This window comes from Methylobacterium sp. R2-1 (genome assembly GCF_014191355.1).
Classification (GTDB): Bacteria; Pseudomonadota; Alphaproteobacteria; order Rhizobiales; family Beijerinckiaceae; genus Methylobacterium.
Genome location: NZ_JACHWM010000005.1, coordinates 57,003 through 113,283, shown reverse-complemented (window position 1 = coordinate 113,283; position 56,281 = coordinate 57,003). Strand labels below are relative to the sequence as shown.

51 protein-coding genes and 6 pseudogenes (2 of these 57 only partly in view) are annotated in these 56,281 nt (G+C 65.4%); 33 read left to right on the top strand and 24 right to left on the bottom strand.

Annotated elements, in window-relative coordinates; all coding sequences use genetic code 11:
* Positions 1–108: the 5' portion of a hypothetical protein gene (locus FHU13_RS28550; RefSeq protein ID WP_409518490.1), read on the bottom strand. 66 nt of this gene lie to the left of the window's left edge; 108 of the gene's 174 nt are visible here — the first part of the coding sequence; it begins with the start codon at positions 106–108; its stop codon lies beyond the left edge, outside the window.
* A gap of 147 nt (positions 109–255) precedes the next feature.
* Positions 256–891 (bottom strand): 5-formyltetrahydrofolate cyclo-ligase, encoded by a 636-nt coding sequence (locus FHU13_RS08925; protein ID WP_183435515.1) that lies wholly within the window; start codon positions 889–891, stop codon positions 256–258.
* Positions 892–2,152: 1,261 nt separating this feature from the next.
* On the opposite strand from FHU13_RS08925, the gene FHU13_RS08915 reads away from it, so the two are divergent.
* Positions 2,153–2,944, top strand: coding sequence for a DUF2189 domain-containing protein (locus FHU13_RS08915; protein WP_246714567.1), 792 nt, complete (start codon positions 2,153–2,155; stop codon positions 2,942–2,944).
* An 84-nt stretch (positions 2,945–3,028) separates the two neighbouring features.
* On the opposite strand, the pseudogene FHU13_RS08910 reads toward FHU13_RS08915, so the two are convergent.
* Both FHU13_RS08910 and gcvA read right to left on the bottom strand, forming a co-directional pair.
* A pseudogene (locus tag FHU13_RS08910) lies at positions 3,029–3,476 on the bottom strand (IS3 family transposase); the annotation flags it as partial.
* Between the two features lie 506 nt (positions 3,477–3,982).
* Positions 3,983–4,870, bottom strand: a complete 888-nt coding sequence (gcvA, locus tag FHU13_RS08905; RefSeq protein WP_183435513.1) for a transcriptional regulator GcvA — start codon at positions 4,868–4,870, stop codon at positions 3,983–3,985.
* A 95-nt stretch (positions 4,871–4,965) separates the two neighbouring features.
* Here gcvA and FHU13_RS08900 point away from each other — a divergent pair, with 95 nt between their 5' ends.
* The gene (locus tag FHU13_RS08900) at positions 4,966–5,922 is read left to right on the top strand and encodes a zinc-dependent alcohol dehydrogenase family protein (protein WP_183435512.1); all 957 of its coding nucleotides are present in this window, start codon (positions 4,966–4,968) and stop codon (positions 5,920–5,922) included.
* 326 nt (positions 5,923–6,248) lie between these two features.
* Entirely contained in the window at positions 6,249–6,632 is a 384-nt protein-coding gene (locus FHU13_RS08895; protein ID WP_183435699.1) for a nuclear transport factor 2 family protein, read from the top strand.
* 355 nt (positions 6,633–6,987) lie between these two features.
* On the opposite strand, the gene FHU13_RS08890 is transcribed toward FHU13_RS08895, so the two are convergent.
* The 5 genes from FHU13_RS08890 to FHU13_RS08870 form a co-directional block, all read right to left on the bottom strand.
* Positions 6,988–7,932 carry a PDR/VanB family oxidoreductase gene (locus FHU13_RS08890; RefSeq protein ID WP_183435511.1) on the bottom strand — a complete coding sequence of 315 codons (945 nt, stop codon included), beginning with the start codon at positions 7,930–7,932 and terminating at the stop codon, positions 6,988–6,990.
* Positions 7,929–8,504, bottom strand: a complete 576-nt coding sequence (locus tag FHU13_RS08885; protein WP_183435510.1) for an MOSC domain-containing protein — start codon at positions 8,502–8,504, stop codon at positions 7,929–7,931. The genes FHU13_RS08890 and FHU13_RS08885 overlap by 4 nt, the downstream gene beginning before the upstream one ends.
* The gene (locus tag FHU13_RS08880; RefSeq protein WP_183435509.1) at positions 8,501–8,896 is read right to left on the bottom strand and encodes a Rid family detoxifying hydrolase; all 396 of its coding nucleotides are present in this window, start codon (positions 8,894–8,896) and stop codon (positions 8,501–8,503) included. The genes FHU13_RS08885 and FHU13_RS08880 overlap by 4 nt, the downstream gene beginning before the upstream one ends.
* 96 nt (positions 8,897–8,992) lie before the next feature.
* Complete coding sequence (locus FHU13_RS08875) at positions 8,993–10,255, bottom strand: MFS transporter (RefSeq protein ID WP_246714585.1); 1,263 nt, start codon at positions 10,253–10,255, stop codon at positions 8,993–8,995.
* 235 nt (positions 10,256–10,490) lie between these two features.
* The gene (locus tag FHU13_RS08870) at positions 10,491–11,102 is read right to left on the bottom strand and encodes a helix-turn-helix domain-containing protein (protein WP_183435507.1); all 612 of its coding nucleotides are present in this window, start codon (positions 11,100–11,102) and stop codon (positions 10,491–10,493) included.
* 70 nt (positions 11,103–11,172) lie between these two features.
* Here FHU13_RS08870 and FHU13_RS08865 point away from each other — a divergent pair, with 70 nt between their 5' ends.
* On the top strand, positions 11,173–11,811 hold the full coding sequence (locus FHU13_RS08865; protein WP_210287543.1) for a DJ-1/PfpI family protein: 639 nt from the start codon (positions 11,173–11,175) through the stop codon (positions 11,809–11,811).
* 164 nt (positions 11,812–11,975) lie between these two features.
* Positions 11,976–12,074 (top strand): annotated as a pseudogene (locus tag FHU13_RS28545) (arsenical resistance protein ArsH); the annotation flags it as partial.
* Between the two features lie 177 nt (positions 12,075–12,251).
* On the opposite strand, the gene FHU13_RS08860 reads toward FHU13_RS28545, so the two are convergent.
* A complete protein-coding gene (locus FHU13_RS08860) occupies positions 12,252–12,695 on the bottom strand; it encodes a hypothetical protein (protein ID WP_183435506.1) in 444 nt (147 codons plus the stop codon).
* Positions 12,696–12,829: 134 nt separating this feature from the next.
* Here FHU13_RS08860 and FHU13_RS28540 point away from each other — a divergent pair, with 134 nt between their 5' ends.
* From FHU13_RS28540 to FHU13_RS08845, 3 genes are all read left to right on the top strand, one after another.
* Positions 12,830–13,039 (top strand): DUF938 domain-containing protein, encoded by a 210-nt coding sequence (locus FHU13_RS28540; protein WP_183435697.1) that lies wholly within the window; start codon positions 12,830–12,832, stop codon positions 13,037–13,039.
* A 91-nt stretch (positions 13,040–13,130) separates the two neighbouring features.
* Positions 13,131–13,319, top strand: a complete 189-nt coding sequence (locus FHU13_RS08850; protein WP_210287542.1) for a hypothetical protein — start codon at positions 13,131–13,133, stop codon at positions 13,317–13,319.
* A 338-nt stretch (positions 13,320–13,657) separates the two neighbouring features.
* A complete protein-coding gene (locus tag FHU13_RS08845) occupies positions 13,658–13,822 on the top strand; it encodes a hypothetical protein (protein WP_183435504.1) in 165 nt (54 codons plus the stop codon).
* 502 nt (positions 13,823–14,324) lie between these two features.
* Here the strand turns inward: FHU13_RS08845 and FHU13_RS08840 are convergent.
* Positions 14,325–14,762 (bottom strand): hypothetical protein, encoded by a 438-nt coding sequence (locus FHU13_RS08840; protein WP_183435503.1) that lies wholly within the window; start codon positions 14,760–14,762, stop codon positions 14,325–14,327.
* 41 nt (positions 14,763–14,803) lie between these two features.
* On the opposite strand from FHU13_RS08840, the gene FHU13_RS08835 reads away from it, so the two are divergent.
* The 4 genes and pseudogenes from FHU13_RS08835 to FHU13_RS28205 all read left to right on the top strand — a co-directional run bounded on the left by FHU13_RS08835 (position 14,804) and on the right by FHU13_RS28205 (position 17,116).
* Positions 14,804–15,457, top strand: coding sequence for a hypothetical protein (locus tag FHU13_RS08835; protein WP_183435502.1), 654 nt, complete (start codon positions 14,804–14,806; stop codon positions 15,455–15,457).
* A gap of 159 nt (positions 15,458–15,616) precedes the next feature.
* A pseudogene (locus tag FHU13_RS28535) lies at positions 15,617–15,718 on the top strand (hypothetical protein); the annotation flags it as partial.
* Positions 15,719–15,979: 261 nt separating this feature from the next.
* Positions 15,980–16,354 carry a VOC family protein gene (locus tag FHU13_RS27645; RefSeq protein ID WP_246714566.1) on the top strand — a complete coding sequence of 125 codons (375 nt, stop codon included), beginning with the start codon at positions 15,980–15,982 and terminating at the stop codon, positions 16,352–16,354.
* Between the two features lie 627 nt (positions 16,355–16,981).
* Positions 16,982–17,116, top strand: coding sequence for a hypothetical protein (locus tag FHU13_RS28205; protein ID WP_281411596.1), 135 nt, complete (start codon positions 16,982–16,984; stop codon positions 17,114–17,116).
* A 343-nt stretch (positions 17,117–17,459) separates the two neighbouring features.
* Here the strand turns inward: FHU13_RS28205 and FHU13_RS08825 are convergent, their stop codons facing one another.
* From FHU13_RS08825 to FHU13_RS08805, 5 genes are all read right to left on the bottom strand, one after another.
* Positions 17,460–17,684, bottom strand: coding sequence for a hypothetical protein (locus tag FHU13_RS08825; protein ID WP_183435500.1), 225 nt, complete (start codon positions 17,682–17,684; stop codon positions 17,460–17,462).
* Positions 17,685–18,206: 522 nt separating this feature from the next.
* Entirely contained in the window at positions 18,207–20,165 is a 1,959-nt protein-coding gene (locus tag FHU13_RS08820) for a glycosyltransferase (protein WP_183435499.1), read from the bottom strand.
* Positions 20,162–21,337, bottom strand: a complete 1,176-nt coding sequence (locus FHU13_RS08815; RefSeq protein ID WP_183435498.1) for a hypothetical protein — start codon at positions 21,335–21,337, stop codon at positions 20,162–20,164. Before FHU13_RS08815 ends, FHU13_RS08820 begins: the two co-directional genes overlap by 4 nt.
* Before the next feature lie 35 nt (positions 21,338–21,372).
* Positions 21,373–23,127: an HlyD family efflux transporter periplasmic adaptor subunit gene (locus tag FHU13_RS08810; RefSeq protein ID WP_183435497.1), complete on the bottom strand. Its 1,755-nt coding sequence runs from the start codon at positions 23,125–23,127 to the stop codon at positions 21,373–21,375.
* A gap of 1,055 nt (positions 23,128–24,182) precedes the next feature.
* Positions 24,183–24,779, bottom strand: coding sequence for a hypothetical protein (locus tag FHU13_RS08805; protein WP_183435496.1), 597 nt, complete (start codon positions 24,777–24,779; stop codon positions 24,183–24,185).
* A gap of 136 nt (positions 24,780–24,915) precedes the next feature.
* Here FHU13_RS08805 and FHU13_RS08800 point away from each other — a divergent pair, with 136 nt between their 5' ends.
* The gene (locus tag FHU13_RS08800; protein ID WP_183435495.1) at positions 24,916–25,386 is read left to right on the top strand and encodes a (2Fe-2S)-binding protein; all 471 of its coding nucleotides are present in this window, start codon (positions 24,916–24,918) and stop codon (positions 25,384–25,386) included.
* A 14-nt stretch (positions 25,387–25,400) separates the two neighbouring features.
* On the top strand, positions 25,401–27,626 hold the full coding sequence (locus tag FHU13_RS08795) for a molybdopterin cofactor-binding domain-containing protein (RefSeq protein WP_183435494.1): 2,226 nt from the start codon (positions 25,401–25,403) through the stop codon (positions 27,624–27,626).
* A gap of 270 nt (positions 27,627–27,896) precedes the next feature.
* Here the strand turns inward: FHU13_RS08795 and FHU13_RS08790 are convergent.
* Positions 27,897–28,097 (bottom strand): annotated as a pseudogene (locus FHU13_RS08790) (helix-turn-helix domain-containing protein); the annotation flags it as partial.
* Positions 28,098–28,454: 357 nt separating this feature from the next.
* Between FHU13_RS08790 and FHU13_RS08785 the strand changes: the two are divergent.
* Positions 28,455–30,182 carry a sensor domain-containing diguanylate cyclase gene (locus FHU13_RS08785; protein ID WP_183435493.1) on the top strand — a complete coding sequence of 576 codons (1,728 nt, stop codon included), beginning with the start codon at positions 28,455–28,457 and terminating at the stop codon, positions 30,180–30,182.
* A 213-nt stretch (positions 30,183–30,395) separates the two neighbouring features.
* Here the strand turns inward: FHU13_RS08785 and FHU13_RS08780 are convergent, their stop codons facing one another.
* Positions 30,396–31,835 (bottom strand): PLP-dependent aminotransferase family protein, encoded by a 1,440-nt coding sequence (locus FHU13_RS08780; RefSeq protein WP_409518488.1) that lies wholly within the window; start codon positions 31,833–31,835, stop codon positions 30,396–30,398.
* Positions 31,836–32,195: 360 nt separating this feature from the next.
* Here FHU13_RS08780 and FHU13_RS08775 point away from each other — a divergent pair, with 360 nt between their 5' ends.
* The 8 genes from FHU13_RS08775 (at position 32,196) to FHU13_RS08740 (ending at position 39,184) form a co-directional block, all read left to right on the top strand.
* Positions 32,196–32,678 (top strand): MSMEG_0572/Sll0783 family nitrogen starvation response protein, encoded by a 483-nt coding sequence (locus FHU13_RS08775; protein ID WP_012452016.1) that lies wholly within the window; start codon positions 32,196–32,198, stop codon positions 32,676–32,678.
* 82 nt (positions 32,679–32,760) lie between these two features.
* On the top strand, positions 32,761–33,837 hold the full coding sequence (locus tag FHU13_RS08770; RefSeq protein ID WP_183435491.1) for a Nit6803 family nitrilase: 1,077 nt from the start codon (positions 32,761–32,763) through the stop codon (positions 33,835–33,837).
* Positions 33,791–34,894 (top strand): MSMEG_0568 family radical SAM protein, encoded by a 1,104-nt coding sequence (locus FHU13_RS08765; RefSeq protein WP_183435490.1) that lies wholly within the window; start codon positions 33,791–33,793, stop codon positions 34,892–34,894. Before FHU13_RS08770 ends, FHU13_RS08765 begins: the two co-directional genes overlap by 47 nt.
* Positions 34,891–35,436, top strand: coding sequence for an MSMEG_0567/Sll0786 family nitrogen starvation N-acetyltransferase (locus tag FHU13_RS08760; protein WP_183435489.1), 546 nt, complete (start codon positions 34,891–34,893; stop codon positions 35,434–35,436). Before FHU13_RS08765 ends, FHU13_RS08760 begins: the two co-directional genes overlap by 4 nt.
* Positions 35,436–36,431, top strand: coding sequence for a sll0787 family AIR synthase-like protein (locus FHU13_RS08755; RefSeq protein WP_183435488.1), 996 nt, complete (start codon positions 35,436–35,438; stop codon positions 36,429–36,431). Before FHU13_RS08760 ends, FHU13_RS08755 begins: the two co-directional genes overlap by 1 nt.
* A complete protein-coding gene (locus FHU13_RS08750; RefSeq protein WP_183435487.1) occupies positions 36,428–37,603 on the top strand; it encodes an MSMEG_0565 family glycosyltransferase in 1,176 nt (391 codons plus the stop codon). The genes FHU13_RS08755 and FHU13_RS08750 overlap by 4 nt, the downstream gene beginning before the upstream one ends.
* Positions 37,596–37,877: an MSMEG_0570 family nitrogen starvation response protein gene (locus FHU13_RS08745; RefSeq protein ID WP_183435486.1), complete on the top strand. Its 282-nt coding sequence runs from the start codon at positions 37,596–37,598 to the stop codon at positions 37,875–37,877. Before FHU13_RS08750 ends, FHU13_RS08745 begins: the two co-directional genes overlap by 8 nt.
* Positions 37,878–37,915: 38 nt before the next feature.
* The gene (locus FHU13_RS08740; RefSeq protein ID WP_183435485.1) at positions 37,916–39,184 is read left to right on the top strand and encodes an MSMEG_0569 family flavin-dependent oxidoreductase; all 1,269 of its coding nucleotides are present in this window, start codon (positions 37,916–37,918) and stop codon (positions 39,182–39,184) included.
* 311 nt (positions 39,185–39,495) lie between these two features.
* Here FHU13_RS08740 and FHU13_RS08735 read toward each other — a convergent pair.
* Both FHU13_RS08735 and FHU13_RS08730 read right to left on the bottom strand, forming a co-directional pair.
* Positions 39,496–40,180, bottom strand: a pseudogene (locus tag FHU13_RS08735) (type 1 glutamine amidotransferase domain-containing protein).
* A 15-nt stretch (positions 40,181–40,195) separates the two neighbouring features.
* A complete protein-coding gene (locus FHU13_RS08730; RefSeq protein ID WP_183435484.1) occupies positions 40,196–40,597 on the bottom strand; it encodes a TetR/AcrR family transcriptional regulator in 402 nt (133 codons plus the stop codon).
* A 173-nt stretch (positions 40,598–40,770) separates the two neighbouring features.
* Here FHU13_RS08730 and FHU13_RS08725 point away from each other — a divergent pair, with 173 nt between their 5' ends.
* From FHU13_RS08725 to FHU13_RS08700, 6 genes are all read left to right on the top strand, one after another.
* The gene (locus FHU13_RS08725; RefSeq protein WP_183435483.1) at positions 40,771–40,980 is read left to right on the top strand and encodes a cold-shock protein; all 210 of its coding nucleotides are present in this window, start codon (positions 40,771–40,773) and stop codon (positions 40,978–40,980) included.
* 144 nt (positions 40,981–41,124) lie between these two features.
* On the top strand, positions 41,125–41,268 hold the full coding sequence (locus FHU13_RS08720; protein ID WP_183435482.1) for a hypothetical protein: 144 nt from the start codon (positions 41,125–41,127) through the stop codon (positions 41,266–41,268).
* Positions 41,269–41,508: 240 nt separating this feature from the next.
* Entirely contained in the window at positions 41,509–41,841 is a 333-nt protein-coding gene (locus FHU13_RS08715) for a hypothetical protein (protein ID WP_183435481.1), read from the top strand.
* A gap of 109 nt (positions 41,842–41,950) precedes the next feature.
* The gene (locus FHU13_RS08710) at positions 41,951–43,027 is read left to right on the top strand and encodes a fatty acid desaturase (RefSeq protein ID WP_183435480.1); all 1,077 of its coding nucleotides are present in this window, start codon (positions 41,951–41,953) and stop codon (positions 43,025–43,027) included.
* Positions 43,028–43,864: 837 nt separating this feature from the next.
* The gene (locus FHU13_RS08705) at positions 43,865–44,569 is read left to right on the top strand and encodes a sigma-70 family RNA polymerase sigma factor (protein ID WP_183435696.1); all 705 of its coding nucleotides are present in this window, start codon (positions 43,865–43,867) and stop codon (positions 44,567–44,569) included.
* 312 nt (positions 44,570–44,881) lie between these two features.
* A complete protein-coding gene (locus FHU13_RS08700) occupies positions 44,882–45,031 on the top strand; it encodes a hypothetical protein (RefSeq protein WP_246714593.1) in 150 nt (49 codons plus the stop codon).
* Between the two features lie 61 nt (positions 45,032–45,092).
* Here FHU13_RS08700 and FHU13_RS08695 read toward each other — a convergent pair whose 3' ends face one another.
* Positions 45,093–45,389: a helix-turn-helix domain-containing protein gene (locus FHU13_RS08695; RefSeq protein ID WP_183435695.1), complete on the bottom strand. Its 297-nt coding sequence runs from the start codon at positions 45,387–45,389 to the stop codon at positions 45,093–45,095.
* 358 nt (positions 45,390–45,747) lie between these two features.
* On the opposite strand from FHU13_RS08695, the gene FHU13_RS08690 reads away from it, so the two are divergent.
* The 3 genes from FHU13_RS08690 (at position 45,748) to FHU13_RS08680 (ending at position 52,410) form a co-directional block, all read left to right on the top strand.
* The gene (locus tag FHU13_RS08690; RefSeq protein WP_183435478.1) at positions 45,748–47,511 is read left to right on the top strand and encodes a type I secretion system permease/ATPase; all 1,764 of its coding nucleotides are present in this window, start codon (positions 45,748–45,750) and stop codon (positions 47,509–47,511) included.
* Positions 47,512–47,520: 9 nt separating this feature from the next.
* On the top strand, positions 47,521–48,897 hold the full coding sequence (locus FHU13_RS08685) for an HlyD family type I secretion periplasmic adaptor subunit (RefSeq protein ID WP_409518486.1): 1,377 nt from the start codon (positions 47,521–47,523) through the stop codon (positions 48,895–48,897).
* A 72-nt stretch (positions 48,898–48,969) separates the two neighbouring features.
* Entirely contained in the window at positions 48,970–52,410 is a 3,441-nt protein-coding gene (locus FHU13_RS08680; protein ID WP_312889571.1) for a hypothetical protein, read from the top strand.
* Positions 52,411–52,497: 87 nt separating this feature from the next.
* Here FHU13_RS08680 and FHU13_RS27635 read toward each other — a convergent pair whose 3' ends face one another.
* Together FHU13_RS27635 and FHU13_RS08675 are read right to left on the bottom strand one after the other, a co-directional pair.
* On the bottom strand, positions 52,498–53,046 hold the full coding sequence (locus tag FHU13_RS27635; protein WP_246714582.1) for a hypothetical protein: 549 nt from the start codon (positions 53,044–53,046) through the stop codon (positions 52,498–52,500).
* Positions 53,047–53,518: 472 nt separating this feature from the next.
* Positions 53,519–54,523, bottom strand: coding sequence for a hypothetical protein (locus FHU13_RS08675; RefSeq protein WP_183435476.1), 1,005 nt, complete (start codon positions 54,521–54,523; stop codon positions 53,519–53,521).
* A 274-nt stretch (positions 54,524–54,797) separates the two neighbouring features.
* Here FHU13_RS08675 and FHU13_RS08670 point away from each other — a divergent pair.
* Positions 54,798–55,982: pseudogene (locus tag FHU13_RS08670) on the top strand (IS3 family transposase).
* 281 nt (positions 55,983–56,263) lie between these two features.
* Here the strand turns inward: FHU13_RS08670 and atzF are convergent.
* Positions 56,264–56,281 carry the final stretch of an allophanate hydrolase gene (atzF, locus tag FHU13_RS08665; protein WP_183435475.1) on the bottom strand. It continues 1,794 nt past the right edge of the window, so only the last 18 of its 1,812 coding nucleotides appear in the window; its start codon lies beyond the right edge, outside the window; it ends in the stop codon at positions 56,264–56,266.

Below are 56,281 nucleotides of genomic sequence, written 5' to 3'. Positions count from 1 at the left end.
GGAGGGCTGATCAGGACGGGCTCGAGGCTGTGCTGCGTGCGCTGGTCGACCTACACGGGCGCCTCGCCCGAAGTCGTAAAGGTGGTAGTCCTCCCACCTGAAGGCCACCTGGATCACGTCGTGTAACGCCTCGCGCGTCGCAGTCAGGGCCCATCGACCCGTTGCTAACAGACCAAATCTGGCGCTTGTTGCGCTCCGCCAGCGGCTACAATGCCTATGGCCCAACTTCGATTAGATGCTGCTCCATCAAGGCGGTCAGCCTTTTGAGCTTACACTCTCGGTGACGATCATCTCGAGTGCAATATCGTGCGGCTGGGGGTAGATCGTCTCGAGACGGCCAAGCTCGAACCCGACCCCTATGGTTCGCGGCCGCTCAGGCATTGCGGCAATCGTCCGGTCATAAAAGCCGCCCCCATAACCGAGCCGATAACCTTCACGGTCAAACCCGACCAACGGCACGATTAGGAGATCGGGAAAGACACCCTCTCCCGACTCAGGCATCGGGATCTTCCAGGTGCCCTGCACCATCAGGCTCCCGGGCGTCCATTCGCGGAAGACAAGCGGCTGCCCGCGCTCCACGATGACCGGCAACGCCAAGCGCGTGCCTCTCTCGCGTAGGGCTCCAACAACTCCTCGGGGGTCAAACTCGCCCCGGAAAGGCCAGTAGAACCCTACCAAGCCGCCGGCGTATGGTTCGAGAGCGTCACGTAGTGACTGACCGATCCTGCTGCTCTGCGCCGCGCGCTCCTCGGCGCTGAGCGCGCTGCGCTGCGCAATTAACTTGTCGCGTGTGGCTTTGCGCCAATCGCGGATTGTTGCCCAGTCGGCGTTCGTTGCCGGTGTAGTTGGGCCTCGGTCGGAGCCGCCTGATGTAACAGTCGCTTCACTCATGGCCCCACCCTACAGTCCCAGCTAGATGATCATAGCGCCTTCCAACATCGACGTTTGCCCGTCGTGCCCGCATCTCGGCTATTGTCCCCCGAAGGCCCGCAGTGGCCGTCCAGCTTCCGAGCGATGCACCATCAAGGCACTGCCGGTCGTATCATCAATGGCGGCCAACCGAGGTCCCACAGCCGCATGTAGTGACATCTCACTACGGTCCAGGACGAGGTTCACGCACTCGCACCATTCGGCGTCCGCGACGTCGCAGCCTTCAACTTCGCTCAGGGCCTCAGCGATGACAGCCTGAACCTCATCCAGGATCTTACGGGTTAGAGGAGGGCGCGTCTTTGCCGCGTAAGCGTTGGCGATCACCCGTGCCCATTCCTCGGGCGTCCGGCTCGGATGCGTGCTCATGCGCTGCCACCTCGCTTGATAGAGACAAGATGCATGAACTTGTCGACTTGCCGCTCATGATCAAAGACATGGGCGAGCCGGTGCGAGACACTGAGGAGCCAGAACCTTAGCAGAACATCATCAAAATTGCCAGATTTCAGCCTGCAGATTTTTCGGCATGTCGGTCAAGGTAGGACTTGTGAGGGGTCGGCTCGCCGTTAGACCTCCGGTAGGCGTTCACAACGCGCCGGTCATCGACACTTGCGCCAGTATCGGTGGGCCCGTAATTCGCCTCCAAGGTGCTAATGATGGCGACGACGTCATCGCCTTCGGCAAGTTTCGTCTAGGCCGAGACGTTGTTCGGCACTCGCAGGGTCCCGTGCTCGGCCTCGAACTTCAGCTTTACCTTGGCGAGCCCCAGGGGAGAGCCCGCCGTGACAAGGTGCTCAATCCTCAAGGAGGGATCCTCGCGCTCCAATTGCCTGAGCACGTCGTAGACGATGCCGAACCCATCGGGTGCGCGACAAGCAGGCCGCGGTGGTCTCGAAATACACCGCTTGCCTGTGGTTGGTGACCTCATCCTCGACGGAGGGCTCCGCGCGCGTTTTGCCTCAAGTCGGTTGAACGGCCACCGGCCATTGGAACCTCCTCCTCTGGCGAAGCATACTCGCTGTATAGAAATGAACGTGGCTCAGGAGCATTCCCGGGCACCGATTGATGAGGCCCCGTAGCGGCGTCCGGAAACAAGATTTTTCGCGACAATCGAACCTACTTCTGCTATGTAATCTGTCGATTGCGCCTGGAAGCTTAGCGATAGGCGTCCGATCGGATGTCTGGCGTAAGTTGCGGGCGGGTCTTCCCAGCGGGGGGCTATGCGATGGCCGGTCTCCACACCGTTTCTCACCCGTCGACTTTGGCGCGCGCGCATGTGCGTCGCATCGGCCTTGACGATCTTCGGTTCGCCCTTTGGAAGGGCTGGGACGATTTCGTTGCTATGCCGACGCATGCCCTGTTTCTCATCGCTATCTATCCCGTCGCGGGCGTGCTCATCGCGGCCGCAACGTTCGAGAACGGCCTCGTGCCGCTGCTCTTTCCGCTGGCGTCAGGCTTCGCCCTGCTCGGCCCTTTCACGGCGATCGGGCTCTACGAGATGAGCCGCCGACGGGAACAAGGCCGCGACATCGGTTGGATCAACGCCTACGCGCCACTGACCGGCCGGTCCGCGAAGGCGGTCGGCGGCGTCGCCCTCGCCCTCACGCTGCTCTTCGTCGCTTGGCTGACGGCTGCAATGGCCCTGTACTGGGCTCTCTACGGTGAAGCGCGTCAGGATTCGGTGCTCGGGTTTCTGCAGGAGGTATTGACGACGCCGAGGGGCTGGGCGCTCATCGTGGTCGGGAATCTCGTCGGCGCAGCCTTCTCGCTGATCGCGCTGGCCATCAGCGCCGTCTCCTTCCCGCTGATCATCGACCGCGGCACCGATGCCGGTACGGCCATCGCGACCTCCGTCGCTCTCGTTCAGGAGAACTCGGGCACGATGGTGATCTGGGGGCTCATCGTCGCGGGTCTCCTCGTTCTGGGAATGCTGCCCCTGTTCGTGGGTCTTGCTCTGGCTCTGCCGATCCTCGGCCATGCCACTTGGCATCTTTACCGACGAGCCGTCGCGCCGTGACGGGCCGCTGCCCGGCACCCTAACAGCCTGCTCGCTCGCCTCAGCGGTGCGCATGAGTGAGGTGAGGTTCACCTCCCAGCGCTATCGACGCAGCAGGATGTGCTTCCGCCGGTAGCCGTAGCGGACCCGTGCGGCAGCGAGCTCTTTCAACTGCATGCGCAGCGCCACCTGCGGATCCGAGCGCTTCATGTAGCGCTGGACGAGCGGCCGAACCCGGTGGCCTCACAGACCGAGCGCTCGCTGATGCTGTAGGCCACCTGCAGGTGACCGGCGACCTGACGACGAACGGCGTGCCTCACCACTTTCATTTGAGCAGGTCCTGAAGCAGGGAGCAATTCAGCCTCAGGTCGGCGACCAGCCGCTTGAGCATGCTGTTCTTGTCCTCTAGCAGCTTCAGCCGGCGGATCTCCGGCACGCTCATGCCGACGAATCCCTTCTACCGCTGGCAGAAGGTGAGCCCGGATTCGCTCATCTTTAGGCGGACGAGGTCCGCCGTTGCACCATTTTCCGCCTGCCGGGGGACAAAGGCGATCTATTCGTTCGCGAAGCGTTTGCGAGGCATGGCATTCCCCCTCCTTCAGGCGTCAGGATGCCCAGAAAATTCTCCCTGCGTGGAGCAGTTTGGCGGGTCAGGGTCACTGCTCCCACCTGCAAGTCTCTTCGATGCCCAGAACATGACGGGCCATTATGGCTTCCGCAGAATGAGATTTTTACCTCGAAGCTACGCCGTTCCACGTCTAGTCCTAGCGCGGCTGCGCGAACACCTAGGTCCAACGCGTTCACCGACCGTATATTGCGACCTTGCGAGACCAAGACATCGACTTGGCGCAGCTTGGCGACGATCTCTTCAGCCGTATGCTTCTTCCGTTCCATGAAAACATCCTCCACATGGCTCAAAGCCATACATCAGAGAGGACCACTTTTCAGAGGGCAGGCCAGCGCTGCCAATGCCCCTTGCCGTAGGCGTGAGGGTTAGGCCCCGTTTCGGTGAGGAAAGCACAAGTGATGGACTTGGGGATGCGTGTAAGGGTCGCTTGATCACACGGCCGCGGAGCCTAGCCAGTCGGCCAGCTTCCCGACATCCCCCGCCCGGGCCGGATGTCGTGGGTGGACGACCCAGTAGGGGTGGGCGTCGAGGACCAACCCGAAGGGTTGAACCAGTGCGCCGCTTGCCAGGTCGTCGGCGGCAAGCACAACCGACAGAAGCGCGACCCCCTGAGCCGCAATCGCGGCTTGAATGACGTGCCCTTCGTCGCTGAAGTGAATGCCCGCGCTGCCATCGACGTTGGTGATCCCGGCCTTCCGCAGCCAGGCCGGCCATGTCGGCGTCGCGTCGGTTAGGTGGGGCCACTCGAAGTGCAGCAATGGGTAGCGCGCCAAATCTCTCTCGGATCGAACCGCGAGGCGAGGACTGCAAGCGGGTGTGACCCGGTCGACCATTAGCCTGTGAGCGTCGAGGTTGGGGTAGGGACCGGGCCCGTATCGGACGGCAACGTCCACTCCGTCGCGAGCAAAGTCGGTCAGGCTGTCGGATGCGTGCAGGCGCAGGTCGCAACCGGGATGCGCGGCACGGAAGTCGGCCAGCCGTGGCACGAGCCACTTTGCGACGAAGGCGGTGGGAGCTGAGAGCGTGAGAACACCGGCCGCGTGCCGGCCGCGGATCTGATCGATGGCTTGGGCGAACGCGTCGAAGCCATCGCGAAGCACGGGCAGCAGCACGGCTCCCTCGGCGGTCAGCCGGACGCGGCGCGTCTCGCGGTGGAAGAGGCGAAGCCCCAAGGTCTGTTCGAGGAGCCGGATCTGATGGCTGATGGCGGTCGCCGTGACGCCCAGCTCCTCGGCGGCGCCGCGGAAGCTCAGGCGGCGCCCTGCCGCTTCGAAAGCCCGCAGCGCCGCGAGAGGGGGAAGTGATCTCCGCATCGTCATGGCTGAACGTAGCTCATCCGTCCCGTGAGGAGAACGCGTTCGTCATCCCGCATCCCGGCTGACACAAGAGCGCCTGCCAAGGACAGGAGGCTCACTTGAAAGCGATGGTGTTGACGAAGTTCGGGGGGCCGGACAGCTTCGAGCTTCGGGACCTGCCCGACCCGCGGCCGGGACCCCGGCAGGTCCGAGTGGCTGTGCACGCGACGTCGATCAACCCGCTCGACGGACAGATCCGCCGCGGTGACTACGCCGACCAAGTGGAACTGCCGGCCGTCATTGGGCACGACGTCTCCGGGGTCGTCGACCAAGTCGGATCCCACGTGACGAAGTTCCGCGTCGGGGATGAGGTCTATTACACGCCGCGGATCTTCAGCGGGCCGGGATCGTACGCGGAATACCACGTGGCGGACGCCGACATCGTGGCGCGAAAGCCAGTCAACCTGACCCATTCCGAGGCTGCAAGCGTCAGCCTCGTCGGCGTGACCGTTTGGGAAGGGCTGGTCGAGCGGGCCCGATTGCAGGTGACCGAGACCGTCCTGATCCACGGCGGCGCCGGCGGCGTCGGAGCCATCGCCGTCCAGGTAGCCAAGGCCATCGGCGCGCGGGTCCTTGCGACGGCGCGGGGCAGCGACGCGGCGCTCGTCGAACGGCTCGGCGCCTCGGCCGTCATCGACTTCGAGCGCGAGGACTACGTGGACGCCGTCAATCGCCTGACCGAAGGCAGGGGCGTCGACGTCGTCCTGGATACGATCGGGCGCGACACGCTTTCGCGTTCCCCACGCATCCTCCGCGAGGATGGGCGAGTCGTCACCCTAGTGGACACCGCGACGCCCCAGAACCTCATCGACGCCTGGGGCCGGAACGCGACCTACCACTTCGTCTTCTCTCGCCAGAATGGCAGCAAGCTCGACGCCCTCTCGCGCCTCCTCGAGCGAGGCCTGGTGGTGCCGCAAGTCGCCTTTGAGTTTCCCCTCGACGCAGTCGCACGCGCTCACGCGCGCCTGGAGGAGGGCCGGCTCAAGGGCAAGATCGTGCTCCGGGTCAGATCGTGATGCCACCGGATCTCTGCCGGAGCCCCTGACCTGATAGGTCGCAATGTCCTGCAGGTCGAAGACGACAACTACAATTCCGCCTCTTCCTCCTCCTAGCCGGCGCTCGGACGGAGGAGAGGATCTCATTGCCCCCACGGTCGTACGATGCCGCAACCTGCTTGGGCAAACCCACCTCGCAGCCATCCCGCCTGGATGCGTGCTAGTCGTCCGGTCCACCTTGGCAAGAGCCGGACGGCATTGAGTAGTATGCTTAGCTGATGCAGGCGACCGAAATCGAGCCTATGACAGCGTCTTGCGGCGACTAAGCCCACACTCAGAGGGATAGCATAACCGATCTCGCGCAGAACAAGGCGAACGTGATCGCCTTCTACGAGCTGATGTTCAGCGACTGTCGGCCGCGCGAGGCCGTTGAGTGCTACGCCGGCGCCGACTACATCCAGCACAACCCGCACGTGGCGACCGGCAAGGACGGCTTCGTCGCCTACTTCGAACGTATGGCGCGGGAGTGGCCGGGCAAGCGGGTCGAGATGAAGCGAGCCGTGGCCGAAGGCGATCTCGTAGTTCTTCACTGTCTCCAACACTGGCCAGGCAGCCACGATTACGCGGCCATCGACATCTTCCGCCTCGACGCCGACGGCCGGATCGTCGAGCACTGGGACGTGCTCCAGGTCCTGCCCGAGACCTCCGCCAACCCGAACGGAATGTTCTGAGCGACGGGGACGCCGCAGCTGTGTCGGCGACAGTCCGCGATATTCCGCGGGCGGTGCTCACACTCCTTCGGTCACTGGCTCCACCAATCCCGTCCAGCGAGCGGCGAAGGCCCGGAGGTCCGCGACCTCCTCGATGACCTTGTCGGTCGGCTTACCCGTGCCATGCGTCAACTGGTATTTGCCGGCGATCTGCAGCTAGAGATGCAGGGCCGAACACGTCTCGCCAACCGAGATAGTCTAGGTGGGGCCGCCAGGTCGATGCCGCCAACGCCTTCACGCCCCCTACGCCGTCGGCAGCAGTGGTGGGACGCGACGAGCCCTGGTGGCAAGCCTCCTTGAGGCCGCTGGGAAGGGCTCACAGATCGAGCGTCACGCCAACGCGCGCGCGTGAGACACAAGGCATCATGCGGTCCTGTCGCCGACCCAGGGGCAAGACCTGATCCCGGTGGATCACGGTCCCGTCCCGATACCCGCACTCGCACGAGCCGCAAGTGCCGATCTCGCAGGAGGAAGCGACTGGAAACCCGTTCTCCCGCAGGACATCGAGCAGGGAGCGGTCGGCGGGCACGTGCAGAACTTCGCCGGTAGAGGCGATGCGCGCGTCGAAGGGCTCGGGCTTGTAGTTCTCGTCGAGCGTTGCTGCGAACCGCTCGATATGGACCCGATCGGGCGCCCAGCCGCCTGCATCGGCCGCCGCCTGCACGGCGTCGACGAGGCGCTGCGGCCCGCAGGCGTAGAGATGCGTGCCGGGGGTCGGCGGACCGATCAGAGCTGGCTCGAACCGGCGGCCCGCCCCGGAGAACCAGAGCTGCAAGCGATCGCCGCATACGATGCGCAGCTCGTCGAGGAGCGGCGCCTCGGCCGCAGAGCGGGCGCAGAAATGCAGGATGAAGTCGCCACCCACCGCCGCGAGCGCGCGGGCCATCGCGACGAACGGCGTAATGCCGATGCCGCCGGCCACGAAGACGTGGCGCGTGCCGTCCGCCAAGGGGAAGTTGTTGCGCGGTGACGAGACGTGAGCAAGGCCACCCTCGGTGAGGTTCGCATGAGCCCAGAGCGAGCCGCCGCGCCCGTCCGCCTCGCGCTTGATCGCCATCGCGTAGTGGGCACGGTCGTCCGGGTCGCCGCAGAGCGAGTACTGGCGCACCTTCCCGTCGGGGAGCCGCAGATCGACATGGGCGCCAGGCGTCCACTCCGGCAACTCGGGCCGGAGCGGGTGCCGGAACACTACCCGCAGCACGTCGGGCGTCGTCGGCACCGCCGAGACAACCTGAAGCTTCATGATGAGGCGCGCGGTCATGGCGTGTCGAGCAGCTCGATGGCGTCGCCGGGGCGGATGGTACCGCCGACCTCGATCCCGCAGTTGAGCCCCGACCGGTTGTAGAGGGGCAGGTAGACGGGAAGGCCGAGCAGCTCCTCTAGGTACTTGCAGGGGAAGTTCAGCCGTCCGCCTCGCAGGATCACGGTGCCGACCCGGAAGCGGCGGCCGACGAGATGGTTGAGGGGCACCCCCCGCACCGTGAGATTGCGCCTATGGTCGGCGGGAGCAAGCCGGATAGGGCCGCCCTGGAGCGGCGGGTCGTTGCGCTCCAGGGCATCGAGCACCTCCTGCTCGATCAGTGTCACCTCACGGGTGTCAGGCTTCGGGGAGTAGGTCCCCGTCCCGTCGAAGTAGCGGTCGCCGACGATCCCGCGTCCGACGACGCACTGCGCCTCGGCGAGCGCCTCCATCTCGTAACTCGCCGCTGGGGCGATGTGGATGTGCAGGAGCGCGCCCCGCCATCCGGTGGCGCCTCCGGGAACCCCACGGGCGACCGCTCCGGCGGCGTGCTCGAAGGCCTCGACCATGCGGGGCGCTAGCATCTTACTCACGACGCGACCGGTCCTGTCGCGATTGCGACGGCCTCGATCTCAACGAGCGCGTCCTTGGGCAGGCGGGCGACCTCGATTGTGGAGCGCGCCGGCGCCGCGCCGGGGAAGTGCTCGGCGTAGACCGCGTTCATGGCCGAGAAGTCGTTCATGTCCTTGAGGAAGACGGTGGTCTTCACGACACTGGCGAGGCTCGCGCCGCCGGCTTCGAGCACCGCGGAGAGGTTTGCCAGTGAGCGCCGGGTCTGTGCCTCGACGCCCTCAGGGAAATCGCCGGTGCTGAGGTCGATTGGCAACTGCCCCGAGGCGAAAACGAGGTCACCTGCCCGCACCGCCTGGGCGTAGGGGCCGGCTGCGGGGGCGGCCGCGTCAGTCTTGATGATGGTCCGATCCATTGTGCTGCCTCTACCCGTCCTGATCTGCCTAGTAGACGTACATCCATGATAATGGAATTTGCACGGCGCTGCCAGCGTCGTGCCGTGAGACCCGCCTCACTGCCGGGCGATGTCGAGATCGCGGGTCTCGGTCGCTGCGAGCGTTGCCACCAGCGAGACGACGGCGAGAGCGATCATGAACAGCGAGATCGGCCAAGTGGCGCCGGTCCAGGCAAGCAGGGAGGAGGCGACAATCGGCGAGAAACCGCCGGAGATCGCCGCCGCGACCTGACAGCCGAGCGAGGCGCCGCTGTAGCGCACCCGCGTGCCGAACAGTTCCGGCATGAATGCCCCCTGGGGGCCGAACATCGAGGCATGAGTCAAACTCATGATCACGGCGATCGTAGCGGTGATGATGAGCGGGTCGCGGGTGTCGAGGAGGCGGAAGACGACGAGGGCGCAGACAATGCTCACCAGCGCCCCGAAGATGTAGATCGGCCGGCGGCCGACCTTGTCGGAGAGCCATCCGAAGAACGGCATCGTGGCGAACTCCAGAACCGCGGCGCAAAGTATCGCATCGAGGATCAGGCGCTTGGGGAGCCCAAGCGTGCCGGTGGCGTAAACGATCGAGAACACCGTGAGCAGGTAGACCCAGGCCACCTCGGAAACCTTGAGCCCAACCGCGATCAGGAAGGTGCGTGGCTGACCGAGGATCACCTCAAGGAACGGCATCCGCGCCACGGTGCGTTCAGCCTTGACCCTCGCGAAGGCGGGCGTTTCGACGAGGCGCAGCCGAATGAATAGGGCGACTCCCACCAGGATCGCACTCAGGAGGAAGGGGATGCGCCAGCCCCAACTCAGGAAGTCTGCCTCGGGCAGGGTCGAGAGGGCGAGCAAAGTCGCAGTCGAGGCCGCAACGCCCGCGGGGAAGCCGACCTGGACGAGGCTTCCGTAGAGGCCCCGGCGATGCTCCGGCACGTGCTCGATAACCATCAGCACGGCACCTCCCCACTCACCGCCCACGCCGATGCATTGGAAGATACGCAGCAGCACGAGGAGCGCCGGCGCCCAAAGGCCGATCTCGGCATAGGTCGGCAGGCAGCCGATCAGAAAGGTGCCGACCCCCATGATGAGCATGGTCAGCGTGAGCATCGACTTGCGCCCGATCCGGTCGCCGAAATGGCCGAAGATCACGCCACCGAGAGGCCTGGCGACGAAGCCGACAGCGTAGGAGCCGAAGGCAGCAAGCGTCCCGGCCATGGGGTCGAGGGTGGGGAAGAAGATCTTATTGAACACCAGAGCAGCGGCGGTGCCGTAGATCAGGAAGTCGTACCACTCGACGACCGTCCCGATGACGCTCGCCCAGAGGACGCGCCGCATCTCGACGCCTGAGGCTCCGGTGTCCACTGCCTCCAGAGGGAGCGGCGCGGACGGCGACGCTACCAGCGCCTCGGCACTTTGAACGGACATCGCGATTTCCTCTTCCTGAGTGGATATCGATCCACTATGAGGGACGCAACGGCCGTGCCACATGCATCGAAGCTATGCCGCTTCGGTCGATGCATTGGAGAGGCGAGAAGCTCCGCCGACGATCTCGACGTGATCGAGGGCTGAATTACCGGGCGCGCGAGGCGTCAATGACGAGGAAGTATTGGCAGGATTCTGAGCCGAGATTGGCGAACGCGTGTCCGGCGTCGGCCTCGAAATATAAGCTGTCCCCTTCCTCTACGACGATGCTGCGCTCGCCGACAGTCGCGCGCAGGCGGCCCTTGAGCACGAAAATGTATTCGCTGACTCCGCGACGGTGGGCAACGAACTCGCCGGTGCTGCCATTCGGGGGCAGAGTGTTCAGCACCCAGTCGATGCCGCGTCCCGGCAGCACCGGTGAGAGGCAGCGTCGCAGGAAGCCGGATGCTTCGTCGCGCAGGACCGGCTGCCGGCTCGCCGGGATCAGCAGCACCTCCCGCTCGACCGCCGGGGTCATCAGCCTAGAGAACGTCACGCCCAGCGCCTCGGCCAGCCGCGACAGGACGGTGGTTGAGGGCACCGCCTCTGCACGCTCGATCTTGGAGATCATCGATCGGCTGACGCCGGCAAGCGTCCCGAGCTGCTCCAGCGAGAGCCCGCGCTCCTTGCGGCGTCGGCGTACCTCTTCCGCCAGGATCTCGATCTGCGAGCGCCCCCCGGCCGCGGCTTGCTCACGGCCCACAATCGTCCTCACCGTCATCGCGTCGCAAAACCCTCTTCCCGTCCGTGCCCACCGGCCGGGTGATCGCATTCCAGATGGAGACTACCACATGCCGGACCGCACAGCCGCCATCTGCTTCGGGATCGTGCTCTACGAGGGCGTCGAACCAATCGACCTCGGCGGTACGGTCGGCGTCCTCTCGATGGCCAAGCGCCTGCTGCCGAACCTCCAGGACGCGGTGATCGCGCGAGAGGCAGGTAGCGTGAGGATGGCGGGTGGTCTCGCGGTGGAGGTTCCCTACGGCTTCGAGGACGCCCCGCCATGCGACGTGTATGTCGTCTGTGGCGGCCCGGGCTGGCCGCAGGCGGCGGCTGACGCGGCGATGCTGCGCTTCCTGCAGGATCGGGCGCCGGATCGCCTCGCCTCTGTCTGTACAGGCGCCATGATCCTTGCTGAAGCGGGCTGCCTCAACGGGCGGGCAGCGACGACCCGGCGTGCCTCAGCCGGCGCCGAGACGGCTGCCCCCCTTGAAGTGCTTCGCTCCGGCGGCGTGGATGCCCGAACTGCGGTCGTGGTGGACGATGGGGTGGTGACGGGAGGCGGCGTCTCACTGGCCATCGATGCAACGCTCTACCTGATCGGCCGCTTCTACGGTTTCGCAGCGCGGGACGAGGTGGCGACGCTGATCGAGTACGATCGCGCCCTGAGGGCGAACGAGGACGCTCTAGGCGTGCACCGTCTCAAATGACAATTGGTTTGAATCTCCAAAGCAAAATGGGGACCGGCAGGCGCAGCAAGACGCACCTGCCCTTGATGCTGGACGCGGCGACGTCACCGCCCGTTCTTAACCCCAGGCTGTGGGCGGTGAAGATCATCGCCCGCTGGCCACGGACCTGAACCAGCCGCGGTCCGCAGGCCGACTACCTCGTCGACCGCTACTCCGAGCGGAAGGAGCGCGAGCCGGACCGGCTCAAGGCCGTCGCTTCCAACATCGGGTTCGTGAAGCGGTAGATCCAATTAGCTAAGCTCACGAACGACCAGCTTCCATCTGGCTGCCGGAGCGCTGCTTTCCCCTATACGTCTGTTGCCGCGTCAGAAGCTGACCTTCAGGCGCGTGAGGTTGAAGGTCGGCTCATGGCGCATAGCTGCCTCCATTCGCTGGGCTACTCATGCCCGCAGTTCGAAGGGCTACCGTGTGAACTCATCGGCGAGTCGGCTCGGGGTGTAGCCGTTGAGCGCCGCAATCGGGTCCTGGTCCAAGATGATTCCGCCGAAGGCGATCCAGCCGTGACGCTTCGTTGCGAGGAGCTGTCGGCAGGTCCCAGCCAGCCAAGCGTCGCCGAGGGTGCGGCAGACGGGGCAAGCAGCCGAGGTGCAGGGCGCTGAACCGTTGCACCCGGTGAGGCGGCGACCGCCGCGCTGAGCGAGAGCCCCGGGCAGCTCCTCACTGAGGTACCGTGCGAGGAGACTCTGATGGCCGACGAGCTTGTGCAAGGCTAGGGATGGGCCAGGGTTTCTGGCGCGGTTGTGAAGGCCCGCACGCCAAAGGTTAGGCGCGCTGGGTCCGCTGCCCTCACCAGCCGCAACGGCGCGCTCGATGGCCTCGATCTCGGCAAGGAGCTTATTCGACATGGGATTTGGTCCTTTGTGGCTGAGGCTGCTCGCGGCAGCCCCAAACATTTACGGACCGAGCCGAACGGCTTCCTGAGCCGCCCTGCTGAGGGCAAGATGACCGGCGCTCACCGCATTCTGTCCCTGACGGCGTTCTGGTCCTCTACGGCCCATTTTTCGAGGACCATCGGGAGACGGCACCGAGCAGTCGCGCGTTCGACCTCGACCCTCGGTCTCGTGAACTGAACTGGGGCCTGCGGGCGCTGAGCGACGTCGATGCTGCGGCTCCGCGCGAAGGGTTGCACCGGGAGGCCCGTATCGCCATGCCGGACAACGACCTTCCGCTCGTCTATCGAAAGGGTTGACGACTGAGCACTGTGGCGCAGGAGGAGGGCTATGAGCAGATACGATCCGCTTCGGGATCATCTCCAACGGCAGGCCGCGGACACCGTGACGATGTCGTTTGTCGAGCTGGACTCGCTTGTGAAGCTGCCGGCCTCGGCCAAGCGCTTCGACTTCTGGTGGGCGAACGACGACGTGAAAACTACGATCCACGCTCAGTCCAAGGCATGGCAGGACGCGGGCTACGTGGCCGAGCCGAACCTGCGAGGGAAGCGGGTCACGTTTCGGAGGATCGAAAAGTGACACCGATCCGTCCTTCGACGGCTGAGAGACTATGCCGCCGACTTTCGCTCAAGAGGTGATCTCGGTGGACGTAACCTCGGCTTGGTACCGGGAGGGCAATGTCGTTGATGCCGTCGAACGCCATCTTCGAAGCGACGGTTGGGAAATCGTCGGAAAGGCCGACACCTCAGCAAGGCGCGCGGTGTTGATCTGAAGGCATTAAAGCCTGGAAGGTCGCTTCTGGTCGAGGTGAAGGGTTATCCTGCCTCGACCTATCGCGACCCGTTGAGAGCGACCGAACCGAAACGGACTCCGCCAGCCAAGCTCAACAATGGTACTCGCACGCGATCCTCAAGGGCATGCGGCTGCAACATGCTCACTTGGAAGCGGAAATTGCCCTGGCGTTCCCTGACTTCCCTCGATACCGAACACTCTACGATCAGACGCGAGGTGGGCTGGGCAAGCTCGGCCTCGCGATCATGTTCGTCACCGACAGCGGCAACGTGGACCGATCCGGCCCGTGATCCTTCAAGGCTGACCGGTGCGAATGGATCTACGTGCCAACGAGATCTCATAGATCCGGCGATGCACGTAGCGCCGCTATCGCGGGCAGCCGTGTGGCTGAGTTCCGAGCTGCCAAGCGTCGCCAATGGCGCGACAGATGGGGCAGGCAGCCTAGGCGCACCCTGAGAGTGTCTCGTCGACGTGTACGTGCGCCTGACCCAGACCTGTCGCTACCAGCACGAGGATGGAGCGCGGCGGCCGAACCAGTCCGGTCGCGCCTGCCGAGCGCAGATCGAAACGGAAGAGGCGTCGCGATCCGGCTTACCTCCTTCGCGCCGATGAGAAATGATGGACCGCATGAAAATCGGCCGCGCGGGCGCACGCCATGCATGCACCGCCCGATCTTGCTCGGCGACCGGCTAAGTCTGCTGGACGGTCCTCGCCTGACTGATTCAAGCCGGCCACAGGCGGCACGCCTAACTTTAACTTTCGTTTGCGCGTCCCGCGAAAACGAGTGCCGCGCTACCGGCGCTGCGCGTACGGCTGCTGCCGCTCCCACGCACGAAACGGCCCGAGCGCCTCATCGCTGATCGCACGCGCGAGGGCAGTGCCCTCCCGATTGCCGAAGAGAAGGTCGCCAAGCAGCCGGTCGCCGATCACGTCGAGCATGCGAATGCGCTGTCCGGTGCGCAGCCAATCCTTTTGGGTGTGCCAGCCCGGCTGCTTCACCGCGCGAGTCACAGGATGGGTCCAGAGCTTCTTGAAATACTCAACGCGATTAAGCTTTTGCGGGGCCTTTAGCGCGTAGGGAAATTGGCGGGCGAAGTCGTCCTCAGGCACCGCCTGCACATGCACCGCTGCGACATCTTCCCGCATGCTGCGACAGCGGCGGCGCAGAGGCGCGAGCGCCGCCGACAGCTCCGCTTGATGCGCCCCCAGGCGAGCAGGTGGCAGTGCCAACTGACCCAGTATTCCCGCGTGCGGCCACTCGGGCTCCAGCGGTGATAGAGGGCGGCTTCGATCATCCCGACGAAGGGCACGTCGCCCATGCCCTGTCGGGCGATCTGCTGAAGCACATGGATATTGAAACGCGCTGCCAATCCAATACACCGGTGAAAGGCTTTGATCTTACGGGAGTCCGGCCCTTCGTCGCCAACGGGAAAGGCACAGTTGGCGGGGGTGATGGTGACGAAGCAAACGGGTCCAAGCCGGATGTCCTCGTGCGCCAGCACGTGCTCGACAGCGATCTCAGCGAAAGCGATGCGGGCCTCGGCGTTGTTGGCCGGCAACCAGAAGGCATGTTCGGGCAGCAGCGTTTCCAGCACGTTCCAGCGGCCCGGACTGGCGGCATGATCATCGCGGGGCCGGGCGATGTAGTTGCCCATCTTGATGTCAGCCCAGCGGTGAACGTCACTGAAGGTTTGCAGGTCAACGATTTCTGGTGGCGTGGCGCTGCCGGGCCACGGTTGTCAGGTACGTCACCCCCGGTCGCAACATTGAGATTGCACACGGCCGCGTTATCGTTCGCCGAGGTGCCACCTGGGTCAGGGCCGAAGGTCGGTGTTCGGAGCGGCGGGGTTAACCCGCGCTTGATTTCCGACGTTGCCGATGGCGCCAGCGATGATCTTACGGTTTTGCAGCCGAGAAAGAGGTGACGCCTCACACGCTCATGCAGGTCGATAATTATAGATCTTAACTTAGAGGGAACCAGCCTCGCTCCCGGCGACGTATTCTGCAGCAACAACGTCTATTCAAAAGGCGCGCTGATCGACCTCGGATTGGCCCCGCTCGCGTTGTGATCCGTCGCGGGGACGTTGACTCGTACCAGCCGCGGTGAGGTGTTGGTCGAAGATATCCAGACTGGCGACGTTGCCGTGGCAGCCTCCGGTGCGATTCGCCCGATGGTTTGGATCGGAAGCCGAATCCTACTCACGCTGAAGGCATCCCGGAGGCTGCAAAATTATGGGCGCAGTTGGCTGGCGCGATGGCAGCGCAGCTTAGAAGCCGTCGTAGCCGCAGCCAACGGCGCCCGCGGCCGAGCCAATCTCGAAGCCGCAACCATATTCTTCGCGCCCATCCTGCGCCAAGCTTGTCGAGCTTGCCGGCATCGGCAACCGTCCGCCCGTCTCCGTGCTCGGCTGCGGCTATCCCATTGTACCCCTTTTCGGAGAGGAAGCATGTTCACCCACGTCATGATCGGCAGCAACGACCTTGAGCGGGCCAGGAGCTTCTACGACGCCACATTCGTCGCGTTGGGTGGCGAGCCCGGCGAGATGGATGCGAGAGGTAGGTTGATCTACTCGCACGAAGGCGGTCGGCTGATGATCACGAAACCGATCGACGGCAAACCAGCAAGTGCGGCCAACGGCGGGACCATCGGCATCGCCGCCGCGAGCCGCGACCATGTTCTCGCTTGGCACAAGGCCGGCACGACGCACGGTGGCACTGCGATCGAAAGCCCGCCCGCCGAGCGTCCGAATGGGGCTTTCGTTGCCTACCTACGCGATCCGGACGGAAATAAGCTCACCGCACGGACTCCGCCGACGAGGTGACGCTGGCCGATGCTCCTATCGTCCGGCTCGCGGTCGTTCGCTGGCATCACCGATCGAGACTCGCGGCGAACCAGCATTGAAGGGCCAGCTACCGGCGGCAAGGGTTGGCCGGATAGCATTGCCGGTCTACCGAGCAAGTTGCGCTGGGCAACCAGATTGACCGGACCTAGAGCTGAGGTGCGTCGCATCCTCGACCCGGACCACAGGAGCCAGCTCGGCCAACTGGAAGAGGCATCCGCTGCGCCGGGCCGGCGCATCGTCTCCGAAAAGCCATCGCCAGCGTGACCGAGCAAGATGGGCCAGCCATGTTCAACGTCTTACGCCAGACCTTTCGTCTGCTACGAACGCGCGGGCGGGTCGTTCAGCCGACGAGGTTTCGCGAGAGAAGCCTCGTCGCGCGTGCACGGCCCCATCCTGTTCGACCAACGACGTCCGTTATGGGCCGAAAGCCGCTCCTCAGCTGTCCACTCGGACGTCTGCGACATTCCGACTCACAAGGTCCAGAACTTCCTCGTCGTCCGTCTCTACTTCACACCACGAACTATCGATTGCCCGTACTATGATCCATGGTGCGTCCTTCCCCATTTCGTAGGCTGCGAATGCACCCCAGATCACCGGCGTGGTCTGATGAACCAGCTTGCTCAGGAGCGTGCCTGGTACATGCGTCTGCGACTGGGCGAGCGCTTCGAGCCGACCACCCGCTTCGTCACCTGTGCCGAAGATGGTTTCATTGTAGCGTGGGACCCCAGCAACCTGCCATGAAGCGCGAAGCGCCCGCTCACCGAGTATTGTAAGCACGTGACGGGGTCCACGACGATGAACCTTGACGGCTGTCGGTCGTGTATCTGCAGGACCGGCATCGCGCGACTCCTGAACGGAAAACACCATCCTGCCAGCGAGCCGTTGGTCCGCAATGGGTGGAAGCTGTGAAATGTAGACGCGATAGAGGGAACTCTGCACAAACACCCTGAGCAGCGTTGAGATAGGCTGCGTGACGGCATCAAGATGGTTACCCGGCAGGAATGCATATCTCTCGCATGCCGAGTCCGCTGCCCAGGGTTCTGAGGGAGACCGCTTGGCCGGCGGCGGTACTGCCGTTCCAGTCTCAGGCAAGTACGAGTTCAAGTGCAAGGTCGGTCAGGTAGAAGGCTACGCGGCGTCCTGCTTCGCGGTCGGCGCAATCGACGCTGAAGCCGACGGTGAGGGACTCCCTCTCGTACCGGCGCATGACCGACTCGGCCATCAGCGCAGCCTCACGCTCCGTGGGTGCGGTAAGCGCACGCCGCCCGTCCCGGGTCTCCAACGTCACCCGGAAAAGCGTTTCGGACATAGCGGCTTCGCCTCCTGCGACATCGGCTTCGGTGGGCAGGGCCCGTGTACGGGCCCTGCAACGTCGAAGGCCGCGAAACCGATCCAGAGGCAGTTCTCGGTCGAGGACAGGTCAATTTCAGTCCTCGATCAGTGGTCGCGTCGAACGACGGGCAGCCGAGAGTCTGACCCACTGGCTAAGGTCAATCATCCTAGCCATTCGTCTGCTCAGGTTGGAGCCGATCAGGCGGATGTGCTCTCGCCTTCCGGCCAACGCGGCTCCGCGCCAGCCTCCAATGACGCACTCAGTCATGCGAAGCTGAGTGGGCTGAGCCCACCGCCTGCGGCGATCGACGCGAAGGGCAACCTCGTGTTCCAGACAGGCGCGCATCAGTACCCGATGCCACCGGCCCATTCTCGCAGCCCGGAGGAGGTATCCACCCATCACACAATAGGAATTGGGATCTCGGATCAGGCGCGTTCCATTGCTGATTGTGTCGTCACACCTACAGCAAGCTTCGACACGTTCCGCTCGCGGAGCCGCTCAGCCGAGACCGAGGCTCCGGCGGATCAGCCCGCCTACGGCCGGTGCGAACCGGGCGGCGCGGGCGATGGTGTCGCGTGGGGTGGAGTAGAGGGCCACGACCAGAGCCCGGTACTGCTCAGGCGTCGGATCAAGGGAAAGACCTGCGGTGTTCGAGACCGCGTCGATCGCGCCGATGCCCGGAATGTGCAGGATGAGCGGCGCACGCGGTGCAGAGACCGTCTCGCCGTCGCCGGCGAGCGTCGCCAAGCCGGGCGATAGGGTCGCGATGCGGCAGGGGCGGGTGATCCCGCCAGCTTCGATCCAGGCGTCGGCGTCGTAGCGGAATGCAGGATCGGCACGCGGGTGTTCGAAGCAGACGAGGAAGCAGATGAAGGTCAGCACCATCGCCACTCCGGCCCAAACGAGATTGAAGTAATCGATATCCGAGATCTCAGCCGGCGCGGTCGGGGCGATGAAGGCCCAGATGATGCTGAAGGCTGAAAGCAGGGAGAGGCCGCCGAACGCAGAGGCCATGCGCCAGCGGACGCGCATCTCGGTGCGGTCACCGCCCTTCTCAGTGACTTTGAACGGACGGCCGAAAGGCCGGACGGCCGCTTGGATGAGCGTCATGGTCACGGCGAGCGCACTGATCGCGTGGGTCACTTCCATGAAGATCGGCAGTGTGCGCGAGCGCGAGACCCATCCGCTGTAGGCCCACAGGGCGAAGAGCGGGGGCACGCCGTAGCGCAGGAAGGACAGCACGTCGGCCTCGAAGGCCGGCAGACCGGCGATCCAGTACACCGCCGGGGCCAGCAGCATCAGCACGATGTAGGGCTTGCAGGCCCAATTCAGCACACCGTGCAGGAAGTGGATCCGCTGGATCAGCGTATAGCCCGGCCCGCGAAGCGGCCCGTCGGCGAGCAGCGCGATCTGAATCGTTCCGAGGCACCAGCGGGTCCGCTGTGTGATGTACTCCGGGAGGCCCTCAGCCGACAGGCCCATGCTCAGCCGCTCGTTCAGCCAATGGGTCTCGTAGCCTCGGCGTGACATGCCGAGCGACAGGTTGAGATCTTCGCAGATCGCCGCATCGGGGAAGCCGCCGATCTCCCCGAGCCGGTCGCGGCGCACGATGAATGAGGTGCCGACGCAGAAGGCCGCGTTCCACGCGTCCTTTGCCGGCTGGAATACGTCGAAAAAGATGCGCTGGTCGTCGACCCAGCTGTCGGAGGCGGCGAGATTGTGCTGGATCGGATCGGCGTTGAAGAAGAATTGCGGCGATTGCACCACCCCCGCCTTCGGATCATCGAACAGGCCGACCATGCGCTTGAGGATGTCCGGCTGCGGCGCGAAATCCGCGTCGAGTACGAGAATCAGAGGCGCGTTGGTCCGCTCAGCGGTGTGGCGCAAGGCGTTGTTGAGGTTGCCGGCCTTAGCGCCCTTGTTGTCAGGGCGCGTGATGTAGCAGGCGCCGACCTCCTCGCAATAGTCGCGCAGCCAGTCGCGGCGGGTGTCGTCGCAGACCCAGACGGTCTTGGGTCCGTAGTCGATCGCCAGCGATGGCAGGATCGACTTCTCCACGACCTCGCGCGGCTCGTTGTAGGTGCAGATGAAGACGTCGACGGCCGGCCAATCGCCACTCGCCTCGCGGCGCACTTGGGCCGCATCGGCCTCCGCGGAGCGATCCTTGAAGCGCAGCAGGATGACCACCGAGAGCAGGGTGTAGACCACCGCCACCATCTCGGCGCCGAAGAAAAGGTAGGACCAGACGGCACCGGCCTCGAGGGTCAGCGGCGGCAGCGTGTCGCTCCAGCGCCAGCGCGCGTAGGTGGCGATGAGCGCGGCCGTCAGCGCCCCGAACAGAAGGCGATCAAACGGGCGCTCGGGCCGCAGCAGGCCAGCGAGAGCGAAGAGCCCAAGTGCGATGCCGAAGGAGAGCGCGAGCACGGAGGCTGTGTCGCCGGGAGAGGGAAACATCATCGGACGCGTCGTCCTGTAAAGGGATTGTAGCCCAGCGCCGCCAGCGCGGCCCATGCCGTCGCGCCGAGATGCGGACGGCGGAAGTAGAAGAAGTCGTCCTCAGTGCTTGCCGGCCCGATACGCAGACCGGTGGTCAACCGGGCCTCGCGGCTCGCGTAGACCCAGCCCGACGGCGCGCGCTGGCCCGCAAGGGTCTGCAGAAGGACGCCCGCCGCGGCCTCGTCCTGGACAGAGTGGTAAGTCAGCGCCGCCTGCGCGGTCCCTTCGACCCAGAGACCATCGCGGTCGTCATTGAAATCGAACCCGCCGGGCACGCTCAACCGCGCGGTCGCACAAGCTAGGGCGCGCCGCCAAGCTGCCGGTGGGTCGGCGACGCCGAGCAGCGGCCAGAGCTGCGTGTCGAGGGCGACCGCCTCGACACCGCGCATATGGCCCTTGGTATCGGTTCCCATCCGGAAGCAGCCGGCCTGCCCATCGAAGGCGGCGTCGAGGAACGTCCGCGCAGAGGCTGCCATGGCCCGGTCGTCGGGCTTGCTGAGCCGCGTCCCCAGGGCGACGATGTCGAGGTTGTGCTCAGTGGAGGCCCAGGTGAGCGAAGCTTGCCCCGGATCGTAGCCGTCGAGCCCGCCGGTGAAGCCGGGCGCGTTGTGGCGGGAAGTACGCGCGCGGATCCAGGCCGCGAGACGGCTGGCTCCTTTCTCGAAGCGCGAGTCCTGCGTCGCGTCGCGCAGATTTAGCAGCGCCAGGCCAACCCATGCGACGTTGCCCGTCGCCGTGCCGTCCTGATAGCGGTCCTCGGACCAGCGCTTGTTCGCGGCATCCCACCAGCCCGGGAGAAGGACCGGACGCTCGCGCACAGGGCCGGAGCGATAGGCGTTGCGGACCCGACCGTCCTCGAAGGAGCGGTCGCTCTCGATCGCAATCAGGAATGCCTCGCCGATCTGACGGGCGCGACGCAGGTCGCCGCAGGCCAGGAGCACCGTGGCAGCCAGGGCGTTGTCATAGGAGAAGGCCGTGCCGCGGAGCGGTAGCGGAACCTCCTTCTCGTCCGGCCCGGGCTCGTAGCTCGCGAGGAAAGCGGGGTCTCCATCGGGCGCTGTCCTCTCGACGGCGCCGGACAAAGCGCGGCACAGCTCTCGCCCGAGATCATCTGCCCTGACAGGACCCGACATCCCCAACGTGAGAGCGAGCGCGGCGGCGACGGCCCTCAGCTGCGTGCCTCCTGTGCCGTGCGACCCGTTTGTCTCGGAGCCTCGCTTTGGAAAGAATTCGGCCTTGCCGGCGGGAGCGGCGGCATCGAAATGCGGCGGTCGGATGTGAACTCGGCAGGCTGCTTCCCTGCGCTCAAGGGCTGGGTCGGGATCGGGGCCATGCGATCCGTCGCGGCCTTCTCGCCGGACGCCGAGGACGCGTCCGCCGGCCCCTCCACGGATAGATCAGGCGCGTTGGCTACCGATTGGGTCTCGGATCGGTCTCTACCAAAAGCTGCGCTGGCCGGTGGGTTTCCGGTATCCGGACGCACCTGGACTTCGTGACCGGCCTGCGCCGGGACAGCGACATCTGTCCCAGCGGAGACAACCTGTTTCAGAACGTTGCTTGCGGAGGAGACCATGGCCCGGGCTTGGCCGGCCACGGTTTGCGCAAAATCGGGCGCGGCGGCAGCGACCTTCGTTATGAGCCCGCTCGCGCCGTCACCAAGATCGCGCCAGACGACGGAGGTCGACGGCACCCATCCCGAAGCTCGCGTGACCGTCACCCAGCGCCCGACGCCACAAGCCGCCTCCACCGGACTCTCGGATGCCGCAGCGCTGGCCGGGAGCGGCTCGGGCTTGACGAGGACGTAGAGCTCGCGCCGCTCCGTCTGCGGAAATGGCACCGCGTAGGTCGCGTCCACCGTGTCGCTGGTCTTGGGCAGGATTTCCGTGACGACGCCTCGGCGATCCCTAACGGATCCGCCGGAGATCGTGACCACGCTTCCCACCTGCAGATTCTGGCCTTGGCGGTAGGAGAAGATGGCGACGACGAAGCTGCGCTCGCAATCGACGACGGAAACGAGTCTGTCGCCGGCTCCGACGTGCCGCCCGGTCGTCGCGTTGACGTTGTAGACCACGCCCTTGGCCGAAGCCTTGATCTCCGAGGTCGTCAATCTGTCGAGGCGCTGATTCTCCCGCGTCAGCAGTGCCTGCTGATCGACCATCGCGGCCTTCAGCTCTTTCTCCTCGATTGCGAGGCGCTGTGTGTCGTAAGTAATGGAGAGCTGCTTCTGTGAGAGGTCGGCAAGGCTGCGCAATTCATCACCCAGGAACAGCCCACGAGCCAGTCCATCGAGCTGGACTGTCTTCTGGTTGAGCTTGGCTTCCGCAGCCTTCTTCTCCTGGGTCGCGGCATTGAAGGCCTGCGTCGTTGACTTCACCATGTCTGGGCTCGCTACGTCGCGAGCGACCATGCCGACCTGACGCTCCATCAGCACCCGCTTCTCCTCGCCCGACGCGCTGGCCGAGGCAATCTTGGCCTTGAGTTCCTCGACCTGTGCGCGAAGAACCTGCGTCATCTGTGCGGACTGATCTCGGATCGCCCGGTCGAGGGCAGCGAGATAGGCCTCGTTCGAGGTTCGCTTGTTCTCGGCGGCGAGCGCGCGCTCCCGCAGTTCCGAGACCCGCCCCGCAAGCTGGATCGCCGTGGCGCGGTCCAGGCGATCGTTGGTGATCTGGGCCACCAGCGAACCGCGCTCGACACTGTCTCCAGCGGCAACCGGGATGTCCCCGATATCGCCCGCGATCGGGGCGGTTAGCAGTGTGACCGGGGCGTTGACCACCGCTCGATCGGACTGGTCCGCCACCAGAGGCGGAAGCACTGAGGTGCCGATCAGGATCGCCAGAACCGAGGCAAGACTGACGCTCGACACGCGGATGAGCCGGCCATGGCGATGCTCGGCCGCAGACGTGAGGGTAGGCTGGGACACGAGGCCAACTCCAGGCGCGTGGATTGCGTCGCTCCGCGACCGGCATCTGTTCGGATCGCCGGCAGGTGGGACGCCCTGTGAATTGCTGCGGTGCCGAAAAGGTTGCGAAATTTTTCGTTAAATTCGAGTTGAGTGCGGCCATGTGAGAATATAGTCAGCATCAAACAGCGCAAATGAAAGTCCAATTCACGGTTGCAGTGCACGCGATTCACCGAAATGTGGCACAAATGCAGTCACATTTGTCCAAAACATTGTTGGACGAGGTGCGTGGTGCGACGATTGTTTACAGCTCGATGCCGCTGCGACGCGCCGCCTCGTTACTCTTCTCTGATGTCAGTGTGCTGGCCTGTTTGCCACTGCGGGTTCCGATGCGTGGCGCGGCGATGCATCGGCGTCCGACCCCCGCTCGCCGGTCAAGACCCGGCCGGAGCCGAGTGCGTTCCAGCTAAGCCTGACCCAGCGCCTGAGGTCATCTGAGCCCTGATCCTGGGCTGGCATCAAGTCGTTGGAACACCTGTGGCGGACATCTGCCTAGGATGAAGCCGGCGGTAATGCCGATCAGGCGACCGCCGAACGTCGTCTGAGGCGGCCGCGGCAACTGCATGCGCTGCTGGGGGCACTGGGCTCTACCCGGGCAAGCGGACCATCACCGCTGCAATGGAGGTGGCCGAGCAATCCTGCCGGCGGCTGCCGTCATATACGCTCTTGAGGCCAAGCTCGAGCGGCGGCCCTTTGCCTTGAATGCCTCAGGGTCGATGAGGAGCGCGGCGATGTGGCCCTGGCTGGGCTCAACCTGTTCGACGGATCGCTCACAATCTTCGTTGTCAGTGGCAATAGAGAGCAGCATCGACTGTGACGTCGTTGCAGCCTTTGCCCGCAAATGCATTCAACCTATTGGCCAGGTCAGCAGGTCGCCGAATTCCGCTGCGAGGATGCCAGCTTCGCTCCAAAAGCTCGCTCCTAGCTGCATGTTATCGAAGGTCAGAAACCGACGCATAGCCGACCAGGCGGCATGCAAACACCTGGCAGAAGCGGATGGAGACCAGCGGCCTCACCTACGGAGTACGGCCGGGTGGCAGGATCATCGCGGTGTCCGGATCAGAAACGTCACCTTCCTGCTGCTGCTCGACCGTCAGCTTCGCAGCCATCTCAGGGCTCCTGCCGTCGATCATTTCCTGGGCCGCCGCGACCTGCTTCTCGCGCGCCTGTTCAGGCGTCAACTCGCCACGCACCACCGCGCGGGCGAGATTCAGGCTCAGCACGTTCTCAGCTTCACTCGCGCCGTAAGCAGTGAGAGTGCCCCGCGTACGGTCTGGAATGACGCTGCCGTTGAAGGTTGCGACTGCGCTGAAGAGGTTGAGCGGTACCTTGTAGGGCAGACTCTGTTCTACCACGTCGCTGTGCTTGGCTGGGAAGTCGTGCTCAGCCCCCACCTTGTGCACCACGGTTCGGATCCAGGGCCCGTTGCGATACCAGATCAGCAGGGTCGCCGTCTGCTCCTGCGGAGGGCCATACTTGTCCAAGATCGCTGCCGCGGCTGCGCGTGCGGGCTCTGGCCAGTCCTGTGCGATCGGTTCGCCGGCATCAGCTTGGCCAATGGCCAGAACGAGCGCAACGCCGAGTGCGAAACGGCGGGAGCTGAGCGAGGACATGGGACCTCTCGAATGACGCCGAGGCGAGTCGGGATCGCAAGCTGCGACGAAAGGCTTGACGTTACTCGGTCGCGTTGCCCCAGCTTTGAGTCGGGTATAGGTCCTGTATACGAGAATAGTTCCAGGGAGACGCCCCATGGCGCAGGAGATGTCGCTGGACGTAAACGGACACGCGGCGCGCGTAGCCGTGGACGACCCCGAGACACCGCTCCTCTACGTGCTGCGCGACGATCTCGGCCTGCATGGTCCGCGCTTCGGTTGCGGCCTCGGCCAGTGCGGTTCCTGCACGGTGCATATCGACGGGCGGGCAGTACGGTCATGCATCATGCCGGTCTCCGGCCTGAAGCCGGGGGCGAAGATCGTGACCCTCGAAGGCCTCGGCGGGCCGGACAAGCTCCACCCTGTGCAAGCGGCCTTTATCAAGGAGCAGGCCGCGCAGTGTGGCTACTGCATCAACGGCATGATCATGCAGTCGGCCGCCCTTCTCAACGAGACGCCCAAGCCCGATGAGGCGACGATCCGTCAGGCGCTGGCTCAAAATCTCTGCCGCTGCGGCACGCATCAGCGGATCGTCCGCGCCGTCCAGCGCGCCGCCGGCACACTTTGAGGGAGGCTGCAGCCATGAACGCGCCCGCACTCTCCCGCCGCAGCCTGCTCCTCCAAGGCGGCGCCCTTGTGGTCGGATTCTCGCTGTCCGCCCGTGACGCGCTGGCGCAGCAGACCTTCGCGCCGGTTGCGACCATTGGCTTCTCGAAGCCGATCGCCACCGATCAGGTCGATAGCTTCTTGGCGCTTGGCGCCGACGGCCGCGTCACGATCTTCTCAGGCAAGGTCGATCTCGGCACCGGCGTACAGACTGCCATGGCCCAGATCGCGGCCGAGGAGCTCGACCTGCCCCTCGATCGCGTCGCGGTCGTGCAGGGCGATACGGCGCTCACTCCTGACCAGGGCCCCACCTACGGAAGCCTCTCGATCCAGAAGGGCGGCATGGAGATCCGGCAAGCGGCCGCAACCGCTCGGGCTCGGCTCCTGCAGCTCGCCAGCGAACGGCTCGGCCTGCCCGCCGACGCGCTGTTGAGCGAGAATGGCGTCGTGCGGCCAAGGGCTGGCGGGCAGGGCATCGACTATGCCGATCTCGTCAAGGACGGCCGCCTCGACCTGAAGGTTGACCCTGCCGCCAAGACCAAGGACTCGACGGCCTTCACGCTCGTCGGCAAGTCGGTGGCGCGCATCGACATCCCCGAGAAGGTGACTGGCCGCTTCACCTACATGCAGGACCACCGCGTGCCCGGCATGGTGCATGCTCGCGTGGTCCGCCCGCCGGCCATCGGCGCGAGCCTGGAGAGCGTGGACGAGGCTTCGGTCGCCGATGTGCCAAGCCTCATCAAGGTCGTGCGCCAGGGCAACTTTTTGGCTGTCGTCACCGAGAAGGAGTGGGCTGCAGTCAAGGCCGCCGAGCGGCTCAAGGCGACGTGGTCCAAGTGGGAGGGCCTGCCCGAGCGAGATAAGCTCTGGCAGCATGTGCGGGCCACCAAGGTCACCAAGGACGACGTCACGAGCAGCACGGGCGATGCCAGGGCAGCCCTTGGCCAAGCTGCGCGGACCCTTGAGGCGAGCTATGACTTCGCCATCCACACGCACGGCTCGATCGGCCCCTCTTGCGCGATCGCGGAGTTCAAGGACGGCCGGCTGACCTGCTGGACCGCCTCGCAGATGACGCATGCGCTGCGCAAGCAGCTCGCGGCGATGACCGGGCTCGAGCCGGAGGCGGTGCGCTGCATCTACATCGAGGGGTCGGGTTGCTATGGGCGCAACGGCCATGAGGACGCAGCGGGCGATGCGGTGTTGCTCGCCCGCGCTGTGGGCCGCCCCGTACGGGTGCAGTGGTCGCGCGCCGACGAGCATGGCTGGGACCCGAAAGGCCCGCCGACGCTGATCGACCTGAAGGCCGGGCTCGACGAGGAGGGCAGGGTCGCCGCGTGGTCCTCGCAGTTCCATGTGCCCGAGGGCGCGGCCGGCAATGTTCCGCTGGTGGCCGCTGATCTAGCCGGATTGCCGCACGAGACGACGATGTCGCCGGGAAATATCATCCAGAATTCGGCGCTACCCTATGCGATCCCGAACGTCCGTACGGTCTGTCACCGTCTCGCCTCGACGCCTTTCCGGCCGTCCTGGATCCGCACGCCGGGCCGGATGCAGAACACGTACGCCAACGAGGCCTTCCTCGACGAATGCGCAGCGGCGGCGGGCGCCGACCCACTGGAATACCGCCTGCGCGCGCTCAAGGACCCGCGCGGCATCGAAGTGCTCAAGCGCGTGGCCGAGATCGCGAAATGGCAGGCCCGGCCTTCGCCTGTCAGGGACGTCTCGGGCGACGTGTTGCGCGGGCGTGGCATCTCTTACGTGAAGTACGAGCTGAACCGCACCTATGTGGCGGGTGTCGCCGAGATCGAGGTGGAGCGCGGCACGGGGCGGGTGCGCGTGCCGCGCTTCTTCGTCGTCCAAGATTGCGGACAAATCATCAACCCGGACGGCGTGCGCAACCAGATCGACGGCAACGTGATCCAGACGGTGAGCCGCGTGCTGATGGAGGAGGTGATGTTCGACCGGGGCGCCGTCACGAGCCTCGACTGGGCGAGCTACCCGATCATCACCTTCCCCGACGTGCCCGAGGTGGTGACCGACCTGATCGACCGACCGAGCGAGAAGCCCTGGGGAGCGGGCGAGCCATCTGCGGCGATCGTGCCCTCTGCAATCTCGAACGCGCTGTACGACGCCACGGGCGTGCGTCTCCGCTCGGTGCCGTTCACGCCAGCCAAGGTGAAGGCAGCCCTTCAGGCGACCTGACGCACCCGTAACGATCGCACCCTCCGCTCGGTCTCCGCCCGGGCGGCCTCCGTTCCCAGCATACGAAACGTGAAGAGCACGGACTCCTGACCTCAAGCAGACTCTCTTCAGGGTCGCTCGAAACGTCCGCTACTGAGGATGAAATGGACCTTTAAGCGGCGGTCCCGGTATCACCATGTTGGGGTTCATCGAGCGCCTGACGTCGCAAGCGGACGCTCTAACCGTGAGATCCCTCTCGCTCGACGGCGCTGGTTCGTCCCTCAGTGGATGTCAGAAAATCGCCTCGTAGGCACGGCTGAAGGCTGCCTCCGCCGCGTATCCGATGCGCAGGGCTATTTCGCCGACGCGTGCCTCGCGGGCTACCAGCATGTCCCGGGCGAGACTGAGCCACCATTCGTTCTCGTAGCGCGGTGGCGAACGTCCGACGAGCGCGGTGAAATGTTCGCAGAAGCTCGAACGCGACATGCCAGCTGTCGGTCAGGGTCTCGACGCCCATGCCTGCGCGGCGCCCGCGGGTGCGTCGAGGATCGACCTGATCAGGATGCCTGAACCGCACCATCGTCAAGCGGCTGTGGGTGCGCCTCAAGGAGCGGCACGCGGTCGCCAGCCGCGACGAGAAGTCCACCCTCAGCTTCGCCGACGTCCTCTGCCTCGCCGCTAGCCTTGACTGGCTTGAGCGACGGCAAAGCCTGATAATGATGTGAGGTAAAGCTGAAGGAGCACATTTCAAAAATGTAAAGCATGTCTTTTAGCGGGTATTAACTCATAAGATTTACGGACCTTCATCCTGTCTACGGCATGATCCTCATCAATTGAGGATGGATCAGGATGCTGAAGCGGCTCGCCGACAGAATTTCCCTCAGGCGTCAGATCAGCCTGCTGGCGGGAGCCATTGGCCTCGCGGTCGTGGGCGGGACGACGGCCGGGTCCGCCCTGCTCGCGCGCGTGCAGGCCACCGATATGGCCCAGGACGCCCTCCTGCAGGTCGCCCGATCGGTCGCCGACCGTCTCGATCAAGACCTAGCCGAACGTCAGCGCGAGATCCGCAATGTCGCGGCACTCGAGGCCTTGCAACCCCACTGGCTGGAGAACACCGGCAGCCTGCGCAAGGTCCTCGATACGATGCAGTCGACACTGCCAGACTACGCGTGGATCGGGTTCGCGGATCAGGACGGTCGGGTGCGCGCGGCCACAGGCGGCATCCTCGAAGGCGCGAGCGTTGCTCAGCGCCCCTGGTTCAGCAACGGTATCAAGCAGGCCGCCGTCGAAGACGTTCACCCGGCGTCCTTGCTGCAGTCCCTGCTCAAGCCTCATGCTGATGGCACACCGTTCCGCTTCGTCGACGTGGCCGCCCCGGTCAGCGACGGCTCAGGCCGGATCATCGGCGTGCTTGGAACCCACCTTAGTTGGCGCTGGGCCGACGTGGTCCGGCGAGAGGTGCTGTCATCGCGCAGGCCTGAACTGAAGGAGGACATCATCGTCCTCGATCGATCGGGGCGCGTCCTCCTAGGTCCAGACCTCGGAGCCGCGCCCTACACGGCGGCAGAGCTTGCCGCCGGTCGCTTCATCGATCGCCGAGCGGGCGGGGATCGGCTGGCGACCGCTGCCGCGACCCACGGACGGGGCGATTACGCGGGCCTCGGCTGGATCGTCGTCGCCCTGCAGCCGGTCGACACGGCGCTCGCGGGCGCCAACCGCCTGACCGGCCTGATCCTGCTCGTCGGCCTCATAGCCGCTGTGCTCGGCATGGTCGGGATCGGGCTCATTGCCGGGCGGCTGAGCCGGCCTCTGACGCGGCTGACGGAGGCGGTCGACCGCATCGGACGGCAGCCGAACGCGCGGATGACGGACCGCGTGCATGGCTCTCCCGAGGTTCTGCGCCTGTCCACCGCGATCCGGTCGCTCCTGAGGCGCATCGGCACGGCCGAGGAGGATGCGCGGCTGAGCCGGGTCGAGGCCACGGACGCCGTGCACGCCGCGGAGGACCGCGTCCGACGGCTCGGCGCCGATCTCCGCGCCATGCAGGTCCTGGCCGACACGGACGGTCTCACGGGCTTGCTCAACCGGCGCGCGTTCCTGCCCCTTGCCAACGATGCGATGAGCTACTTCAAGCGCTACCGGCGCGGCATCTGCGTCTTGATGATCGACATCGATCACTTCAAGCGCGTCAACGATCTGTACGGCCACGCGGCGGGCGATGAGGTCATCCGCCAGGTCGGCCGGATCATCAGGGACGCGATTCGGACTACCGACAAGGTGGCACGGTTCGGCGGCGAGGAATTCGTGGTCCTTCTCCGGGAGACCGACCTGCAGGGTGCGACGCTCTTCGCTGAGCGCATTCGCCAGACCGTCGCCGGCACCGTGTTTGAGCCGGAGGGGCAGTGCCTCAGAGCGACGATCAGCGTCGGCATGGCTGGCGCCGACGTGGCGGACGATGACATCGACCACACGATCGAACGCGCTGACCGCGCTCTCTACGCGGCGAAATCCGGCGGGCGCAACTGCGTGCGATCGGCCGAGACTGCGGCTGCTCCCGATCTGCGATCGGCCGCTTAGCTGGCTGGTATAGGCACGACCCAGCCGCTTTAGGGTGTGCCGTCGCCTGAGCGAATCACGACTCCTGCCGTTTTCCTGTGTTCGATCAAGGAAGTGGGGTGCTGTCGGATGCACAGTGGAACGACTTGGAGGCAGGCCCTGGGCTAAGACCAAGAGAAAAGCCACGAACATGAGGCGGGACCGGCCTGACTACCCTGGTATCTAGAGCGTAGCTCAGATGTAGGTCGAGGCGAGCGCTGGCGAACCTTCGAGCGCGTGTGCGAGCACTTCCAAGCCGCGCGTGATCTGCTGCCGGGTCGAGGGGCCGCCGAGGCAGAGGCGCACCGCTTCCGGTGGCGTCCCAGCCACGCAGAAGGGGTCGCTGCCGACTACCCCCAGCCCCGCCGACCGGCCCTGGCTGGCAAAGGCCGAGCGCGTCCAGCCGCTCGGCAGCGTAATCCAGACGTGAAAGCCATGCGGATCGGCGGTGTAGGTTTCGGCTGGAAGCAGCGAGGCCACGATGCGCTGGCGCGCGGCCGATTCGTCGCGGACGAATTGCACGATGGTGTCGGCCGTGCCGTCCATGATCCAGCGCGTCGTCAGTGCGGTCGAGATCGGCGAGGCCATGACGGTCGCGGCCCGTAACGCACCCGAAAGCGGCAGGGCGGACCGGGCGCTCGGGGCGACCAGGAAGGCAAGACGAAGGCCGGCGCCCAAGCACTTGGCCACGCCTGCCACGTAGTAGGTGATCTCGGGCGCGAGTTCCGCGAAGCTCGGCGGTGGTGCCGGGCAGATGCGGGCGTAGGCGTCATCCTCGATGATGCTGACGGCATAGCGCCGTGCCACCGCGATGATGGCTTCCCGCCGCGCGCGGGACAGCGTCGCGGTGGTCGGGTTCTGCAGAAGCGGATTCAGGTAGATGGCCTTCGGTGCGACCTTAGTACAGGCGGCCGCGAATGCATCGGGGTCGACCCCGTGCCGGTCCATCGGCAGTCCGACCAAGCGCAGCCCTAGATGTGCCGCGAGCGCACGGATGCCCGGGTAGGTGATGCGCTCGACGCAGATGGTGTCCCCCGGTTGGGCGACCTGACCTAACACGCTGCAAAGGGCGCTGTGCGCGCCGGGGCAGATCAGAAGGCGCTCCTGCGTCGTGTCGACCCCGCGGCCCTTTAGCCACCGTAGCGCCGCCTCCTTGTCAGCACCGGTCCCGCCGAAGCCCTGGTAACGCAGAAGGTTGGCGAGGTCGCCGGAGAGTTCGGCGAACGAGGCCTGCATACGCGCCTGGAGGATTGGATCGTCGGGCTCGGGCGGCAGGTTCATGGTGAAGTCGACTGGCCCAACTCGCGGGGCGCCGGCGGCGACGCCCGAACGTGCAGAGCGGGCCGGGTCGAGCACGAAGGTGCCCTGGCCGACACGTCCCTCGATGAGTCCGCGCTTGTGCGCCTCGACATAGCCGCGGGACACTGTCGTGAAGTTCAGGTCGAGCGCCTCGGCAAGGGCGCGTTGCGTTGGCAGGCGCGTGCCCGGTGTCAAACGGCCCGTTCGGATGTCGGCCGTCAAGGCCTCCGCGATGGCGAGATAATGGGGCTTGCCCCACCGCTTCAGGTCCGGCGCCCAAGCTCCGCTCATAGCATTTTGGGGGCTGGCTCGCCCACCTCGTTCCGCCGCCGTCATCCGTTTCGCACCTATGCCATCAACATCCAATCAATGCTGTATTGTATGGCTAGCAAGCCGCGTGCCGCGACCCCGCTCGCAGGAAGGCGCGCGATATCCATACAATACTGGCAATCATTGACCTCAGAACGCGCATTGAATGATCACTCGTTGCGCAGAGACTGCTTCCGAACTACGCGGATCGTACAATTTTGAGGAGAACTGCATCAACGTTTCTGATTGCATTATTGTATGTATCGCACTTCGAATGATTGATCGGCATATTGATCGGCGGTGCTTTGGCACATTGCTTGCCATGGTTGGCCAGTGACCGTTCGCAATTCAGTCTGTGGTGGTCCCATCCTTCAAGGAGCGAGAGCAATGCCTGCCGTAAATCGCGAACCCCACAAGAAGGGCGACTTCCTGGTCGACTACGAGGAGAAGGTCTTCGAGGACGTAAAGGCGGAGCCGGGCCAGAAGGCTCTCGTCACCTTTCACACCGTCGCCTTCGAGGGCTCCATCGGCCTCGTGAACCTGCTTCAGGCTACCCGCCTGCAGCGCAAGGGCTTCGATACCTCCATCCTGCTCTACGGGCCCGGCATCACGCTCGGCGTCCAGCGCGGCTTCCCGCGCCTCGGCGACGAGGCCTTCCCGGGCCATCTGAACTTCAACAACCAGCTTGAGAAGTTCATGGCCGAGGGTGGCAAGGTCTATGCCTGCCGCTTCTCGACCCAGGCCCTCTACGGGCACGGCGAGGCCGCCTTCATCGAGGGTATCCGCATGATCAACCCCCTCGATGTCCTCGACTGCATCCTCCTGCACAAGCGCGACAACGCGGTGATCATCGACACCTGGACCGTCTGAGCGGCTCTCGAGCCAGTCCATCGGGACGTCGCATCCGGCGGTCGCGCACAACGCGGCCGCCGTCACAGCCGGAGGATCTTCCATGTCAGAGAACCGGATTGTGCGGGCTGCCGCCGTCCAGATCGCGCCGGACCTCGACCGGGCGGACGGCACGCTGGAGCGCGTCCTCAACGCCATCGACGAGGCCGCGGCCAAGGGCGCGCGGTTCATGGTCTTCCCCGAGACCTTCGTGCCCTACTACCCCTACTTCTCGTTCGTGCTGCCACCGGCGCTGCAGGGCGCGGAGCACCTGAAGCTCTATGAACGCGCGCCCATCGTCCCGGGCCCGCTGACACAGGCGGTCGCTGCCGCGGCGCGCCGGCACGGCACCGTCATCGTGCTTGGCGTCAACGAGCGCGACCACGGCTCGCTCTACAACACGCAGCTGATCTTCGACGCGGACGGCACGCTGAAGCTCAAGCGCCGCAAGATCACGCCGACCTACCACGAGCGCATGATCTGGGGTCAGGGCGATGGCTCCGGCCTCGACGTGGTCGAGACCGCCGTGGGACGAGTCGGCGCGCTGGCCTGCTGGGAGCACTACAACCCGCTTGCCCGCTACGCCCTGATGGCGCGCCACGAGGAGATCCACGCAGCCCAGTTCCCGGGTTCCCTCGTCGGCCAGATCTTCGCCGACCAGATGGAGGTGACGATCCGCCACCATGCTCTGGAGGCGGCCTGCTTCGTGGTCAACGCCACCGGCTGGCTCAGCGATGAGCAGGTGGCGCAGGTCTGCCCCGACGAGCGCCTGCGCGGCGCCTGCCGCGGCGGCAACTGCACCGCCATCGTCTCGCCCGAGGGCAAGCACCTCGTCGATCCCCTCGGGCCCGGTGAGGGCATCCTGATCGCCGACATGGACCTCGCGCTGGTGACCAAGCGCAAGCGGATGATGGACTCGGTCGGACACTACGCGCGCCCCGAACTCCTCAGCCTCCTCCACGACGACCGTCCGGCCTCGTTCATGCACCAGCCGATCCGTTCCCAGACCATCTCCCGGAGCCTCGACCATGAGCAGCAGCCCGCTTCCGACGAGCCTTCCACCGTGCCCTCCGGTCGTGGCGGGCCCGGTCGGGATGCCGACGGAGCGCCTGATCAACGCCTTGCAATCCTACGGCGTTAGGCTCGCCGACAGCCGCGCCGGGGCGCCGAGCCGCCGCGGCGGGGCTGGCCCCTCCGACCACAAGGCCATGACCATCGCGGGCCGCACGGTGATGGTGCCTGTCCACACCGAGAGCGCCTTCGACTCGCCCTTTCTCGTGCGCCGCCCGGACGCCGACGGGGTATCCATGATCGAGCACGACGGCATTGTGATCGGGCGCGCCACGTTCCCGGGCAAGCCCCGCTTCTACGCCCTCTCGACCTTCGACGGCGTGCCATACTCCAAGATTGCCGTCTTGCATGGGCGAGACGTGCTCGCCACCACTGTGTTGCAGACCTGCATCCGCTACCAGAGCCGCGCCAAGACCTGCCAATTCTGCTCAATCGGCCAGTCGCTCGCCGCCGGCCGCACCGTCGCGCACAAGAGCCCGGAGCAGCTCGCAGAGGTCGCCCGCGCCGCCGTGTTGCTCGACGGCGTGAAGCACATGGTGATGACGACGGGGACGCCGAACGCCACCGACCGGGGCGCGGCGGTCCTATGCGAGAGTGCCTTCGCGGTGAAGGCGGCCGTCGACCTGCCGATCCAGGCCCAATGCGAGCCGCCGGATGACGACCGCTGGTTCGAGCGGATGAAGCTCTCGGGCGTCGACGCGCTCGGCATGCATCTCGAAGCCGTCACCCCCGAGGTCCGTGCCCGCATCATGCCGGGAAAGGCGAGCGTGTCGCTTGAGCGCTACTACGAGGCCTTCGAGGCTGCCGTGCCGGTCTTTGGGCGGGGACAGGTCTCGACCTACATCCTGGCCGGCCTCGGCGACACGCCGGAGGCCATCCTGGAAATGGCCGAGCGCCTCATCGGGATGGGCGTCTACCCGTTCGTCGTGCCCTTCGTGCCGATTTCCGGGACGCCGCTAGAAAGCCACCCCGCGCCCGGCCCCGACTTCATGCACGGCATCCTCGAGCCGCTGGCTGACATGCTGGCCGGCGCGGATCTGCGCTCGACCGACATCAAGGCCGGCTGCGGACGCTGCGGCGCCTGCTCGGCCCTCTCCACCTACGAGCGCGCGGGGACGGCGGCATGATCATCGAACCGGTCCCGCCGTTCCGGCCGAGCCACTTCCGGGTGAAGTTCGCAGTCGCGCCGTGGGAGCGGCGCGCCTGCGCGGCGCTTCGCCGCCAAGTCTTCTGCACGGAGCAGGGCATCTTCGCGGACGACGACCGGGACGCCATCGACGCGCATGCCTTCCCGATCTGCGCCCTCTCGACGCTCGGCGCCGAGGCCGACGCCGTCGTCGGCACGGTGCGCATTCATGAAGCGGCGGAGCAGCCGGGCGAGTGGTGGGGCTCACGCCTCGCCGTCGCGATGGCCTTACGCGGCACGGCGGCCCTGGGTGCCGGGCTCATCCAGGTCGCGGTCTCCTCGGCTCATGCCCGCGGCTGCACACGCTTCCTCGCCCACGTGCAGGAACGGAACGTGCCGCTGTTCCAGACCCTGCACTGGTCAAGCCTCAACGAGGTGGACCTGCACGGGCGGCCCCATCACCTGATGCAGGCCGATCTCGGCGCCTATCCGCCAATGCACAACCCCGAGCACGGCCTCGTGACGTTTCGCAGGGCCGCGTGATGACCGCAGCCCTCGACATCCAGGCTCTAGCCCGGCAGATCCGAGCCGCGCGCGGCCTGCGCCACAAGCGCGACATCGACGCCGTGGTCGCGCGGCTCGGACTGACCAGCCGGCACGCCGCGGTGCCGGTCGGCGACGACTGCGCTGCCATTCCCGACGGCGAGGGCCACCTGCTCTTCGCCATCGAAGGCTTCCTCGACAGCTTCGTCGCCGCCGACCCGTATTTCGCTGGCTACTGCGGAATCATGGTCAACCTCAGCGACGTCGCCGCCATGGGCGGGCGTCCGCTGGCCGTGGTCGATGCCCTCTGGAGCCGGGATGCCGCAGCTGCGGACCCAGTCCTGGCCGGCCTGTCCGATGCGGCCGCGCTCTACGGTGTGCCTGTGGTCGGTGGCCATACCAACACGCGCGCCGAAGCCGGCAACCTCGCGGTCGCCGTGCTCGGTCGGGCCGGCCCGCGCCTACTCACCAGCTTCGACGCGGCGCCGGGCGACGACCTCGTCGCCGCCATCGATCTGCGCGGACGCTTCCGCGATCCGCACCCTTACTGGGACGCCTCGACCAGTGCACCGGGAGAGCGCTTACGCGGCGACCTAGCTCTCCTGCCGGGGCTCGCCGAGGACGGCCTTTGTCGGGCTGCCAAGGACATCAGCATGGCCGGCGTCGTCGGCACGGCACTGATGTTGCTCGAATGCTCGAACGTGGGCGGCGTCATCGACCTCGGCCCGATCCCGAGACCGGAGCACGTTCCCCTCGCGCGCTGGCTGATCGCCTTCCCGAGCTTCGGCTATCTCCTCAGCGTTCGCCCCGACCGCACACCGGCCGTGCTCGAGCGCTTCGCCGAACGCGGCATCGCGAGCGCACGGATTGGGCACCTCGATGCGAGCCGGATCGCCCGGGTCCGCGGCTCCGCGGGCGATGAGGCAGTGGTTTGGGACTTTATGGCCAGCCCGCTCATCGGCTGCAGCCAGGATGGCACGGGAGCTGGAAGGTGAGGGGCCTGCGCATCGCCATCCTGACTCACTCGACCAACCCGCGCGGCGGCGTCGCCCACTGCCTCGCCTTGGCTGAGGCCTTGAGCGCCCTCGGGCACGAGCCAGTGGTCCATGCGCCGGACCCATCCGGCCGCGGCTTCTTCCGGGACGCGGCCTGCTCCACAGTGACGGTTGCCGCCCAGGCGGTCAGCGGCACGACGGTCGACCTCGTGCGGGCTCGCATCAACGACTATCTGCGCCACTTCGCGACGCCCGCCGCTTGCGACTTCGACGTTTTCCACGCTCATGACGGGATCGGCGGCAACGCGCTCGCGACCCTGAAGCACCGGCGGCTGATCCCGGGCTTCGCGCGCACGGTCCATCATGTCGACAGCTTCTCCGACCCACAGCTCGCCGAGTGGCAGGATCGCTCGATCTGCGAGGCCACCCGCCTGCTCTGCGTCAGCCGCACCTGGGCCGAGTGGGTAAGGGACGACCTCGGCAGGCAGGCTGACATCGTCGGGAACGGGGTGGACCTGTCGACCTTCCGTCGCGAGCCGACCGAAGCAGACGCCGCCGTGCGTGAGCGCCTGGGTCTCGGCCTCGGACCGGTGATCCTCAGCGTCGGCGGCTTCGAGGAGCGCAAGAACACGGCCGGCATCATCGCGGCCTTCGCGCGCCTACGCGAATGTCACCCCCAGGCGCAGCTCGTGGTCGCCGGTGGGGCAACGCTGCTGGACCACGCGGCCTACCGCGCTCGCTGCCGCGCGGTTCTGTCCGCCGCCGGCCTCGCTCTCGGCCGAGGCCTGCCCGTGATCGAGACGGGTCCTGTCCCGCAAGGCGACATGCCGGCGCTCTACCGGGTTGCGGACGTCCTGGCCTTTCCCTCTTGGAAGGAGGGCTTCGGGCTCTGCGTGCTGGAGGCGATGGCCTGCGGCACCCCCGCCATCGTATCCCGGCAGCCGCCCTTCACCGAGTACCTCGCGGCGACGGAAGCCCTCTTCGTCGATCCGGCCGACCCCGAAGCCATCGCCGGCGCGATGGCAGAAGCCTTGCTGCCGGACACCCGCGCGCGGCTGCGGGCCGCCGACCCGGCGCGGGCCGCAGCCCATTCCTGGCGCACATGCGCGGAGCGCCACCTCGATGCCTACGCGGCTTGTGCCCGCGCCCGACAGGAGCCGATCCATGCCTGAGATGCGCTTCCACGTCCGCTGGCCCGATGGCCGGCGCGAGGCCTGCTACTCGCCTTCCCTCGTCGTGAAAGAGTTCCTGGCGCCAGGCGAGAGCTACGCCGTCGACGACTTCGTCGAGAAGACTCGCGCGGCGCTCAACATCGCGAGCGAGCGGGTGCGCGAGAAATACGGTTTCGCGTGCTCGTCCGCCTTGGACCAACTCGCCCGGATCGAGGCCGCCGCGAAGCGGCAGGTGCCTGGTGGCCAAGTCACCGTCGAGTCGTTCGAACCCTAAGTCGACGCCTCCTCTCGGACTCACACGGAGCCAGAGCTATGTCCTCCAACACCCGTCACGTCCCCGTCGTTATCGTCGGCGGCGGCCAAGCCGGCCTCTCGGTCAGCTATCACCTCAAGCAGCGCGGTATCGAGCATCTCGTGTTTGAGAAGAAGACCGCCGCGCACACCTGGGAGACGCAGCGCTGGGACACGTTCTGCCTCGTCACCCCGAACTGGCAATGCGACCTGCCGGGGCACCGCTACGACGGGCCGGACACGGACGGATTCATGAAGAAGGAGGAGATCGTCGCCTACCTCAAGGCTTTCGTCGCCAAAGTGAACCCACCGATCCGCGAAGGTGTCGCAGTCACCCGCGTCGAGCGGCGCGAGGACGGCATCTTCTCGGTCCAGACCTCGGAGGGCGACTACACCGCCGACGAGGTCGTCGTCGCCTCCGGCGGCTACCACACGCCGATCATCCCGCGCATGGCCGAGAAACTGCCGGGCTCGATCACGCAAATCCACTCGAACCAGTACCGCAACCCTGTCCAACTGCCCGCGGGCGAGGTGCTGGTCGTCGGGTCGGGGCAGTCTGGCGCGCAGATCGCCGAGGACCTGCACCTCGCCGGACGCAAGGTACACCTGGCGGTGGGGGACGCGCCGCGTTGCGCTCGGTTTTACCGGGGGCGCGACGTCGTGACGTGGCTGGCGGACATGGGCTACTACGAGATGACCGTCGACAATCACCCGTTGCGCGACGGCGTCCGCGACAACACTAACCACTACGTGACGGGCCGCGACGGCGGCCGCGACATCGACCTTCGCCGCTTCGCGACGGAGGGCATGAGACTTTACGGTCTGATGGCGGACTACCAAGACGGCAGCTTGTTCTTCCGAGATGACCTCAAGCGCTCGCTCGACCAAGCCGACCGGACCTACAACGGCATCAACGCGGCCATCGACAAGTACATTGCCGAGAAGGGCATCGATGCCCCGGCGCAGGAGCACTACACCCCGGTCTGGGAGCCGGGCGAACCGATTACCAGTCTCGCCCTCGACGATTCCGGCATCACCAGCGTCGTCTGGTGCATCGGCTTCACGCCGGACTTCCGCTGGCTCGACGCGTCGGTGTTCAATGGCGCTGGCAACCCGAAGCACAAGCGAGGTGTCACGAACGAGGACGGCGTCTACTTCATCGGTCTGCCCTGGCTGAACACCTGGGGCTCGGGCCGGTTCGGGGCGGTCGGGCGCGACGCCGAGTACATCGTGCAAGTGATCCAGAAGCGCCTCGGTGCCGAGCGGTTCGCCTTGAAGTTCGCGGTCTGACCCGGCCTACGCGTTGCCTCGTTTGCCTTCCCGAACGGCCTTCTAAGCGTGTGACCCAGGCTCCTCCCACGGCGGGACCTATCTGAATGGCCGAAGTCGACCAACGTCGGTGCCGTTCCCGCAACAGGACGATCCTCCGCATTGTCCGGGGTCCGCTCTTTGCCAGGAGCTGGTCGGACATCTTGCAGTTCGACAGCCTGAGCGAGAGTTGCTGCGCTTCGAACTTGCTGCCGGCGTCGGATTCGAGGCACGTTCGGCAGGGAGGCCGAACACGCCCCGGGTTCCTCTTTACGGCGCGTGGTTCGTCGGCGTCAGCCGCCGGAGAGCCGCTGCAGCAGACGCTCGGCCGCAGGTCCGGATGAGGCCGGGTTCTGACCGGTGATCAGCAGGCCGTCCGCGACCACGTATGGCTGCCAGTCACCGGCCTTGCTGAAGTTGCCGCCGTTCCGCTTGAGCTCGTCCTCGACGAGGAACGGGACTACCTCGGTGAGGCCGACCGCGTCCTCCTCGGTGTTGGTGAAGCCGGTTACGTCTCTACCTTCGACGAGCGGCCTGCCATCGGGCGCCTTGGCATGCCGCAGCACGCCGGGTGCGTGGCAGACGAGAGTGACAGGCTTGCCGGCCGCGAGCGTGGTCTCGATCAGGCTCACCGAGGTGGGATCCTCGGCAAGGTCCCACAGCGGCCCATGGCCACCGGGATAGAACACGGCATCGAAGCCGTCGTGGGTCACACTCTCGAGGCGGATTGTGTCCGCCAGAACCGAGTTAGCCGCGCTGTCGGCCTCGAAGCGGCGAGTCAGGTCCGTCTGGAAACCCGGCTCGTTGCTCTTCGGGTCGAGCGGCGGACGGGCCACCCAAGGGCGATGCAAGAACGACCTCGGCGCCCGCATCCTTGAACACGTAGTAGGGGGCGGCCAGCTCCTCCAGCCAGAATCCAGTTTTCCGGCCGGTGTCGCCGAGCTGGTCGTGTGAGGTCAGCACCATCAGGATCTTCATCGTAGTTCTCCGCGGTCAGAGGGCGAGTGAAGGGTTGCCGGGGAAGTCGGCTTGACCAGCCGCGCTTCCGTTGGGGTGGACCGACCCTGTGCGGACCGGGACCTTGCCGACCGGGGCGATGTTCGCGTCGGCGAGGCCGTGGGCCTTCTGCACGACCTTCGGCAGCGCGGCGTACTCCGCCGACATGACGCTGCAGAGGCAGTGCCTGTTCCCGTCCTCAGGCGATCTGCGGATGGTGTCAGGGTAAAGCTGCAGGCAGCGGATCGGGCCGAAGGTCTCGGCACTCATCGCCACCGGCTCGGCCGTCCTGTTCTCCAAGTAGCGCCCGGCCACCGCCGCTCCCAGGTCCGCCTTGCTGGCGGAGTGATGGTAGATGTACGCGGCCTTGATGCCGAGGTCGCGGTGCAGGCGGACCATCTTCGGAGCACCAACATGGAAGCGGGAGCGCACGCGCTGAGAGGCCAGTTCCGCTAGCAAGAAGCCGCAGCCGGGAGGCGGAGAGTCGGCTACCAGCTCGGGTGGCGAATTGTTCAGGAGACGGCGAGCCACCGGATCGGTTAAAGAGCATTTCCATCGAAGGAGGAGCGCATATGGCAACGGGTACGGTGAAGTGGTTCAACGGAACCAAGGGCTTCGGCTTCATCCAACCTGACGACGGCGGTCAGGACGTGTTCGTGCATATCTCCGCGGTCGAGAAGGCTGGCCTTCGCGACCTCGCGGAGGGTCAGAAAATCTCCTACGAGGTGGTGGTCGACCAACGCCGCGGCAAAGCCTCTGCGGAGAACCTGAAGGCCGACTAGAAGAGAGCTCGTTCCGGCGGCTAACGACGCTGCCGGCACTCTCACACGACGGACGATCCCACTGCATCATTCTGTGCTTGGGCAGCGGAACAGAGGCCCATCATGGCAGGATCCAATCCGACCGGTCGCTCGGCGACCATGTCGATGGCCGACTTCAACGAGCGTGCGAAGCGCACGGCGGCCAACATGCCGACGATCGAGAAGCCACCTACGAAGCGACGCAATGCACCGCGACCGAATAAGCCGCCGGTTGCTGCCAAGCCGGATGGCGAAGCGGAGAATGAGTAACCGGCTGCTCGCTCTCTGACCCGGAGAGCGGCGGAAGCTCATCAACGTGATGCTGCGCTCGGTGACGGCCATGGATCAGCTAGCCTCGGCAGCATCCACATGGCGGTACCGACCGCGGCAAGCGCCCCATGATATGCGCGCAGCCCCGTGTGGGCAGTGTCGCTGTGCGCCTCGATACCAACCCCTGTCGTCGGGCGAAGCACTGGCATTGACGTCATGATGCCGGCCGGAGAACCCGCCATGAAGCGTCCCCGCACCACCGGCCACCTTGCCGCACCGGCGCCCGCCAGCGTCGTCCCTGCTCCCCAGCCCAGGCATGGCGACGCGGTCGATTCAGCCGTGATGGCTCTTCTCTCACTCATCGCAGCCGTCGAGACGCAGCCCGCGGGCCCAGCCACCAAAGCATACCGGGCCGCGATCCGTCGCAAAGGCGAGGAAGCTGCCGCCGCGGGTGGGAGCGAGGTTCTGGAGGATGTGCTGCGCCAAGTCTGTGACGCAGCGCCTGACCGCGCCGAGCGCCGTGGGAGGATCCTCACCGAGGCATGGGTGGACCTGATAGGGGAGAAGCCATGACCGGTCGCAAACTCGCTGCTTTTCACTCAGACGGTCACGTTCAGAATCGGCTCCGCCCCACGCATGTTCTGCCTCTCGAGGCGTTCAACACACAGGATTGCCGACCATCGTGACCATAGCCTCCCTGAACTCGCCCGCGACGTACAGGCTCGCGGACGAAGCATCTCGAACCGATGAGGCGAAGCTCGCGCAAGAGGTGGCTCGGCACTGCGCTGCATTCCGCGAGCCGATCCCCCGGCTGGCCTTTCGGCAAGTAGCCGACACGCTGCTGCCGTATCTGATCCTCTGCGCCCTGATGCTCAGCTTAGCGGCGAACGGCTACGAGCTTCTTACCCTGCCGCTCGCTTTGCCGGCGGGCGGGCTCCTGGTCAGGCTTTTCATCATCCAGCACGATTGCGGGCACGGCTCGTTCTTGCCCTCGCGCCGTGGCAACGACTGGCTTGGCCGCGCCTTGAGCCTTCTGACGGTGACGCCTTACGACAGCTGGAAGCGGGCGCACGCCCTGCATCATGCGTCGACCGGCGATCTCAGTCGCCGCGGAACCGGGGATGTCTGTACCTTGACCGTGCGCGAGTACCTAAACCTGCCGCGCTGGGGTCGAGTCCGGTACCGCCTCTACCGCAACCCACTTATCCTGATCGGGCTCGGTTCGCCGATCAATTTCCTCGTCATGCAGCGATTTCCCAACGGCGTGGGACTGCCCTGGCGAACGGCTTGGCGCAACGTCCTCGCACTTGATGCCGTCCTCCTTGTCGTCCTGGGGGCACTCGCGTTCACGACCGGAGGCCTCGGGCCAGTGCTCTGGGTGCTCCTGCCGGTGGTCAGCGTCGCCGCCTGGATCGGGGGTTGGCTGTTCTACGTCCAGCATCAGTATGAGGAAACCGTTTGGGAGGAGGCCGACGCGTGGGACTTCCATCTCGCAGCGCTCGGAGGCAGCTCGTACTACGTCCTGCCGCGCGTCCTGCAGTGGTTCACGGGCAATGTCGGCCTGCACCACGTCCACCATCTGAACAGCCGCATCCCCAATTACCGCTTGCAGGAATGCCTGGACGGTCATGAGATCCTCGGCCGGGTGGGTCGGTTGACGCTGCACGACAGCCTGGCCTGCCTGAAGCTGGCGCTCTGGGATGAGGATGCGCGAAAGATGGTCGGATTTGCGCGCCTGCGGAGGCTTGAGGCGGCTTGAAGCGGCGGCTGCTGTTCGTCGCAGTCGGCCCCGAAGCAGCATCCTTCGACGTCGCGCCCACTCCGGTCATTTGCCCTTGAGAGCTCGGAGGTCCGAGAGAGGTAGGAGGCGGATGTCCGATGATTGCAGGATGAACGTTCGCATCGCTAACCGAAGCAACGCCGTGCGCGTCCTAACGGCGGTCTGCCAGCAGAAGACAGGCGGGCCAGTCTTGCTAGAGATTGCCGAACTAGCCTGCTGCCGGTTTCACGGACGCACGGTTTCGGTATGATGATGAAGCCGGAGATGCTCCCTGCAGCGCTGCAGGTTCGGCGTGAGTTCAAGATCGCTGCCGTTCGAGTGGATACGGCACGGCGGCACTCGACCTTGAACTCCGCAGTCCCGTTGAGTTCGAGAACCGAGCCCCGTTAGCTTGGGACGGTATCCACCAAGCCGGCATCGGGCCACTCACCCCGGCGGCCGCGGCCGGCTTCGTGTCCGGCTGTCGGGCCCGTCATTGTAGCATGCGAGTGCAGTCCCGCAGAGCGCGAGCACCGTGCGGAGATCCTCGACGCAAGCCTCTGCCTCGGCCAGCGTAAGCAGGCCGCTACGCCAGTAAGTGGCACCGGAATTGGCCACAGCGACAATCGCGAACCGACCGTCCGGGCAGTCGACGATTCTGCAAGTCACCGGGCGTGTCATCACCTCGACCGTGCATTCCCTCAGAACGGCCTCAAACGCAGCTGCGGAATGGATCGATCCCGCAGGTCCGCGAGTTAGATGTTCACTGTACGGCGGACAGGGCCGGTCTGGGGCTCCTCTGCCGCTCGCTCCGAGAAAGGACATGGGTTGATCGACATGTTGATCGCAGGCGGACTTGGTCCGGTTTGCCCGGACCGGAAAATGGAGGCACGAACTGCCAGACTGCCCCTAGCCGTGCAGAAGCACATCGGACGGCAGTTGCAGGCGACCTTTCTCACGCTCGCCGCCTCCGATCCGCCGCAGCATTTGCTTGATCTCACCCAAGCCCTTGAGGGCACTCTCGCGTTCCTGTCAGGTAAGCGTAACGCCGCCTTCCGCGAGGGGTTAACGGCGGCGCTTCCATCCCTACAGGTGTACGCGCAGTCGCTAGCCGGAAGTGCTGCACGTGCCGACGATCTCGTGCAGGAGACGGTGCTGAAAGCGTGGGCCAACCAAGATCGGTTCGTTCCAGGCACGAATCTGAAAGCGTGGCTTGTGACCATCCTCCGCAATCACTTTTACAGCGAGCGACGCAAGCATAGGCGTGAGGTTGAGGACGTGGATGGCGTCATGGCAGGCCGACTTGTCGCATTGGCGGCACAGGAGCACGGCTCGGACCTTCAGGTGGTCATGTCCCACATCGCGCAGCTACCGGCCCCTCAACGCGAAGCACTGCTCCTCGTCGGTGCGCAGGGCATGACTTACGAAGCGGCCGCGGAGGTCATGGGTTGCCAGACCGGCACGGTGAAGAGCCGAGTGAGCCGCGCCCGCTCCTACTTGGTCGAGCGGCTGAGCGCACTTTCCACCAAGGCACCGGCCTGAATTTGTTTTTTGCTTTGAGGACAATAAATCAGGCGGGGGCATGGCAGCGCAGCACGTCTACTTGGAGCGCCATATGCGGTCGCCCGCAATCAAGACCCGTTCTGAGTATACCTCCGGTTAGTTCCAGCTGCGCCTCGTGCGGAGCGTTTGGATACAGTGAAGTTCATAGCTTGAACTTCAAGGATGGGCGACGCATGACAGGAGCGGTCTCTCCTCTCACAGCCATTGCTCTTCCTCGTGCCTATGTCTCGCCGCCCCCGCCGCGCGTCGTATCGAATCATCGAACGCCCTGACGGCCGGTTCGACATAGCCGTGACCTTGGCCGGCGGCGGCACGCATTTCCGCGAAGGCCTGACGGGTCCGATGGAAGTGGAAACCGCTCTGGCGACGCTCCGCGACTTGATGGCGGCCTGCGGCGCCGTCCTCGTCGAAGCGTCGGCGCTCAGCCTCGCTGCGGAATAGATGCAGAGGGCGTGCTTTCTGCGCCGTTCGTTGCGCCGGCCGAAGTCGTATCCGCGCCCGGTCAGTCGCCGAAGAGAATCTCGAAGGTCAATGGATCGTAGAAGCGCATTAGGCTCTTCACGAAGTCTTTCGCATCCATCCCGAGGGCATCGGCCCAGATCCGGTAACGGTCCGGCGGCACACGTCCGCGCCCGGTCTCCAATTGTGAGATGAAGGTGTAGTATTCCGCGCCCACCTCGGCGGCCAGCTGCCTCTGAGACAGGCCTCGCTTCTCACGGAGTTCCTTCAGGAACCGGCCACCTTCGCGGCGCAGTTCCTGCACCTCCTCCGAGCCGAGACGTTGTTGGTGGACATACAAATGAGAGGCTCCCGCCGGCGCGTGACCGGTCGACACCACCGAGTGGTACAGCAATCCCAATATAGGGCTACGGGAGCAGGCGTCCAGTTCACGAGGCGCACAATTTTCGAGAGCCGTGGTGGCGCTTCTTGGAATACAATAAGCCCGCGCTAAGATTCATGGGCAAGCCCGTTGGGGCGGACGGGGGGCCAAGCGCGATGAGGCAGCACCGATCATACCTTTCGCAGCGAAGGTCCCGGGCAGCCATGCGCCTCTTTTCACGCCTCTCTCAACGGCCTGCCCTGTGCGGCTGGCACCTGCGAGTGGGCTGCTCGGCGGAGCAATCCGGAACAGTCGGACTCATGCGCAGGGAAGTGCCATGAGCGACCGTGTGGCCGCGTCCGTTTTGAGGGATGGGTTGCGAGAGATCCGCCCTGTTCTGGTCACGGTTTTCATCTTCGCATTCTTCACGAACCTTCTCCTGTTCGCCGGCCCCCTGTACATGTTGCAGGTCTATGATCGCGTTTTATTGAGCCGGAACGAGGCGACACTTCTCGGTATCACCGCGATCGCGGCGTTTGCTCTCGCCGTCTATGCCGTCCTCGAGATGCTTCGTTCGCGCCTGCTGGTGCGGGGCGGGGTAATCTTCGACCGGAAGGTCGCCGGACCGGTCTTCGAGATCGTGCATAGGGCCACGTTGCTCAGGCCCCGAGCTGGCCAGGAAACGATCCTTCGTGATGTTGACGTCCTGCGTGAGTTCCTCACCGGCGGCGCGATTTTGGCGTTCTGCGACCTGCCCTGGGCTTCGCTGTTCTTGATCGCTTGCTTCATCCTCCATCCGTGGTTTGGCTGGATGGCATTGCTCGGCGGCGGCACGCTCCTGGGTTTGACACTCCTCACCGACCTCGCGACCCGTCGGCCTCTCGACATGGCGAGCCACGCCGCCCGAGAGGCGGGCGAGCAGGCCCGGGCGACCGTCCGAGGCGGCGAGGTTCTGCGAGCCATGGGCATGCTCGGTGCCCTGCGGTCCCGGTGGCGCCAGCGTCACGATGAGGCGCTTCTGCTGCAGGCACGTGCGAGCGACCGCGCCGGCCTCATCGCCGCGGCGACGAAGTTCACGCGCATGTTTCTGCAGACGATGGTCCTCGGTGTCGGCGCCTACCTCGCCATCCATGGCGAGATCTCTGCCGGCTCGATGATCGCAGCCTCGATCATCATGGGCCGAACACTGACCCCGATCGAGGCCGTCGTTGGACACTGGAAGAGCTTCACGGCGGCCCGGAGCAGCTATGCGCGGCTGGCGGACATCATCACGCGCATCGGAGTCGAACCGCAGCGCGTGATGCTGCCGCGTCCGCGCGGTCTGATCGAGATCGAGAGCTTGGTTGTCGCGCCGCCGGGCTCGTCGGCGGCCATACTCCACGATGTCAGCGTGCGGCTGGAGCCCGGCAGCATTGTCGGGATCATCGGTCCGAGCGCGGCCGGTAAATCGACCCTGGTTCGGGCGATCACGGGCGTTTGGCCCGTGGTCTCCGGCGCGGTGCGCATCGACGGAGCCGACCTCCGGCACTGGGACCCACAGGCGCTCGGGCGGCACCTCGGATACCTGCCGCAGGATGTTGAACTGTTCGATGGCACGGTGGCACAGAACATCGCGCGCTTCGACGCTCAGGATGACGCCGCCATCGTCTCGGTCGCGCAGCGTGCGGGCTGCCACGACCTGATTCAGGCGCTGCCGGACGGGTACAACACCCGGATCGGGACGGGCGGGCACGGCCTCTCCGGTGGCCAGCGCCAGCGCATCGCTCTGGCGCGCGCGATGTACGGGCAACCGAGCTTGGTCGTCCTCGACGAGCCGAATGCCAGTCTCGACCAAGCCGGCGAGGCCGCGCTGATGCGGGCGGTGGCAGACCTTCGGGAGCGTGGAACTACGGTTGTCGTCGTCACGCACAAGGTGAGCCTGCTGACGGGGGCCGATCAGATCTTGATGCTCGACGGGGGAATGCTGCGCGCTTCGGGCCCGGCGGATCAGATCCTCGCCCAGGTCTCCGGTCCCCGCCCGGTCCCGGCGCTGGTCGCAACCGGCGGCCGGGCCCTGCCCGAGAACGAAAGGGTGCCCGAAGTCCAACGCAACGCGGGCTGAGCCATGACGATGCCACTTGCCCAGATTCCGATTGAGTCTCCTGCCGCCCCCGCGTCGTCACCCGTGCGGGGCGTGGCGGACGGCGAGGGCAGCGCCGTCGCGCCGATCGAATGGCGGCGCTACGCGATCGCCGGCTATGCGCTCATCGTCGCCGCCTTCGGTGTCGCCGGACTCTGGGCGGCGACCGTGCGCATGGATCGCGCTGTCATCAGCACCGGCGTCATCGTCGCGGAGAGCAGCCGCAAGGTCGTCCAGCACTTCGAGGGCGGCATGGTTCAGGCCGTGCTCGTGAAGGACGGGCAGACGGTCCGCACCGGCGATGTCCTCCTGCGGATCGATCCCATACAGTCGCAGGCAAGCGCGGACCTGTTTCGAAACCAGCTCGACGCGGCTCTCGTCCTGGAGGCGCGGCTGCGGGCGGAGCAGGAGCAGGCGAGCGACTTGCGACTGCCCGACGACATCGCCGCGCGACGGGACGAGCCGGCCCTCGCACGCATGATCAGCGATCAGCGCGGTCAGTTGGTGGAACGGAGGACGACGCTCCAAGGCCAACTCGCCCTCATCGAAGCGAAAGTCACTCAGCTTAGGACGGAGATTGCCGGTCTTGCCGTCGAGAAGTCCTCGGTCGAGCAGCAAGTCGGGTTCATCCGACAGGAGTTGGATGGCTTGCGCAGCCTGCACGAGCGCAATCTGATTCCGCTGTCGCGCCTGCTCGTGATGGAGCGGGAGCGCACGCGGCTGGAGGGGGTGATCGGGCGCTCCGTGGCAGAGAGAGCGAAAGCCGAGAACGCCATCAGTGAAGCCGGGCTGCAGATTACACAGTTGAAGCAGAAGCTTCAGGAGGCGGTCACGGGCCAGCTTCTCGAGACGCGGCAGAAAATCGGCGAGCTTCGCGAAAAGCTCGTCGTCGCGCAGGACGTGTTCCGGCGGCACGAGATCCGTGCCTCCCACGACGGCGTCATCCAGGCACTCAAAGTCTTCGCAGTTGGGCAGGTCGTACGCTCGGGCGAGCCGCTGATGGAGATCGTCCCGACAGCGGACAGGCTCGTGATCAACGTGCAATTTTCACCCCACGATCTCGAAGCCGTCCATGCCGGCATGCGGGCGGAGATCAAGTTTCCGACCTTTCAGGCGCGCCGGACGCCTGCGGTCTTCGGAACGCTCACTGTGGTTTCACGCGACCGTCTGGTCGATGAAGGCACGAAGCAGGCCTACTTCGCCGGCACAGTGGAGATCGACGAGCGTCAGCTTCCGGGCGACGTCAGACACCGCCTTCTCGCGGGCCTGCCGGCGGAGGTCGTGGTCTCGGCCGGTGAGCGCACGACGTTGGAATATCTGTTCACTCCCTTCTTCGACGCGATGGGACGCGCCTTCCATGAACGCTAGCGCCGCTCCCGGTCGCGCTGCCATGGCATGCGGCACCATCGCGCAAGGGACACAGCGAGCCGATACGGTGAGATGACGATGAGCACAGTCATTCCCTTCTGTCGTCCGGCATCGGCACGCCAAGGTAGCTGGTCGCAGCAGGAGCTTGCCGAGTTCTATCGCGTCGAAGCAGCCCTTCTCCGCGCCGGGCTCAGCATCGCAAGCGAGCACGGCCTCAGCGATGAGGGGGAACCATGGTTCGTCTTCTGCCGGCCGGACGGCGACGCGATCATCCATTTCGCCAAGATCGACGGCAGCTATCTTATCGCTTCGGAGGTGCTGGATCGGCCCGTGCGCGGCGCGGATTTCCGCACACTGATCGACCAGATCGCTCGGCTGCATCCGCACCTCCTCCCCATCCCGGCAGTCGGGGCGGGTACGACGCTCGTGGTTCATCCTGCCGCTCTGCTCGCGGCTCTGGTGGCAGCGGCGGCCTTGAGCCTGTCGTCCGAAGATGCTCATGCCAGCCCGCTCGCGGCCTGGCCGGACGACCAATCGGGGCTCCCGGCTTCCGATGGAGCTGGTTCCGCACATGGCCAACCGCGAACGACGAAGGCAACGGAAGGTGGGGGGGGCAGCGACCGGGGGACCGATCGCAAGCAGATTGAAGCCATCGTTCTCTCTGCGATGATCTTCGCCGCTGAGGCGATGGCAGCCGATCACGAAGCTTCGGGCGCCGAGCTGGGCTTCGAGTTCGCAGATCAGGCACGCGGTGCTGTGAGCCACACCACACAGAGCGATGCGACGGCGGCGTCCAGCGCATTGCTCGGCTCAGGCGGCGCTACCATGTCAGCGGTTCAACCGGTCGTCCTGACCGCGCAGGGCAGCGGCACAAGTCCCAACGCGATCTCTCATGGCAGTCCTGACAGCATTGCAGCGACGAGCCGTATCGACCTGGTTCCAGCGGCCCGCACCTCCTTTCCAGGGGATTTGTCGAGGTCTCCGGCTTCGGAAAACCAGCACCTGTCGCAAGGCTTTGGTAGCGATGTCGCCGTGACCGGAACGTCTGCCGAGTCGTCAGCCGCCGCTAAACTCAGCGGCCGACAGGCATCGCCGTCAGAACGCAGCGAGAACTTAGCGGCGGCAGTGGATGGACCAGGGCCGGACCCCATCGATCAACGTGGAGGTCCCGCTTCGGCATCAACGGTCGAGCCAGCTTCCCACGCACGATCTGCCCATGCCGCTTCTCCCGATCCATTTGACGTCGGGACCGGAGTAGGCCAACCGACCTGGGTTCGTGCTGCGAGCCACACCGTGGCGAGCCAGCTGCCGGCCGCCGCAGCCCCGCGTGATGTCGACGAGCGGGGCCATAGCAGACAGGCTGAAGACGCGGTCGGGAACAACCCGAAGGTCGATCAGACAGACCCTGGCAACGGTCGCGCCAACGGCACTGCTCAAGACCGAGGCTCGCAGGCTGATGCCGCTGCCGAAAACAACCCGAAGGTCGATCAAGGCGGGCACGGCGACGGCCACGCCAGCCGTGTTAGTCAGGGTCGAGGCGCACAGGGCGAGGCTGCGGCCGAGAACAACCGGCAAATCGAGCGGGCGGGTGGCGCCGCCGAGACCAACGGCCATGAGCGAAGCTCGCGGGCGGAAGCTTCAGCCGAGAACGCTTCGCAGGTCGAGCCGACCAGCCGCGGCAGTGGCAACGCTAGCGCAGTTGCTCGAGACCAGGGCTCGCCAACTGAGGCTCTCTCTGAAAACAGCGCACAGGTCCAGCAGACCGGCCATGACAACGGCCACGTCAATGGAGATGATCGGGAGCGAGGCTCGCAGGGAAAAGCTGCAGCCGCGAACGACTTACCGCTTGAGCAAGCCGGCTCCGAAAGAGGCCACGCCGGAGTTGTCGGCCAGAACCCAGGGCCATCGCCTGAGGCTGCAACCGCCGACCGATCCGAGATCGATCAGGCAGGGCGCGCCAAGGGTCAGGAGAATGCCAACAATCTCAGTTCCCGCCCACAGAATGAGGCGGCCGCAGGAAACGGTCTACCGATCGTGCAGGCGGCCGGCGGCAACGGCCAAAGCCATGGCAGCCACTCGCAGGCTGAGGCTGTCGCGCAACGTGAGACGGGTTCAGACACGTCCGCCACGGGCCACGGCCGGAGCCCGAGCAGTAACGTCGATCTTGGGGCCGCCGTGCAGGCCGAGACCGAATCTCATTCCGAGAATGACCGACAGGCCAATCGCGCCAACGGTCACGGTTCAGCCCCTGCCGAGACGAGCGACCATCGCGGGCCAGATGTACATGGTTCCGGTGAGATCGACACGGCTCCAGGCCAAGGTAAGCCCGGAAGCTCCGGCGAAGCGCGATGGGACGCCGCACCAGCTACGCAGGCACATGCGTCGATTGATCGGGAGCCCGTCACCGACGCTTCGAATCAGCTTACCGCGGCCCAGGTGCCGAGCGGCAAGCACGATCCGACCGACCGAGGAGCTTCAGGGCATGACGCCACGGCGGATCACGTATCCGCTTCGGCGAACGGGCGTGCTCAGGGTGTAAGACCGTTCCCGGAACAGGTGCGGGGCGACCCGTCCGAACATGACTCCAGCCACGACGCGATGCCGTCGAATCTCTCTGCACAGCCGAACGGAGACTTGTACGGGTCGAAGGAGCACGGACTCACGCCGAAAAACGCCGCTGCGGCATCGTCATCCAACGTCCATGCCGAAGGCGCTGGATCTCAAGCGGCGCATCCTCGAGAAGGGACGCCACTGCAGGAGCAAACGCCCGACGCGCAGCCTGTCGCTCCCGCTACCGCGGACCATGACCCACTCCTAGACATCATGAGGGGACAAGATCGAGCGAGCGGCTCCGCAGAGGCGGAGAACCACTTCGGACGTGGCACCCCACCCGCTGCGGGGTCTCCAAATGCTTCACCGGGGAGTGAGCACGTCCAAGAAACTCCTGCCCTGTCCTACGACGGTGACGGCAAGGCCGACGTCGGTGCGACACCTCCGGTGCATTCGCAAGCAGCCGCTCACAGACTGGACGATAGTGACCTGTCCGTGCCGTCTCGCAGTCCGAGCCTCACGGCGGCTTCGCAGGCTGCCTCGCCACCGCAGGCTGAGAACACACCGACCGATCTCGATCGCGGACAGGTCGACGACGGCGCTCCGATCAACGGCCGCGCCGACAGTCCGACTTATCCGGTCACGGTCAACCAGCCTCCCCTGTCGTCCGATAAGGGTGCAGCCGATCAGACAGATGATCACTCGCCCCTCGGTCAACCCGGCTCAGCGGTGGTGTCCAGTGGCGCGTCCGGTCATATCGCGACGGCGTCCGGCCGGCCGAGCCCTCCACCAGCGGCGATCGACGCGGATGGCAACCTTGTGTTTCACACCGATAGCCAACAAGAACCGATCCCGCCAGCTCTCCCGCCCAGGCCTGAGGACACAGGGACACATCACGCGGTAGGTTTAATCGGAATGTCGGATCAGGTTCACGTCGTTCACGACCTATATCACCACACCTAGAACATCGTATTCTAAGCGGATTGACGAGCTGCAGTGTCGGTCCGCTGGCCTCCGCTCGACTTCCACTATTGTCCCTGTTGCGTACCGTTAGGGCGAACGGCACTCCATCGCGGCGGTCGCTTCGATGACGCTCAGCGCTCGGCGTCGGACTTCAAGTGGAGTCTCCGGCCTGTCGGAGATGATCGTGGCCTCCTCCCTGAGTGCCGCGTCGCAGGCGCAGGAACTGTAGCCGGCTGTATCGTAGCAGGCGTCGTGCCGCATGCACGCGGCGTCGAGGGTATCAGTCGGCGCTAGTCCTTCACCCCGCTGCCCCTTCCCGCAATAGTTCCCGTGGAACAGCTCCTTGCCCGCTATGACGTTACCGAGATCGCCCCGCGGCGGTGCCGGAGCTTCGATACGGCCTCCCGGATTGAGATCGTTAGCCGGTCCCCCTGCCTTGCTCCCCGACGCGCGCAGCGCCTTCGGGATACCGGATTGTTGGCCGGGCTCATTCAGGGCTTCGCCTCCGCGGGCATTCGGATCTGTCAGGTCTGGAAGCGGCGGAGGCGGCCCGGGCCGGATCTTCCCAACGTCTGTGGCCGGGACTTGCTCTATCGCGGCCTGTGCCAGAACGCCGTGTGCGCTGGACATGAGCATCAGCCCAAGGAAGGCAAGGATAGACAATCTCACAGAACGCTCCTGATCACGGGGCGCTCAACCCGAAGCTCGAATGTTTCGTTCCACCCAAGGATTCCGGAGCTGAGGCAGTCGGACAAATGGCCTTTCGCGTACCCGAATGATCGATTTCGGCGTTGCATGCTGGGCCTTGTAGGTGAGCACGCACGGATTGTTGTCGGCTGCCGTAACGGCAGCGACGCGCCTGCCTTCTACAGCTAGATGGATGGCTCCGTCGCCCGCGCCGGTCAGAGCAAGGTTCCATCCACTTCATCGACGTCGCCGATCGCAACCTCAGCCGTCCCAGGCGCCAACCTCAAGCGCCGCTCCTCACGCGCAGATGGCACCGGTCGGCATCGGAACTCCCCAAAAAATGAGGACCGGTTTCCGGGATGGTTGCGGCAACTCACAGGAAAGCGCTCCCGGCGTCCGCCAATCCCGCGGCAGTTGCGCGTTAAAACTCCATGCCGAATTTGACTCGGACGTGGTGCCGCTCGAACTGGTTCAGCCCGAAGGCGCGACCGGCCAGTGCCGGATCGGTGTCGCGGCCCCAAACCTGCCCTGCATACGCCGTTGTCAGCCAGATCTTCTCTGTAAATCTATGATGCAGGGCAGGTCCTACGGTGAGCGCTTCGCTCTCCATATGGTTCAGGAAGATCCCTTCGTAGCCGCGTAGATAGCGCACTTCCGGTCCGAAATACGTGCTCTCTCCGATCCGTCCGACGAGGACGTTCGACCATAAAAATGTCGAGGAGCGGTAGCCAGGACCACCACCCCGCTGGCGGCCAGCGGCGGGCTCAAAACTGATGTTGCTTCCGTACCAGAGCCTATCCGGCACCACCTGAGCGTCGAGCTGGAGCAGGCTCTCGATGTCGAAGATGTTGGCGCCGTTGCCTTCAACTGGCAGGATGCGCGTAAATCGAGGGCGCACCTCCAGGGCAAGCCCAAGCGGCTGCTCCTTCGTGCCTTTCAGGAACTGGTACTTCACCTCCATGGAGACACCGTCGAAGGTGCCGTAGGACTTATCGTCCAGATCCACGATATTGCGTTGCCGCCGCAGCGTGCCGAAAGCGCTAAATTCGATGCTCAGCTTGTCGATGGGGTTGAACTGGTAGGCGAACCGCGTATCGAGCACACGATAAGTCGATGAGCCAGGACCGTCTCTGCGCTTGCTGATGCGTGTGACGGTATCAATCACGACTTCCTGCTCACCCTTCTCTCCGGCATCAGCGCCCTCCGTGAAGCCGAACAGGTGCTCGGTATCGACCTCCTTATTGTCGTTCTTCTTGTTGGACTTCTCTGCCTTCTGATCCTTGTCTTTGCTGCCTCCAGGCGAACCATTCTGTTCCGTCCGAGGCGTGCCACTTGATTCAGCCTGAGCAGACGGCAGAACGGTGAGGGCGAGCGGTATGCCTGCCGCTGCCAACATGCGTCGCATCGGCTTATTGTTTCCGGTCATGATCCTGCGAGGGCCTCAATAGGCAGTGCTTCAGCACGTCTGCTTAGAGACGATGCCGGCTGATCTGCCTGCTGCTAAAATGCCACTCCGACAGAAACTTCTGCCTGGAGGGGATTAAGCGATAGGGATGCCCGTGCCGAAGGCCCAGGTGTGAGCCGAAAGTCGACCCATCCGACATATGCAACCGGCAGCTCTTCCTGATCCGCCCTGATCCGCCCCCAGGGAAGTGGTCCGCCCTGCGGTATGGCTTCCGAGCCAGGATGAGGACGGATAGATGGGAACGAAGCGGCACAAGCAGGAGGACGTAGTCGTCAAGCTGCGGCAGGCCGATGTTCTGGTCTCGCAGGGCCAGAGCGTGGCGGAGGCGATCCGAGCCCTCGGCGTGACGGAAGTGACCTACTACCGCTGGCGCAAGGAGTACGGCGGCCTGATGAGCGATCAGGTTCGGCGGATGAAGGACTTGGAGGTTGAGAACCAGCGGCTTCGCAAGGCGATTGCGGATCTCACCCTCGACAAGCTGATCCTGCAGGAGGCCGCTCGGGGAAACTGACCAGCCCCGCGCGCCGACGCGCCTGCATCGCGCATGTCATGGACGTCCTAGACGTTCCGAGCGCCGCGCCTTTCGGGCGCTCGGGCAGCATCGCTCGACGAGAGCCGCAAGGTGCCGTAGGGAAGAGAGGATGAGGCCGCGCTGAAAGCCGGCCTCGTGGAATTGGCTCGCCGGCACGGGCGCTACGGCTACCGGAAGATCGGTGCACTGCTGAAGGCGGCGGGCTGGTTCGTCAACGACAAGCGGGTCGAGCGGATCTGGCGGCGCGAGGGGCTGAAGGTGCCCGCGCGCCAGCCGAAGAAGGGCCGGTTGTGGGACCGGTATGGGTCCTGCATCCGGCTCAAACCTGAACGGCGTGATCACGTCTGGTCCTACGACTTCGTCGAAGCCCGCACGCACGAGGGCCGCAAGTTCCGGATGCTGAACGTGGTCGACGAGTTCACGCGGGAGTGCTTGGCGATCCGCGTGTCTCGCAAGCTGACGGCTGCTGACGTGATCGACGTGCTCTCCGACCTGTTCATCCTGCGTGGCGTGCCGGGGCACTTTCGGTCGGACAACGGGCCCGAGTTCATCGCCCGGTCGGTGCAGTCCTGGATAGCGGCAGTCGGCAGTCAGACGGCTTACATCGCACCGGGTTCGCCGTGGGCGAACGGCTATGTCGAGAGCTTCAACGCACGACTGCGGGACGAGCTTCTGAACGGCAAGATCTTCTACACACTGAAGGAGGCGCAGATCATAATCGAGAGCTGGCGCCGGCACTACAACACGATCCGCCCGCATGGCGCGCTCGGCTACAAGCCACCAGCTCCGGAGGTGTTCGTGCCACCCCTGACCGCTTGGCCGGCTGCACGTGCCCAACCGGCTTCGCCGGCCAAGCTACCCGTGGAGCAGAGGCCGACCTTGCACTAACTTGGAACCTGGACCACCGCGTGGGGGCGGCAGCACTGGGCTCACAGCGCCTGTACCGCGGCCCTCGACCCACCCCGGACCTTCAGCCTGTTCTCGTTAGTCCGAGCTTCCCACCCCGGCCAGAGATTTGAGCCGCTGCCGCTTTCGGTTCGGATGAGGCGCGAAAGCGGTTCCTCTGCGGTTCGCGGGCGGGTGCGAAACTTTTGCGTTTTGAGTAGATTGCCTCGTCATTTCAACGAGTGCCAGCGCAGGCGCACCGGTTCGGGCGGAGCCGACGGACGCTATGCGACGTGGAGGGA

Bases quoted from the DNA above. Each gene is read 5' to 3' on its own strand.
- FHU13_RS08725 (WP_183435483.1), top strand. From the start codon at position 40,771: ATGGCAACGGGTACGGTGAAGTGGTTCAACGGAACCAAGGGCTTCGGC.
- FHU13_RS08690 (WP_183435478.1), top strand. From the start codon at position 45,748: ATGAGCGACCGTGTGGCCGCGTCCGTTTTGAGGGATGGGTTGCGAGAG.
- FHU13_RS08675 (WP_183435476.1), bottom strand. From the start codon at position 54,523: ATGACCGGAAACAATAAGCCGATGCGACGCATGTTGGCAGCGGCAGGC.
- FHU13_RS08820 (WP_183435499.1), bottom strand. From the start codon at position 20,165: ATGATGTTTCCCTCTCCCGGCGACACAGCCTCCGTGCTCGCGCTCTCC.
- FHU13_RS08860 (WP_183435506.1), bottom strand. From the start codon at position 12,695: ATGTCGAATAAGCTCCTTGCCGAGATCGAGGCCATCGAGCGCGCCGTT.
- FHU13_RS08765 (WP_183435490.1), top strand. From the start codon at position 33,791: ATGCCGACGGAGCGCCTGATCAACGCCTTGCAATCCTACGGCGTTAGG.
- FHU13_RS08800 (WP_183435495.1), top strand. From the start codon at position 24,916: ATGGCGCAGGAGATGTCGCTGGACGTAAACGGACACGCGGCGCGCGTA.
- FHU13_RS08865 (WP_210287543.1), top strand. From the start codon at position 11,173: ATGCCGGACCGCACAGCCGCCATCTGCTTCGGGATCGTGCTCTACGAG.
- FHU13_RS08870 (WP_183435507.1), bottom strand. From the start codon at position 11,102: ATGACGGTGAGGACGATTGTGGGCCGTGAGCAAGCCGCGGCCGGGGGG.
- FHU13_RS08730 (WP_183435484.1), bottom strand. From the start codon at position 40,597: ATGGTCCGCCTGCACCGCGACCTCGGCATCAAGGCCGCGTACATCTAC.
- FHU13_RS08745 (WP_183435486.1), top strand. From the start codon at position 37,596: ATGCCTGAGATGCGCTTCCACGTCCGCTGGCCCGATGGCCGGCGCGAG.
- FHU13_RS08815 (WP_183435498.1), bottom strand. From the start codon at position 21,337: ATGTCGGGTCCTGTCAGGGCAGATGATCTCGGGCGAGAGCTGTGCCGC.
- FHU13_RS08845 (WP_183435504.1), top strand. From the start codon at position 13,658: ATGCGGCTGCAACATGCTCACTTGGAAGCGGAAATTGCCCTGGCGTTC.
- FHU13_RS08825 (WP_183435500.1), bottom strand. From the start codon at position 17,684: ATGTCCGAAACGCTTTTCCGGGTGACGTTGGAGACCCGGGACGGGCGG.
- FHU13_RS08890 (WP_183435511.1), bottom strand. From the start codon at position 7,932: ATGACCGCGCGCCTCATCATGAAGCTTCAGGTTGTCTCGGCGGTGCCG.
- FHU13_RS08715 (WP_183435481.1), top strand. From the start codon at position 41,509: ATGAAGCGTCCCCGCACCACCGGCCACCTTGCCGCACCGGCGCCCGCC.
- FHU13_RS08755 (WP_183435488.1), top strand. From the start codon at position 35,436: ATGACCGCAGCCCTCGACATCCAGGCTCTAGCCCGGCAGATCCGAGCC.
- FHU13_RS08680 (WP_312889571.1), top strand. From the start codon at position 48,970: ATGACGATGAGCACAGTCATTCCCTTCTGTCGTCCGGCATCGGCACGC.
- FHU13_RS08780 (WP_409518488.1), bottom strand. From the start codon at position 31,835: ATGACGGCGGCGGAACGAGGTGGGCGAGCCAGCCCCCAAAATGCTATG.
- FHU13_RS08880 (WP_183435509.1), bottom strand. From the start codon at position 8,896: ATGGATCGGACCATCATCAAGACTGACGCGGCCGCCCCCGCAGCCGGC.
- gcvA (WP_183435513.1), bottom strand. From the start codon at position 4,870: ATGACGATGCGGAGATCACTTCCCCCTCTCGCGGCGCTGCGGGCTTTC.
- FHU13_RS08875 (WP_246714585.1), bottom strand. From the start codon at position 10,255: ATGCGGCGCGTCCTCTGGGCGAGCGTCATCGGGACGGTCGTCGAGTGG.
- FHU13_RS28205 (WP_281411596.1), top strand. From the start codon at position 16,982: ATGAACCAGCTTGCTCAGGAGCGTGCCTGGTACATGCGTCTGCGACTG.
- FHU13_RS08720 (WP_183435482.1), top strand. From the start codon at position 41,125: ATGGCCGACTTCAACGAGCGTGCGAAGCGCACGGCGGCCAACATGCCG.
- FHU13_RS08805 (WP_183435496.1), bottom strand. From the start codon at position 24,779: ATGTCCTCGCTCAGCTCCCGCCGTTTCGCACTCGGCGTTGCGCTCGTT.
- FHU13_RS08775 (WP_012452016.1), top strand. From the start codon at position 32,196: ATGCCTGCCGTAAATCGCGAACCCCACAAGAAGGGCGACTTCCTGGTC.
- FHU13_RS08850 (WP_210287542.1), top strand. From the start codon at position 13,131: ATGTCGTTTGTCGAGCTGGACTCGCTTGTGAAGCTGCCGGCCTCGGCC.
- FHU13_RS08925 (WP_183435515.1), bottom strand. From the start codon at position 891: ATGAGTGAAGCGACTGTTACATCAGGCGGCTCCGACCGAGGCCCAACT.
- FHU13_RS27635 (WP_246714582.1), bottom strand. From the start codon at position 53,046: ATGCTCATGTCCAGCGCACACGGCGTTCTGGCACAGGCCGCGATAGAG.
- FHU13_RS08770 (WP_183435491.1), top strand. From the start codon at position 32,761: ATGTCAGAGAACCGGATTGTGCGGGCTGCCGCCGTCCAGATCGCGCCG.
- FHU13_RS08685 (WP_409518486.1), top strand. From the start codon at position 47,521: ATGCCACTTGCCCAGATTCCGATTGAGTCTCCTGCCGCCCCCGCGTCG.
- FHU13_RS08795 (WP_183435494.1), top strand. From the start codon at position 25,401: ATGAACGCGCCCGCACTCTCCCGCCGCAGCCTGCTCCTCCAAGGCGGC.
- FHU13_RS08740 (WP_183435485.1), top strand. From the start codon at position 37,916: ATGTCCTCCAACACCCGTCACGTCCCCGTCGTTATCGTCGGCGGCGGC.
- FHU13_RS08760 (WP_183435489.1), top strand. From the start codon at position 34,891: ATGATCATCGAACCGGTCCCGCCGTTCCGGCCGAGCCACTTCCGGGTG.
- FHU13_RS08785 (WP_183435493.1), top strand. From the start codon at position 28,455: ATGCTGAAGCGGCTCGCCGACAGAATTTCCCTCAGGCGTCAGATCAGC.
- FHU13_RS08705 (WP_183435696.1), top strand. From the start codon at position 43,865: ATGTTGATCGCAGGCGGACTTGGTCCGGTTTGCCCGGACCGGAAAATG.
- FHU13_RS08915 (WP_246714567.1), top strand. From the start codon at position 2,153: ATGGCCGGTCTCCACACCGTTTCTCACCCGTCGACTTTGGCGCGCGCG.
- FHU13_RS27645 (WP_246714566.1), top strand. From the start codon at position 15,980: ATGTTCACCCACGTCATGATCGGCAGCAACGACCTTGAGCGGGCCAGG.